The 57,128-nt window shown below is 71.0% G+C and carries 54 protein-coding genes (2 of these 54 running past the window's edge); 35 read left to right on the top strand and 19 right to left on the bottom strand.

What is annotated here, in order from left to right; translation table 11 throughout:
* From Q0818_RS01605 to Q0818_RS01595, 3 genes are all read right to left on the bottom strand, one after another.
* Window positions 1–1,408 carry the 5' portion of an MFS transporter gene (locus Q0818_RS01605; protein ID WP_298870564.1) on the bottom strand. The gene continues 170 nt to the left of window position 1, outside the view, so only the first 1,408 of its 1,578 coding nucleotides appear in the window; the start codon lies at window positions 1,406–1,408; its stop codon lies beyond the left edge, outside the window.
* On the bottom strand, window positions 1,405–2,028 hold the full coding sequence (locus Q0818_RS01600) for a PadR family transcriptional regulator (RefSeq protein ID WP_298870562.1): 624 nt from the start codon (window positions 2,026–2,028) through the stop codon (window positions 1,405–1,407). The genes Q0818_RS01605 and Q0818_RS01600 overlap by 4 nt, the downstream gene beginning before the upstream one ends.
* Window positions 2,029–2,282: 254 nt before the next feature.
* Window positions 2,283–4,049, bottom strand: a complete 1,767-nt coding sequence (locus Q0818_RS01595) for a BCCT family transporter (RefSeq protein ID WP_298870559.1) — start codon at window positions 4,047–4,049, stop codon at window positions 2,283–2,285.
* Window positions 4,050–4,161: 112 nt separating this feature from the next.
* Between Q0818_RS01595 and Q0818_RS01590 the strand changes: the two genes are divergently transcribed.
* The 5 genes from Q0818_RS01590 (at window position 4,162) to Q0818_RS01570 (ending at window position 9,644) form a co-directional block, all read left to right on the top strand.
* Window positions 4,162–5,094 carry a phosphoribosylaminoimidazolesuccinocarboxamide synthase gene (locus Q0818_RS01590; RefSeq protein WP_298870558.1) on the top strand — a complete coding sequence of 311 codons (933 nt, stop codon included), beginning with the start codon at window positions 4,162–4,164 and terminating at the stop codon, window positions 5,092–5,094.
* A 158-nt stretch (window positions 5,095–5,252) separates the two neighbouring features.
* A complete protein-coding gene (locus tag Q0818_RS01585) occupies window positions 5,253–6,590 on the top strand; it encodes a solute carrier family 23 protein (RefSeq protein ID WP_298870556.1) in 1,338 nt (445 codons plus the stop codon).
* Between the two features lie 250 nt (window positions 6,591–6,840).
* Window positions 6,841–8,172 (top strand): Na+/H+ antiporter NhaA, encoded by a 1,332-nt coding sequence (gene nhaA / locus Q0818_RS01580; protein ID WP_298870554.1) that lies wholly within the window; start codon window positions 6,841–6,843, stop codon window positions 8,170–8,172.
* A 175-nt stretch (window positions 8,173–8,347) separates the two neighbouring features.
* Window positions 8,348–8,860 (top strand): VOC family protein, encoded by a 513-nt coding sequence (locus Q0818_RS01575; RefSeq protein ID WP_298870553.1) that lies wholly within the window; start codon window positions 8,348–8,350, stop codon window positions 8,858–8,860.
* Window positions 8,853–9,644 (top strand): MerR family transcriptional regulator, encoded by a 792-nt coding sequence (locus Q0818_RS01570; protein WP_298870551.1) that lies wholly within the window; start codon window positions 8,853–8,855, stop codon window positions 9,642–9,644. The genes Q0818_RS01575 and Q0818_RS01570 overlap by 8 nt, the downstream gene beginning before the upstream one ends.
* On the opposite strand, the gene Q0818_RS01565 is transcribed toward Q0818_RS01570, so the two are convergent.
* The 5 genes from Q0818_RS01565 to Q0818_RS01545 all read right to left on the bottom strand — a co-directional run bounded on the left by Q0818_RS01565 (window position 9,645) and on the right by Q0818_RS01545 (window position 15,580).
* On the bottom strand, window positions 9,645–10,658 hold the full coding sequence (locus Q0818_RS01565; protein ID WP_298870549.1) for a LacI family DNA-binding transcriptional regulator: 1,014 nt from the start codon (window positions 10,656–10,658) through the stop codon (window positions 9,645–9,647). It abuts the gene before it with no gap.
* Window positions 10,659–10,691: 33 nt separating this feature from the next.
* Window positions 10,692–12,146, bottom strand: a complete 1,455-nt coding sequence (locus Q0818_RS01560) for a family 1 glycosylhydrolase (RefSeq protein ID WP_298870547.1) — start codon at window positions 12,144–12,146, stop codon at window positions 10,692–10,694.
* Between the two features lie 29 nt (window positions 12,147–12,175).
* Window positions 12,176–13,081, bottom strand: a complete 906-nt coding sequence (locus Q0818_RS01555; protein WP_298870546.1) for a carbohydrate ABC transporter permease — start codon at window positions 13,079–13,081, stop codon at window positions 12,176–12,178.
* Window positions 13,078–14,160, bottom strand: a complete 1,083-nt coding sequence (locus Q0818_RS01550) for a carbohydrate ABC transporter permease (protein WP_298870545.1) — start codon at window positions 14,158–14,160, stop codon at window positions 13,078–13,080. Before Q0818_RS01550 ends, Q0818_RS01555 begins: the two co-directional genes overlap by 4 nt.
* Window positions 14,161–14,305: 145 nt before the next feature.
* Window positions 14,306–15,580 (bottom strand): ABC transporter substrate-binding protein, encoded by a 1,275-nt coding sequence (locus Q0818_RS01545; protein ID WP_298870544.1) that lies wholly within the window; start codon window positions 15,578–15,580, stop codon window positions 14,306–14,308.
* A 496-nt stretch (window positions 15,581–16,076) separates the two neighbouring features.
* Between Q0818_RS01545 and purS the strand changes: the two genes are divergently transcribed.
* The 6 genes from purS (at window position 16,077) to Q0818_RS01515 (ending at window position 20,881) form a co-directional block, all read left to right on the top strand.
* Window positions 16,077–16,328 (top strand): phosphoribosylformylglycinamidine synthase subunit PurS, encoded by a 252-nt coding sequence (gene purS, locus Q0818_RS01540; protein WP_298870543.1) that lies wholly within the window; start codon window positions 16,077–16,079, stop codon window positions 16,326–16,328.
* The gene (purQ, locus tag Q0818_RS01535; RefSeq protein ID WP_298870541.1) at window positions 16,325–17,032 is read left to right on the top strand and encodes a phosphoribosylformylglycinamidine synthase subunit PurQ; all 708 of its coding nucleotides are present in this window, start codon (window positions 16,325–16,327) and stop codon (window positions 17,030–17,032) included. The genes purS and purQ overlap by 4 nt, the downstream gene beginning before the upstream one ends.
* 12 nt (window positions 17,033–17,044) lie before the next feature.
* Window positions 17,045–17,758: a GntR family transcriptional regulator gene (locus tag Q0818_RS01530; protein ID WP_298870539.1), complete on the top strand. Its 714-nt coding sequence runs from the start codon at window positions 17,045–17,047 to the stop codon at window positions 17,756–17,758.
* A 102-nt stretch (window positions 17,759–17,860) separates the two neighbouring features.
* A complete protein-coding gene (locus Q0818_RS01525) occupies window positions 17,861–18,355 on the top strand; it encodes an ureidoglycolate lyase (protein WP_298870538.1) in 495 nt (164 codons plus the stop codon).
* 2 nt (window positions 18,356–18,357) lie between these two features.
* On the top strand, window positions 18,358–19,806 hold the full coding sequence (locus Q0818_RS01520) for an FAD-dependent oxidoreductase (protein ID WP_298870536.1): 1,449 nt from the start codon (window positions 18,358–18,360) through the stop codon (window positions 19,804–19,806).
* A gap of 145 nt (window positions 19,807–19,951) precedes the next feature.
* Window positions 19,952–20,881 carry a 2-hydroxyacid dehydrogenase gene (locus tag Q0818_RS01515; protein ID WP_298870534.1) on the top strand — a complete coding sequence of 310 codons (930 nt, stop codon included), beginning with the start codon at window positions 19,952–19,954 and terminating at the stop codon, window positions 20,879–20,881.
* A gap of 92 nt (window positions 20,882–20,973) precedes the next feature.
* Here the strand turns inward: Q0818_RS01515 and Q0818_RS01510 are convergent, their stop codons facing one another.
* The 6 genes from Q0818_RS01510 to Q0818_RS01485 form a co-directional block, all read right to left on the bottom strand.
* Complete coding sequence (locus tag Q0818_RS01510; protein ID WP_298870532.1) at window positions 20,974–21,831, bottom strand: lytic murein transglycosylase; 858 nt, start codon at window positions 21,829–21,831, stop codon at window positions 20,974–20,976.
* Window positions 21,832–21,961: 130 nt separating this feature from the next.
* Window positions 21,962–23,173, bottom strand: coding sequence for an ROK family protein (locus Q0818_RS01505; protein ID WP_298870530.1), 1,212 nt, complete (start codon window positions 23,171–23,173; stop codon window positions 21,962–21,964).
* Between the two features lie 99 nt (window positions 23,174–23,272).
* A complete protein-coding gene (mmsB, locus tag Q0818_RS01500; protein ID WP_298870528.1) occupies window positions 23,273–24,493 on the bottom strand; it encodes a multiple monosaccharide ABC transporter permease in 1,221 nt (406 codons plus the stop codon).
* Window positions 24,494–24,498: 5 nt separating this feature from the next.
* Window positions 24,499–26,028 (bottom strand): multiple monosaccharide ABC transporter ATP-binding protein, encoded by a 1,530-nt coding sequence (gene mmsA, locus Q0818_RS01495; RefSeq protein WP_298870526.1) that lies wholly within the window; start codon window positions 26,026–26,028, stop codon window positions 24,499–24,501.
* A gap of 118 nt (window positions 26,029–26,146) precedes the next feature.
* Window positions 26,147–27,265 carry a multiple monosaccharide ABC transporter substrate-binding protein gene (gene chvE, locus Q0818_RS01490; protein WP_298870525.1) on the bottom strand — a complete coding sequence of 373 codons (1,119 nt, stop codon included), beginning with the start codon at window positions 27,263–27,265 and terminating at the stop codon, window positions 26,147–26,149.
* Between the two features lie 234 nt (window positions 27,266–27,499).
* Window positions 27,500–28,069: an NTP transferase domain-containing protein gene (locus tag Q0818_RS01485; protein ID WP_298870523.1), complete on the bottom strand. Its 570-nt coding sequence runs from the start codon at window positions 28,067–28,069 to the stop codon at window positions 27,500–27,502.
* A 51-nt stretch (window positions 28,070–28,120) separates the two neighbouring features.
* Between Q0818_RS01485 and Q0818_RS01480 the strand changes: the two genes are divergently transcribed.
* Genes Q0818_RS01480 through Q0818_RS01465 form a run of 4 tightly spaced genes read left to right on the top strand, consistent with a single transcriptional unit; the run spans window position 28,121 to window position 32,002 of the window.
* Window positions 28,121–29,095: an XdhC family protein gene (locus Q0818_RS01480; RefSeq protein ID WP_298870521.1), complete on the top strand. Its 975-nt coding sequence runs from the start codon at window positions 28,121–28,123 to the stop codon at window positions 29,093–29,095.
* Entirely contained in the window at window positions 29,092–30,390 is a 1,299-nt protein-coding gene (locus Q0818_RS01475; RefSeq protein WP_298870519.1) for an amidohydrolase family protein, read from the top strand. The genes Q0818_RS01480 and Q0818_RS01475 overlap by 4 nt, the downstream gene beginning before the upstream one ends.
* The gene (locus Q0818_RS01470; RefSeq protein WP_298870517.1) at window positions 30,387–31,040 is read left to right on the top strand and encodes an XRE family transcriptional regulator; all 654 of its coding nucleotides are present in this window, start codon (window positions 30,387–30,389) and stop codon (window positions 31,038–31,040) included. The genes Q0818_RS01475 and Q0818_RS01470 overlap by 4 nt, the downstream gene beginning before the upstream one ends.
* Before the next feature lie 14 nt (window positions 31,041–31,054).
* Window positions 31,055–32,002, top strand: a complete 948-nt coding sequence (locus Q0818_RS01465; RefSeq protein ID WP_298870515.1) for a PDR/VanB family oxidoreductase — start codon at window positions 31,055–31,057, stop codon at window positions 32,000–32,002.
* Between the two features lie 59 nt (window positions 32,003–32,061).
* Here Q0818_RS01465 and Q0818_RS01460 read toward each other — a convergent pair whose 3' ends face one another.
* Both Q0818_RS01460 and Q0818_RS01455 read right to left on the bottom strand, forming a co-directional pair.
* On the bottom strand, window positions 32,062–33,078 hold the full coding sequence (locus Q0818_RS01460; RefSeq protein WP_298870513.1) for a glycosyltransferase: 1,017 nt from the start codon (window positions 33,076–33,078) through the stop codon (window positions 32,062–32,064).
* Between the two features lie 4 nt (window positions 33,079–33,082).
* Entirely contained in the window at window positions 33,083–34,306 is a 1,224-nt protein-coding gene (locus Q0818_RS01455) for a glycosyltransferase family 4 protein (RefSeq protein WP_298870511.1), read from the bottom strand.
* Window positions 34,307–34,525: 219 nt separating this feature from the next.
* On the opposite strand from Q0818_RS01455, the gene Q0818_RS01450 reads away from it, so the two are divergent.
* The 8 genes from Q0818_RS01450 to Q0818_RS01415 all read left to right on the top strand — a co-directional run bounded on the left by Q0818_RS01450 (window position 34,526) and on the right by Q0818_RS01415 (window position 44,157).
* Window positions 34,526–35,725, top strand: a complete 1,200-nt coding sequence (locus Q0818_RS01450; protein ID WP_298870510.1) for a glycosyltransferase — start codon at window positions 34,526–34,528, stop codon at window positions 35,723–35,725.
* Window positions 35,726–35,925: 200 nt separating this feature from the next.
* Window positions 35,926–37,191 carry an amidohydrolase family protein gene (locus tag Q0818_RS01445; protein ID WP_298870508.1) on the top strand — a complete coding sequence of 422 codons (1,266 nt, stop codon included), beginning with the start codon at window positions 35,926–35,928 and terminating at the stop codon, window positions 37,189–37,191.
* A gap of 28 nt (window positions 37,192–37,219) precedes the next feature.
* Complete coding sequence (locus Q0818_RS01440; protein ID WP_298870506.1) at window positions 37,220–37,996, top strand: ABC transporter ATP-binding protein; 777 nt, start codon at window positions 37,220–37,222, stop codon at window positions 37,994–37,996.
* Window positions 37,993–38,883 (top strand): ABC transporter permease, encoded by an 891-nt coding sequence (locus tag Q0818_RS01435; RefSeq protein ID WP_298870505.1) that lies wholly within the window; start codon window positions 37,993–37,995, stop codon window positions 38,881–38,883. The genes Q0818_RS01440 and Q0818_RS01435 overlap by 4 nt, the downstream gene beginning before the upstream one ends.
* Before the next feature lie 132 nt (window positions 38,884–39,015).
* On the top strand, window positions 39,016–40,197 hold the full coding sequence (locus tag Q0818_RS01430) for an ABC transporter substrate-binding protein (protein ID WP_298870504.1): 1,182 nt from the start codon (window positions 39,016–39,018) through the stop codon (window positions 40,195–40,197).
* 363 nt (window positions 40,198–40,560) lie between these two features.
* Window positions 40,561–41,892 (top strand): FAD-binding oxidoreductase, encoded by a 1,332-nt coding sequence (locus Q0818_RS01425; RefSeq protein WP_298870503.1) that lies wholly within the window; start codon window positions 40,561–40,563, stop codon window positions 41,890–41,892.
* Window positions 41,889–42,668, top strand: coding sequence for a creatininase family protein (locus Q0818_RS01420; protein ID WP_298870502.1), 780 nt, complete (start codon window positions 41,889–41,891; stop codon window positions 42,666–42,668). Before Q0818_RS01425 ends, Q0818_RS01420 begins: the two co-directional genes overlap by 4 nt.
* Before the next feature lie 274 nt (window positions 42,669–42,942).
* Window positions 42,943–44,157 (top strand): MFS transporter, encoded by a 1,215-nt coding sequence (locus Q0818_RS01415; protein ID WP_298870501.1) that lies wholly within the window; start codon window positions 42,943–42,945, stop codon window positions 44,155–44,157.
* Between the two features lie 385 nt (window positions 44,158–44,542).
* On the opposite strand, the gene Q0818_RS01410 is transcribed toward Q0818_RS01415, so the two are convergent.
* Both Q0818_RS01410 and Q0818_RS01405 read right to left on the bottom strand, forming a co-directional pair.
* Window positions 44,543–45,919 (bottom strand): amidohydrolase family protein, encoded by a 1,377-nt coding sequence (locus tag Q0818_RS01410; RefSeq protein WP_298870500.1) that lies wholly within the window; start codon window positions 45,917–45,919, stop codon window positions 44,543–44,545.
* 420 nt (window positions 45,920–46,339) lie between these two features.
* Complete coding sequence (locus Q0818_RS01405; protein ID WP_298870498.1) at window positions 46,340–47,341, bottom strand: alpha/beta hydrolase; 1,002 nt, start codon at window positions 47,339–47,341, stop codon at window positions 46,340–46,342.
* Between the two features lie 241 nt (window positions 47,342–47,582).
* Here Q0818_RS01405 and Q0818_RS01400 point away from each other — a divergent pair, with 241 nt between their 5' ends.
* From Q0818_RS01400 to Q0818_RS01350, 11 genes are all read left to right on the top strand, one after another.
* Complete coding sequence (locus Q0818_RS01400) at window positions 47,583–48,065, top strand: pyridoxamine 5'-phosphate oxidase family protein (RefSeq protein WP_298870497.1); 483 nt, start codon at window positions 47,583–47,585, stop codon at window positions 48,063–48,065.
* Window positions 48,066–48,162: 97 nt separating this feature from the next.
* Window positions 48,163–48,870, top strand: coding sequence for an SDR family NAD(P)-dependent oxidoreductase (locus Q0818_RS01395; RefSeq protein ID WP_298870495.1), 708 nt, complete (start codon window positions 48,163–48,165; stop codon window positions 48,868–48,870).
* 176 nt (window positions 48,871–49,046) lie between these two features.
* The gene (locus Q0818_RS01390) at window positions 49,047–49,622 is read left to right on the top strand and encodes a hypothetical protein (RefSeq protein WP_298870494.1); all 576 of its coding nucleotides are present in this window, start codon (window positions 49,047–49,049) and stop codon (window positions 49,620–49,622) included.
* A 5-nt stretch (window positions 49,623–49,627) separates the two neighbouring features.
* Entirely contained in the window at window positions 49,628–50,110 is a 483-nt protein-coding gene (locus Q0818_RS01385; RefSeq protein WP_298870492.1) for a hypothetical protein, read from the top strand.
* On the top strand, window positions 50,107–50,391 hold the full coding sequence (locus tag Q0818_RS01380) for a WXG100 family type VII secretion target (RefSeq protein WP_298870490.1): 285 nt from the start codon (window positions 50,107–50,109) through the stop codon (window positions 50,389–50,391). Before Q0818_RS01385 ends, Q0818_RS01380 begins: the two co-directional genes overlap by 4 nt.
* A 124-nt stretch (window positions 50,392–50,515) precedes the next feature.
* On the top strand, window positions 50,516–50,866 hold the full coding sequence (locus Q0818_RS01375; RefSeq protein ID WP_264629741.1) for a carboxymuconolactone decarboxylase family protein: 351 nt from the start codon (window positions 50,516–50,518) through the stop codon (window positions 50,864–50,866).
* 3 nt (window positions 50,867–50,869) lie between these two features.
* Entirely contained in the window at window positions 50,870–52,147 is a 1,278-nt protein-coding gene (locus Q0818_RS01370) for a M20/M25/M40 family metallo-hydrolase (protein WP_298870486.1), read from the top strand.
* Between the two features lie 419 nt (window positions 52,148–52,566).
* Window positions 52,567–53,625, top strand: coding sequence for an amino acid ABC transporter permease (locus Q0818_RS01365; protein WP_298870484.1), 1,059 nt, complete (start codon window positions 52,567–52,569; stop codon window positions 53,623–53,625).
* Window positions 53,622–54,404 (top strand): amino acid ABC transporter ATP-binding protein, encoded by a 783-nt coding sequence (locus tag Q0818_RS01360; RefSeq protein WP_298870482.1) that lies wholly within the window; start codon window positions 53,622–53,624, stop codon window positions 54,402–54,404. Before Q0818_RS01365 ends, Q0818_RS01360 begins: the two co-directional genes overlap by 4 nt.
* Before the next feature lie 160 nt (window positions 54,405–54,564).
* Window positions 54,565–55,545 (top strand): ABC transporter substrate-binding protein, encoded by a 981-nt coding sequence (locus tag Q0818_RS01355; protein ID WP_298870480.1) that lies wholly within the window; start codon window positions 54,565–54,567, stop codon window positions 55,543–55,545.
* Window positions 55,546–55,614: 69 nt separating this feature from the next.
* On the top strand, window positions 55,615–56,118 hold the full coding sequence (locus Q0818_RS01350) for a GNAT family N-acetyltransferase (RefSeq protein WP_298870479.1): 504 nt from the start codon (window positions 55,615–55,617) through the stop codon (window positions 56,116–56,118).
* 130 nt (window positions 56,119–56,248) lie between these two features.
* On the opposite strand, the gene Q0818_RS01345 is transcribed toward Q0818_RS01350, so the two are convergent.
* Complete coding sequence (locus Q0818_RS01345) at window positions 56,249–56,758, bottom strand: GNAT family N-acetyltransferase (protein WP_298870478.1); 510 nt, start codon at window positions 56,756–56,758, stop codon at window positions 56,249–56,251.
* 114 nt (window positions 56,759–56,872) lie between these two features.
* Here Q0818_RS01345 and Q0818_RS01340 point away from each other — a divergent pair, with 114 nt between their 5' ends.
* A protein-coding gene (locus Q0818_RS01340; RefSeq protein ID WP_298870477.1) for a GNAT family N-acetyltransferase crosses the window boundary here: on the top strand, window positions 56,873–57,128 show its start. Its footprint extends 482 nt past the window's final position; only the first 256 of its 738 coding nucleotides appear in the window; the start codon lies at window positions 56,873–56,875; the stop codon falls past the right edge of the window.

The raw sequence follows: 57,128 nt of genomic DNA, 5'->3' as shown, positions 1-57,128 counted from the left end.
AGAAGCCCTCGACCACCTGCGGCGGCAGGGTTCCGCCGCCGAAGCTCGCGTCGGCGTCGGCCGCGCCGGGGAGGTTCGCCTCGAGGCGCGCCTGCATGAACGCGGCGATGGATGCCGAACCGATCACCGATCCGACGGTGCGGGTGGTGTTGTAGATGCCCGCACCGGCCCCGGCCTGACGCGGCGGCAGGTTGCGGGTCGCGGTCGTGGCGAGCGGGCCCCACATGCCGGCGTTTCCGACGCCCATGAGCGCCGACGGGATGAGGAACGCCCAGATGGGGGCATCGTTCAGGATGAGCGCGACGTAGATTCCGAGCGATCCGCCCACCAGGAGCAGGCCGGGCACGAGCAGGAAGCGCGGGTCGGTGCGGTCGAGAAGCTTCCCGGCGAAGGGGGCGAGTACGCCCGACAGGATCGCGAGCGGGATGAGCAGCAGAGCCGACTCGGTGGGGGTGAGGCCGCGCGCGAGCTGCAGGTAGAACATCTGCGGCAGGGCCATGCTCGTCACGGTGAAGCCCACCGCGGCGATCGCGAGGTTCGCGACCGAGAAGTTGCGCTCCCGGAAGAGGTCCAGGGGCACGAGGGGCTCGCCCTTGCTGCGCGCCTGCGTCCAGATGAACAGGCCCATGACCGCGACGCCGGCGGCGACCATGACCCAGATCCACGTGGCCCACGAGTAGTGCTCGCCCTCCTGCAGCCCGAAGACGATGAGGAAGAGGCCGACCGCGCTCAGGATCACCCCGAGGATGTCGAATTTGTGCGCGGTCTTCGGCAGCTGCGGCACCAGGATCACGGCGGCGATGAAGCCGATCACGCCGACGGGGATGTTGATGAAGAAGATCCACTCCCAGCCGAGGCCGTCGACGAGCAGACCGCCCGCGAGCGGTCCGACGAGGGTCGCGACACCGGCGGTGGCGCCCCACAGGCCCATCGCCGCACCGCGGTTCTGCGGCGGGAAGGTGCGGGTGATGACGGCCATCGTCTGCGGGGTCATGAGGGCGGCGCCCAGGCCCTGCACGGCGCGAGCGGCGATGAGCACCTCGAGCGAGGGGGCCAGACCGCAGGCGAGCGAGGCGAGGGTGAAGATCGCGAGGCCCGTGAGGTAGACGTTCTTCGGGCCGAAGCGGTCGCCGAGGCGGCCGGTGATCAGCAGCGGCACGGCGTACGTGAGCAGGTAGGCGCTGGTGACCCACACCACGTTGTCGAGGTTGTTGGTGTTCGGATCGAGGGCCGCCTTGATGGCGGGGTTCGCGACCGACACGATCGTGGTGTCGACCAGGATCATGAAGAACCCGATGACGAGCGCCCAGAGGGCGGGCCAGGGGCTGCGTTCGGTGGTGCGGGTCGACCCGGTGCGGGTCGACCCGGTGGGGGCGGATGCCGCGGAGGCGGCGCGGGAGTCGGTCATGGGGTGGTCTCCTTTGAGACGCGGTGCTTCTTCTTGATGTGTTCGGGGATTTCGGCGATGCCCCACGGAAGGGAACGATCGGCGAGGCGCGCACGCAGGGAGTCCTGCCACGCGAGTTCGGCGTCCAGCAGAGCGGACTGCCGCTGCAGCTCGACCAGGAATTGCTCGGGGGTCTCGGCGACGGCCGAGGCGGACAGGCCGGTGCGGTGCTCCTCCACGGAGGCCAGGAGCAGCTCGCGGCGCCGGTCGAGCAGAGCGATGACCTCGTCGCGGTCGAGGTTGTGCGCTTCCGACAGGGCCACCCGGAAGTCGTTCGCCCGTTCGATCTGGGGAAGCTCGGCGCGCACCCACTCCTCCACCGCGTGGCGACCGGCATCCAAGAGTGTGTAGGTCGTGCGCTCGGGCCGGTTGCCTTCGCGGTCGACGCCCACCTCGGCGAGCAGGCCGTCCCGTTCGAGGCGGGCGACCGTGTGGTAGATCGTGCCCTTCTGCAGAGGGACGAGACGGTCGTCGCGCCTCTCCTTGAGCAGGCGCACCATCTCGTACGGGTGCATGTCGCCCTCGCGCAGCGTCGCGAGGATCATCACTCCCACGGGGGTGAGGCGGCTGGTCTCCGGCATCCGTCCCCCTTCATGGTCCGTGTCGACTAGTCCACATGGACTATACGCCCGTTTCGCCGCGACCACGAACCCCTCGGATGAACGTCGGGTGTCCCGGACACGTCGGCGGGGTGCGCGCAGCGCGGCATGTCGGGGACAGTCAACGCCGGACGGATGCCGCGCCCGGTGGGGTTGCGCGCGGCGTCACGCCGCCTCATGACGAAGACGCCGCACCGGCGGACCGGGGCGGCGTCTTCGCGGAACGGGCACTCGGCTCAAGTCGACGAGGGAGAGCCGGACACCGCCTCGGCGGCATCCTTCTCCGCGACGGGCGCGTCCGCGGGGGTCCCGGCCGGAGCGCTGGCCGACCGGTGACGGCGCCACCGCGCGGGCAGGCCGAAGATGCCGCGCTGGTTGGGCTCCTCGACCTCGAGGCCGTAGTGCTGGCCGATCGAGTCGCGCAACTGGGCGCGCTCGGCCTTGTCGTAGGCCTTCATCTCGCGACGGAAGGCCACGACCGTCGCCCAGCAGATCGCGAGCAGCACCACACTGAACGGCAGCGCGATGCTGATCGCCGCGGTCTGCAGGGCGGTGAGGCCTCCCGCGATGAGCAGGGCGAAGGCGATCACCGCGGTGGCGAGCGCGAAGAAGACGCGCACCCAGTTCTTGGGCTCCTCCTCGCCCCCGGTGGCGATCATGCTCATCACGAGCGCCCCGGAGTCGGCGGAGGTCACGAAGAACACCGCGATGAGGATGAGGAAGCCGACGATCAGCACCGCGGAGCCCGGAACGCCCTCGAGCATCTGGAACAGCGCCGTCGAGACGTCGACCGACCCGTCCGCACCCGTGTACGAGGCCGTTCCGGTCAGCTCGCCGTAGATCGCGGTTCCCCCGAGCACGGTGAACCACAGGATGCCGACGAGCGTGGGCACCAGGATCACGCCGACGACGAACTCGCGCACGGTGCGACCGCGCGAGATGCGTGCGATGAAGATGCCGACGAAGGGGGCCCACGAGATCCACCAGCCCCAGTAGAACGCCGTCCACGCGCCCTGCCAGGCGACGCCGTCGTCGCCCGCGTACGCGCTGACGGTGAACGAGAGGCCGACGAAGCTCTGGATGTAATTGCCGATCGACTGCACGACGTCGCGCAGGAGGAACTCGGTGGGACCGACGAAGAGCAGGAAGAGCATCAGCACCCCGGCGAGCACGAGGTTGATGTTCGAGAGCCACTTCATGCCCTTGCCGACGCCCGACAGCACGGAGAAGAGCACCAAGCCGGTGATGATGCCGATGATGACGGCCTGGCTGATGATCGAGGGCGGGACGACCCCGAGGAAGTCCAGGCCGGCGCTGATCTGGATGACGCCGAGTCCGAGCGAGGTCGCCACCCCGAAGAGCGTGCCGACGAGGGCCGCGACATCGACCGCGTTGCCCCAGCCACCCTGCACGAGACGCGCACCGAGGATCGGCTCGAGCGCCCAGCGGATCGTGCGCGGCCGCTTGCGACGGTGGAAGGCGTAGGCGAGGGCGAGACCCAGCACCACGTAGATCGACCATGCGTGCACGCCCCAGTGCAGGAAGGTCTGCGACATCGCCTGCTGCGCGAGCTCGGCGGGAGTGCCGGTGACACCGGGGCGCGGCGAGACGAAGTGGCTGAGCGGCTCGCTCACGCCGTAGAACACCAGACCGATGCCCATGCCGGCGGCGAAGAGCAGCGCGAACCACGACATCGTCGAGAACTCCGGCTCGTCGTCGTCCTGACCGAGCTTGATGTTGCCGAACCGGCTGAAGCCCATCGCCAGGGCGAACACGACGAAGAACGCCGCGATCAGCACGTAGTACCAGTTGAACGTCGACACGATGGTCGTCTGCACGGTGTCGAAGGTGGCCTCGGCCGCGGCGGGGAAGAAGAGCGCGAAGGCGATGAACGCCAGCGCGATCACGGCGGCGGGCCAGAACACCCAGCCGCGGATGGTCTTGTGCCGGCTGCCCGCGTGAGGATCGATGGCTACCGCGGGTCCGGAGGTGTCATCGGTCATTCCTCCGAGGGTAGTGAGAGCCCCCGCGACTCCCGGGGGGGCAGGCGCCGCGAACGTCGTTGTGCGAGAATTCGCGCGAGTGCGCCTCTCGCGTACCCGCAATAATGAGCGGGTGACCTCCGCCTCCCCCCTCGAGCTCGCCGGCTGGCGCCACGTCTACTCCGGCAAGGTGCGCGACCTCTACGTCCCCGCCGACACCGCCGATGACGCCACCCCCGCGCACCTCCTCGTCGTCGCGAGCGACCGCGTCAGCGCGTTCGACCAGGTGCTCTCCCCCGGCATCCCCGACAAGGGAGTCCTGCTGACCACCCTCAGTCTGTGGTGGTTCGACCAGCTCGCCGGCGCCGACGGGGGCCGCTCGGTCCCGAACCACCTCGCCGCCGACCACGCACTCCAGGGCGACGAGGCGGAACCTCTGATCCCGGATGCCGTGCAGGGGCGCGCGATGCTCGTGCGCTCGCTCGACATGCAACCGATCGAGTGCGTCGTGCGCGGCTATCTCACCGGCTCGGGCTGGGCCGAGTACCGCGCGGAGGGCACGGTGTGCGGCATCCCCCTTCCCGAGGGACTGCACGATGGCGACCGCCTTCCGGAACCGCTCTACACGCCGGCGTGGAAAGCGCCCATGGGCGAGCACGACGAGAACATCACCTTCGAGCGCTCGGTCGAGATCGTCGGCGCCGACACCGCCGCCGCCCTGCGCGACCTGTCGCTCGAGATCTACCGCCGCGCGGCGGCCACCGCCGAGGCGCGCGGCCTCATCCTCGCCGACACGAAGTTCGAGTTCGGCTACGACGCCGAGGGCGTGCTCACGCTCGCCGACGAGGTGCTCACCTCCGATTCATCGCGCTACTGGGATGCCGAGGCCTGGCGCACCGGGTCCACCCCGGCCGAGCGCATGGCGAGCTTCGACAAGCAGATCGTGCGCAACTGGCTGTCCGAGAACTGGGACAAGCAGGGCGATCCTCCCGCCCTCCCCACCGAGATCGTCGAGCGCACCCGCGACCGCTACGCGACACTGCTCGGCCTGCTCACGGCATCCTGATCCGCCCGCGGAGGCTTCGACAGGCTCAGCCACCGCGTCGACAGGCTCAGCCACCGCTTCGACAGGCTCAGCCACCGCGTCGGCGTCGACCGACGAGGCCGAGCACCGGCCCCTGAGCCTGTCGAAGGGCCCCCGACCACACCCCCGCAAGGAGAACCATGTTCCGCTGGAAGCTGCACGGCGACGGCCGCACCGTCGCGCCCGGAGCCGTCGTCGCCCCGGGCGAGCGACTGAACTGGGGGGCGACGATCGCGATCGGACTCCAGCACGTCATCGCGATGTTCGGCGCGACGTTCCTCGTCCCCGTGCTCACCGGCTTCCCGGTGTCGACGACGCTGCTGTTCTCGGGTGTGGGCACCCTGCTGTTCCTGCTCGTCACGAAGAACCGCCTCCCCAGCTACCTGGGCTCGTCGTTCGCGTTCATCGCGCCCATCACGGCCGCCACGACCACCGCCGGCACCGGCTCGGCCCTCGCGGGCATCGTGGCCGTCGGCGTCCTGCTCGCCGCGATCGGCTTCGTGGTGCAGTTCGTCGGCCTCGGGTGGGTCGATAAGGTCATGCCGCCCGTCGTGGCGGGGGCCATCGTCGCGCTGATCGGATTCAACCTCGCACCGGTGGCGTGGTCGAACTTCCAGGTGCAGCCGCTGCCCGGCACGATCACCCTCGTCGCGGTGATCCTGTTCAGCGTGCTCTTCCGCGGCTTCCTCGGACGCATCTCGATCTTCCTCGGCGTGATCGTCGGCTACGTGGCCACGGTGATCATCCAGCTGACCACGGGCGAGATCCTCATCGACTTCTCCGTCGTCGAGCAGGCGCCGTGGGTGGGCCTGCCGACCTTCCAGATCGCCGACTTCGCCTCTCCCGCGACGTGGTCGGTCATCGCGATGTTCCTGCCCGTCGTCCTGGTGCTCGTGGCCGAGAACGTCGGTCACGTTCGCGGTGTGGCCGCGATGACGGATGCCACGGCCAACCGCTCCACCGGTCGCGCCCTCATCGCCGACGGTGTGGCCACGACCCTGGCCGGCACGTTCGGCGGCTCGGGCACGACGACCTACGGCGAGAACATCGGCGTCATGGCCGCCACCCGCGTCTACTCGACGGCCGTGTACTGGGTCGCCGGTCTCACCGCGATCGTGCTGAGCCTCTCGCCCAAGGTCGGCGCGGTGTTCAACACCATCCCGCCGGGCGTGCTGGGCGGAGTGACCACCGCGCTCTACGGCCTGATCGGCATCATCGGCATCAAGATCTGGGTCGACAACCGCGTCGACTTCTCGCGCCCGGTCAACCAGTACACCGGGGCCGTCGCTCTCGTGCTCGCGATCGCCGGATTCACGATGCAGTGGGGCGACTTCCAGCTCGGCGCGATCGTGCTCGGCTCCGTCGCCGCCCTGGTGATCTACCACCTCGGCAACGCCATCGCGCGCGCCCGCAAGACCGGCGCCGACGACGGCGGCCCGATCCCCGCCGTGGGCCCGCTGGGCGGCGACCCGTCCTGACGCGCGTCGCCGTGGCATCCGCCCCGGCCCGCGCCGCTCGCGCCCCCGCCGCCCGCGTTCCGCGAGATGACCCGCCGTCATCGAGGGGACCCGCGATTCGGACGAAACGCGGGTCCCCTCGGCACCGGGGGTCGTCTCGGCGATCGTCGACGCACCCCGGCATCGCCCAGCCGGCCCGGGTAGAATGGTCGAGGCGTGTCGGGAAGTCTGGTCGACGATCTGTCGATCGACCCCGGAAGGGATACTCCCCATGACCGAGACCCACACGCGCGCGCCGAGCTGGCCGGGCTACCGCGAAGTCCACCGCGTGACCACGTTGCTGCGCCGCGAGTCCGTCGGCGGGATGCTGCTCGTGGTCGCCGCGATCATCGCGATCATCTGGGCCAACTCCCCCGCCGCCGACGCCTACTTCGCGCTGCGCGACTTCCGCTTCGGGTACGAGCCGTGGCACCTCGAGCTCAGCGTCGGATCCTGGGCGGCCGACGGCCTCCTGGCGATCTTCTTCTTCATGGTGGGCCTCGAGCTCAAGCGCGAGATCGTCTCCGGCAGTCTCCGTCGCTTCGGCACCGCCATCGTCCCCGTGACCGCGGCGTTCGCCGGTGTGGCCGTGCCCGCCCTCATCTACGTCGCCATCGTGCACACGCAGCCGAGCCTCCTGGCGGGGTGGGCGATCCCCACGGCCACCGACATCGCCTTCGCCGTGGCCGTCCTCGCTCTCGTCGGCTCGCACCTGCCCGGGCCGCTGCGCATCTTCCTGCTGACGCTCGCGGTCGTCGACGACCTCATCGCGATCGCGATCATCGCCATCTTCTACACGACCGACATCGCGCTGATCCCTCTCGCCGTCTTCGCCGCGCTCGTCGTGGTCTACGGCGTCATCGCGCACCGCGCGCGCGCGTGGTTCTCGCGCAACGCGTGGGGCGCGTGGGTCGTGCTGCTGCCGATCGGATTCGCCGCCTGGGCGTTCCTCCACGCCTCGGGCGTGCACGCCACGATCGCCGGTGTCGCCCTGGCGTTCACGATTCCCGTGGCGGCCTCGCGCCGCCAGCCCGACCACCACGGCATGGACCTGGCCGAGCAGTTCGAACACCGCTTCCGCCCGCTCTCGAGCGGCATCGCCGTGCCGATCTTCGCGTTCTTCGCCGCCGGTGTCGCCGTGGGCGGCGGCGAGGGCGTCGTGCGCGCGCTGACCGACCCGGTCACCATCGGCGTCGTCGCCGGTCTCGTGCTGGGCAAGCCCCTCGGCATCCTGCTGGGCGTGCGCCTGCTCACCCTCGTGACGAAGGTGCGCCTCGACCCGGCGCTGAAATGGATCGACCTCGCCGGTGTCGGTCTGCTCGCCGGCATCGGGTTCACGGTGTCGCTGCTGATTGCTGAGCTCAGCTTCCCGGCCGGCTCCCCGCACACCGACGACGCGAAGATCGCGATCATGGCGGCCTCCCTGCTGGCATCCGTCCTCGCCTCGGCCGTGCTGCTCGTACGCAACCGCCGCTACAAGCAGCTGGCTCTCGCCGAAGAGGTGGATGCCGACGGCGACGACATCCCCGACGTGTACCAGCAGCCGGAGTCGCCGCGGCGCTGACCTCCTCCGCCCCGAGGCGACGCGCGGGCGGTCCCCGAACGCACCCGCATCGAGAGCGGACCGCTCGCCCGGAGGGGGCTTCCGACGCGGACGCGGCCCATCGTGCTCACCGAGTCGAGTGGTCGGGCCGCGTGACGCTTGACCCTCACGCGACGTGAGGGCCGACCCTGGGGTCATGAACGACATTTTCGATGCCTTCGAGATCAGCCCCGTCCCCGCTCCGGGGCCGGACGCCGTCGCACCGCCGGTGTACCGGGGGATCTACGGCATGCCCATGTTCGTCACCCTGCCGACCGCCGACCTGACGGCATCGGTCGACTTCTGGACCCGCGGTCTCGGATTCATCGAGCTCTTCGGCATCCCGGGCCAGATGGTGCACCTGCGCCGATGGGCGTTCCAGGACGTCCTCCTCGTGGTCGGCGAGCCAGCCCCGGAGACGTCGCCCGTTCGCATGAGCTTCGCGTGCGTCCTCGACCAGATCGAGCCGCTGATGTCGTCGCTGCGCGCCCTCGGCGCCGCCCCCGAGATGCTCGACACCCCGTGGAACACCCGCGACGTCGAGGTCGTCACCCCCGAGAACGCACGCGTGCTGTTCACCGCGGCCAAGGTGTTCGACCCCGCGTCCGCCGAGGGGCGGAATCTCCGCTCGGTCGGCATCGGGGTCGACGAGGATGGGTCGCATGGCTGAGCACGGGATGCCGGTGGGCGAGACGGCCGCACGACTCGGTCTGACCGTGCGCACCCTGCACCACTGGGACGAGATCGGACTCGCGCGACCGGCTGCGCGCTCGAGCGCCGGTTACCGGTTCTACACCGACGACGACCTCGATCGCCTCCGTCGCATCCTGGTCTACCGAGAACTCGGCCTCGACCTCGATGCCATCCGCGCGGTGCTCGACGAGCCGGGCGGAGACGTGGCCGATCAGCTCCGCGTCCAGCGGGCCCAGGTCGCTCAGCGCATCGCGCAGCTGCAGGTCCTCGACGAGGACCTCGAGCGCATGATCGCGGCGCAGGAGCACGGCATCCTGCTGTCCGAGGACGAGCAGCGCGAGACGTTCGGACCGGCCTGGGACACGGGCTGGCCCGCCGAAGCGCGGGACGCCTACGGCGGATCGCGGCAATGGCAGCAGTATGCCGAGCGTTCGGCATCCCGTTCCGCCGACGACTGGGCGGCGGTGACACGCCTGGTCTCCGACCTCGATCACGAGCTGGGGGCCGCTGTCGACGCCGGCGTGCGGCCCGGCGATCCGGTGGCCGAGGCGCTCGTCGAGCGCCACCGCGAGGTGTTCTCGCAGTACTTCCCCCTCACGCGGCAGATGCAGGTGCACCTCGGTCGCATGTACGCCGACGACCCCCGCTTCGCGGCGCACTACGACGGCATCCGCCCCGGACTCGCGGCCTGGCTGCGCGACGCGATCGAGGCGAGCGCCCGCGCGCACGGCATCGACCCCGACACCGCGCGGTGGGAGTGATCAGGCGGAGCCGCGCTCGATGACCTCGGTGGGCAGGATCGTGGCGTGGGCCGCGGGACGCCCGGCGAGGATGTCGAGCAGAACGGATGCCATGTACCGCCCCTGCGTGAGCGAGGGCTGACGCACGGTGGTCAGGGCGGGGCTGAGGGCGGTCGACACCGCGGAGTCGTCGAAGCCCATGACGGCGATGTCGCGACCGGGCTCCAGGCCCTTCTCGCGCAGCACCGTGTAGGCGCCGCGCGCCATGAGGTCGCTCGCCACGAAGACCGCGTCGGGCCGCTCGCCCGACGCCAGCACCCGCGTCATGGCCAGCGCGCCGCCCATCTCGGTGAAGTCGCCGTTCTCGACGGCCACGGGCTCCACTCCCGCCTCGACCATCGCGTCGCGGAACCCCTGCAGACGGTCGATGCCGGCCGGCATGTCGTCCGGTCCCGACACGGTCGCGATGCGGCGGTGCCCACGGGCCAGCAGGTAGGCGGTGGCGACTCGACCGCCCTCGACGTTGTCGACGTCGACGTAGTAGTCGTCGGCGCGCACCCGCGCCGGTCGCCCGCCGTAGACGACGGGCACCACGTCGGCGACGCGATCGAGGAAGGTGTCGCTGGTGTGGTGCGAGGCCACGATCGCCCCGTCAACGCTGCCCCCTCGGAGGTAGCCGAGCGCCTTGGCGCTCGCGTCGTCGCTGGCGATCAGCATGTTCATGATGTAGTCGCTCTCGCCGATCACTTCGCCGATGCCGGCGACGATCGACGCGAAGAACGGATCGCCGAAGAAGCGGTCGGTCTGCTCGGGGATGACCAACGCGATCGCCCGCGTCTGCCGGCTGGCGAGAGAGCGCGCCGCGCGATTGGGAACGTATTGCAGTTCGTCGATCGCGCGGCGCACGGCCTCGAGTGCGGAGGGAGACACGGCCGTGGAACCGTTGACCACGCGTGACACGGTCGAGCGGGAGACACCGGCCCGCGCCGCGACTTCTTCGATCGTGGCGGTACCGCGAACGGGAGCGATCTCCATAGCCCTGCCTCCTGCGAACCCGGCGGGCGAGCTCTAGACCGCGGGGACCGCGGCCAGAGCACGCTCGGCGATGATGCGAGCGTACTGCCGACCCGAGTCCTTGAGCACGCGCTCCTGCGTCGGGTAATCGACGTACACGATGCCGAACCGCTTGGCGTAGCCCCAGGCCCACTCGAAGTTGTCCATGAGCGACCAGTAGAAGTAGCCGCGCACGTCCACACCGTGGTCCACGGCGTCGAGGACGGCTCCGAGGTGGGCCTCGACGAACTCGACGCGGTCGACGTCGTGCACGCGCTTCTCGCCGTCGTCGTCGACCATCTCGTCGTCGTAGGCCGCCCCGTTCTCGGTGACGTACAGCGCCACGCCCGCTTCGGCCGCGTACTCACCGCTCACGCGCTCGAGCAGGCGGGTGAGACCCTCGGGCTGAACCTCCCAGCCCATGTTCGTGCGCGGGAGTCCGCGGTCGTGCCAGTAGAGCTTCTCGTGCGCCGGGAAGGGGACCCCGATCGGTCGAACCGTCGGAGCGTCGCCCGCGGGCGGGTCGACCTCGGGCGGTGTGCCGCCGACGAGCTCACCGTGGTAGTAGTTCACGCCGAGCGAGTCGATCGGGGTCGAGATGACCTCGAGGTCGCCGGGCTGGACGGCCTCCTGCCAGCGCGCCACGGCCTCCGCGTCGGTGTCGCGGAAATCCCTGATGATGTCGGCCGGGTACGACCCGCGGAAGATCGGGTCGAGGAACCAGCGGTTGAACTGCCCGTCGATGCGGCGCGCGGCGTCGAGGTCGGCCGGATCGGCCGGGTCGACGGCATCCGCCACCGTGAGGTTCAGCGTGAGCCCCAGGTTCAGCGAGGCGTCGCGAGAACGCAGCTCCCGCACGGTCTGACCGTGCCCGAGCAGCAGGTGATGCGCGGCGAGCATGCCCTCGGCCTGCGAGTAGTGCCCCGGGGCGTGGATGCCGGCGGTGTAGCTGAGGAACGACGAGCACCACGGCTCGTTCAGGGTCGTCCACACGTCGACGCGGTCGCCGAGGGCGTCGTGCATGTCGAGCGCGTATTCGGTGAACCGGTCGCTCGTCTCGCGCACGGTCCACCCGCCCTTCTCCTGCAGCGCCTGCGGGAGGTCCCAGTGATACAGGGTCAGCCAGGGCAGGATGCCGGCATCCAGCAGCTCGTCGACGAGACGCTTGTAGAAGTCGACGCCCTTCGCGTTGAGCGGGCCGCCGTCGGGGCGCACGCGCGACCACGAGGTCGAGAAGCGGTAGGTCTGCAGGCCGAGCTGCTTCATCAGCTGCACGTCGTCGGCGTAGCGGTGGTAGTGATCGCACGCGACATCGCCGTTGTCGGCGTTGATCACGGCATCCGGGACACGGCTGAAGGCGTCCCAGATCGAGGCGGTGCGGCCGTCTTCGAACGCCGCCCCCTCGATCTGGTAGGCCGCCGTGGCGGCACCGAAGAGGAAGCCCTCGGGGAAGGCTCGGGTGTCGGACATTGTTCGGGTTCCTTCCGTGGGCGCGAGGGTCATCCCTTGACCGCCCCTTGCATGATGCCACTGACCAGCTGCTTGCCCGCGAAGACGAACAGAAGCAGGAGCGGGATCGTCGACAGCAGCACTCCCGCGAGCACGATCGAGTAGTCGACGAAGTAGTTGGACTGCAGCAGCGAGAGAGCCACCGGCAGGGTCGGGTTCTGGCGGTCGAGCACGATGAACGGCCAGAAGAAGTTGTTCCAGGCGCTCACGAAGGTGAACAGTCCCAGCATCGCCGCCGCGGGACGCGCGGCCGGCGCCCCCACCGTGAGGAAGGTGCGGAACGAGCTCGCCCCGTCGACGCGTGCCGCCTCGATCAGCTCGTCGGGGACGGCCTGGCGCAGGTACTGCGTCATCCAGAACACCCCGAAGGCGCTCGTGAGGGCCGGGATGATGATCGCGCCGAGCTGCCCGGTCCAGCCGAGCTCGCTGAACAGGATGTAGAGCGGAACCACCCCCAGCTGCATCGGCACCGCCATGGTCCCCACGACGAACACGAGCAGCCAGGGGCCGCCACGGAAGCGCAGCTTCGCGAACGCCCATCCCGCGAGGGTGGAGAAGAAGACGACGGATGCCGCGATCAGGCCGGAGCTGATGATCGAGTTGAGCAGCGCCGGCCAGAAGTTGACCGCGGGGTCGCCGATCACCGCAGCGGCGTTGGCGAGGAAGTTCCCTCCGGGGATCCACGAGCGGTTCGCGTCGCGGATCGTGGACGAGTCGCCCGAGCCGATGAGCAACGACCAGTAGAACGGGAAGACGCTGGCCAGCAGCACCGCACCGAGGGTGGCGTAGACGATCCAGCCGGGCCGCGAGCCGCGCACCGCGCGGGGGCGCCGGCGCGCGGGCGACGGGGCGTCGCGCTCCACGATCGGGACGGGGGCGGCGTTGACGGCGGTCATCGACGCGTCTCCTCTCCGCGGATGCCGACCGATGCGGCATCCGCCATCATTCGTTGTCTCGCGGCGCGCGCCTGCACCCGGCGCTCGCGGCGGCTGCGGGGGTCGCGGGTGCCGTCGTCGCGCACGAGCAAGCGCGTGACGATCATGTTGATCGCGCCGATGGCGAGGATGATCAGGAACAGGATCCAGGCGAGGGCTGCGGCACGGCCGAAGTTCCACTCCCCCCATCCGACGTTGTAGAGCCACAGGGTCACGGTGAGCCATTGGTTGTCGGCGCCGCCGGTGCCGTACTGGTCGTACATGCGCGGCTCGTCGAAGATCTGCAGGCCGCCGATGGTGGCGGTGATGATGACGAAGATCAGCGTGGGCTTCAGGCTCGGCAGCGTGATGGAGAAGAACTGGCGGACCTTGCCGGCACCGTCGACCGTCGCCGCCTCGTAGTACTCGCGCGGGATCGCCTGCATCGCGGCGAGCAGGATGAGGGTGTTGTACCCGGTCCAGCGGAAGTTGACCATCGTCGCGATGGCGATGTGACTCGCGAACGCGTCGGAGTGCCACGGGACGGCGGGCAAGCCGAGGTTCTGCAGCGTGGTGTTCACCACGCCGTACTGGTCGCCGAACATGTTGCTGAAGATGAGGGCCACGGCCACGGGAGCCATGACGTAGGGGATCAGCACGCTCATGCGCCAGAAGGTCTTGGCGCGGATGTTCTGGTCGAGCATCGCGGCGATGAAGATCGCGATGATCAGCTGGGGGACGCTGGAGAGCAGGAAGATGCTGAAGGTGTTGCGCAGCGCGATCCAGAACTTGGGCTGCGACAGCACCCACGCGTACTGGTCGAAACCGATGAACTCGCCGGAGTTGCGGACCAGGTCCCAGTCCATGAAAGAGATCACGGCGGTGTACGCGATGGGGAACAGACCCGTGATCGCGAACAGGATGAAGAACGGCGAGATGTAGAGGTAGGGCGAGAGCTTGAGGTCCCACGCGCTGCGGCGGCTCCGGCCGAAGCCGAGGCGCCGCGGTTCGCGGGCCCGAGGCGCGGCGACCGGCGTGGGTCGCTCGAGTGTGCTGGTCACGGCTTGTGCTCCGTTTCTGCCGCGTGAGGGGCGGAAATCCGTCGCCGGCGACGATGCCTCGGCGACGATCACCGGCCCCTCACGCGAGAAGGGGGACGGGCGACGGATGCCAGGGGTGCGAACCCCCTGGCATCCGTTCGCGCGGTCAGGACAGGGCGTCGACCTCGGTCGCCCACTGCTTCCAGGACTCGTCGGCGCTCTGCGTGCCGTCCTCGACGCGGGTCAGGGCCTTCTGCATCGCGTCGTTGATCTGGAAGTAGAACTGGCCCTTGTACGGCGAGACCTTCACGGCCTGCGCGCGCTCGGAGAGCATCTCGCCGACGGGGGCGTCGTTGAAGTAGGCGTTGACGCTGCCGGTGAGGGCGTCGGCCTTCAGCGCGTCGGTCTGGCTCGGGAAGGTGCCCGCGTTCTCGAACGCCTTGACCTGGGTCTCGGGGTCGGTGAGCCAGTCGGCGAGCTCCTGCGCCGCCTCGACGTTCTTGCCGTTGCCGGGGACGGTCAGGTACGACCCTCCCCAGTTGCCCGCCCCGCCGGGGAAGACGTTCGCGATGTCCCAGCCCGTCACCTCGGGCGCGTTGCCCTCGATCACGCCGAGCATCCAGCCGGGGCAGAGCATCGTGGCGAACGCGCCGTTCGACAGGCCGGCGAACCAGTCGTCGGACCACTGGCCGAGGTGCGCGGACTGCGTCGCGCTGGCGGCGAGCACCTGGTCGTAGATCTTCTCGACCTCGGGGTTGCTCGTGGCGATGATCGAGCCGTCATCCGGGTTCTCGTAGGCGGCCTCGACCTGGTTGATCGCGCCCTGGTACGTGCCGCCGGCGGAGTCGAAGAACGCCTTGCCGGTCGCCGCGACGTACTTGTCGCCCGCGGCGAAGTAGGTGGACCAGTCGCCCTCGAGCATCTTGGCGACCTCGGCGCGATCGGTGGGCAGGCCCGCCGCGGCGAACAGGTCGGAGCGGTAGCAGACGCCCTCGGGTCCGATGTCGGTGCCGTAGCCGACGAGCTTGCCGTCGGCGCTGGTCGCGGCCTCGACCTTGTAGTCGAGCCAGCGGCTCTTGAGGTCGTCGGGCACAGGGGCGAGCAGGTCGGCGTACTCCATGACCTCGGGCAGCCAGTCGACCTCGATGGCCTCGATGTCGGCGAGGCCGGTCTTGCCGAGCTTCTGGAAGTAGTTCTCACGGGCCTCGTTGCTGGTCGCGGCCTTGTTGTGCACGATCTTCACGTTCGGGTGCGCGTCCATGTACTCCTGCAGGAGCGCATCGGTGTACCCGAAGTCGTTGAAGGTGGCGATGGTGAGGGTCACGTCGCCGTCTCCGCCCGAGGCGGAGCCCCCGGCGCCGGAGCAGCCGGCGAGGACGAGGGCGGAGGTGGACGCGACCGCGGCGACGAGCGCGGTCCGGCGCAGGGCATGGGTGTTCACAGATCACTCCTTTGTGGTGGGTGCTGACCGGTGACGTGCTCCCACGTGCGAGGTGTGGGAGCGCTCTCACCGACCGAGAGCGACAATATGGGATCGCTCCCACGACGTCAAGAGAGCGCTCCCACGTTCCGCCGCCGCACCTCAGGCCGCGATAAACGCCGCGCGTACCGGGAAACGCTCCCGGAGCGCGTTTTTCGGCACAGCGGGCGTTTATCGAGCAGGATGACCCCGCGGCAGAGCGGGGATGCGCGTGGGAGGAGCCCGCGGCGCGGCGGAGACGCGGGCGTGGACCTCGCCGGACACGCAAGGCCGAGCCCGCGGCGCGGCGGAGACGCGGGCGCCGCCCCCGCCGCGCACGCAACGCCGAGCTCCCCCGACGCGTCGAGGTCGCTGCGAGCCCACCGCGTGGCGCCCCGGGCCGTTCAGCCTGCACCACGGCGCACCGGGCGCTCGCGTAAGATGACTCCCACAACGCCACCCGACTTCTGGAGCTGCAGTGCCCACCATCGTCGTCGACGTCATGCCCAAGGCCGAGCTTCTCGACCCGCAGGGGAAGGCCGTCGCCGGCGCCCTGTCGCGGCTCGGCGAGAACCGCTTCTCCGACGTCCGCATCGGCAAGCGCTTCGAGCTCACCGTCGAGGGCGAGGTCGACGAGGCCACTCTCGCCCGGGCCCGCGAGCTCGCCGACGAAATGCTCTCGAACGCCGTCATCGAAGACGTCGTCAACGTCGAGGTCATCGAGCGGTGACCGCACGCATCGGGGTCATCACCTTCCCCGGCTCCCTCGACGATCGCGACGCGCAGCGCGCGATCCGCCTCGCGGGCGGCGAGCCCGTGGCCCTCTGGCACGGTGAGCACGACCTCAAGGGCGTCGACGCCCTGGTCCTGCCCGGCGGCTTCAGCTACGGCGACTACCTGCGGGCCGGCGCGATCGCCGCCTTCGCGCCGATCATGGCCGAGGTCAAAGACGCCGCCGCCAAGGGCATGCCCGTGCTCGGCATCTGCAACGGCTTCCAGATGCTCGTCGAGGCGCACCTGCTCCCCGGCGGCCTCATCCGCAACGCGCACCAGCAGTTCATCCGTCGCGATCAGCGCCTGCGCGTCGAGAACGCCTCCACCGCGTGGACGAGCGACTTCACCGAGGGCGACGAGATCGTCATCCCGCTGAAGAACGCCGACGGCGGATACATCGCGGATGCCGAGACCCTGGCCCGCGTGAACGGCGAGGGCCTCGTCGCCTTCCGCTACCTGGGCGTGAACCCCAACGGCTCCCTCGACGACATCGCCGGCCTCACGAACGAGCGCGGCAACGTCGTGGGCCTCATGCCCCACCCCGAGCACGCGGTCGAGCCCGGTTTCGGCCCGGGCACGCCGGCCGCCATGCGCTCGGGCGTCGACGGTCTCGGCTTCTTCACGTCGGCGATCGCCGCCGCGGTGAACGCCGCCGCCTGATCCGGTCCCGCCGTGACCGACAAGCGCGCCCCCGATCAGGACGCGCTCATCGATCGCATCCTGCATCTCTGGCGAGCGGATGCCGACACCCTGCCCTCCGAGCCGCGCCTGGCCGAGCTGACCGGCGCGAGCCGCAACTCAGTGCGCGAGGCGCTGATCCGCCTCGAGGAGCGGGGGTACGTCCATCGCACGCAGGGGGCGCGCACCTCGCCGAACCGTCGCCTACCGGGCGTCGGGCGGCGCATCGACCAGCAGTTCGATCATCTCCTGTCGATCCGCTCCGCGGGCTATGACGCGACCCTCGACCTGGTGTCGTCGGAGCGGGTCGCCCTGACTCCCGGCATCCACCGCTTCGACGACCTTCCCGACGGCACGAGCGTGCTGCGCACGGTCAAAATGTGGCGGGTCGACGGGCAGCCGTACGCCCTCGCCGAGGATCTCGTGCCGGTCACGCGCGAGGCCGAGGTCGATCCCCACAGCCCGGTCTTCGCCCTCGCGGAAGCGGCGAACGGCGTGCGCGTCGCGTGGGAGACGCTGTGGATCGAGGCGAGCGGCCTGGATGCCGAGCGCGCGGCGCTGCTGTCGACGGCGCCGGCGACGCCGGTCATCGAGATGACCTACTGCGGCTACGGCGCCGACGACGCGATCGGCTACTGGTCGCGGGAGGTCCAGCTCCCGGCACCCCCGGGGTTGCGCAACGCGCTGATCCGGCGCGTGCGAGCCTGAGCGTTTCGGCCGCGTAACAGCACGGTGAACTTGTCCGACAAGGGTCTCGAACTCTTGTTGGACAAGCGTAACGTCGGGGTCACCCGACGAAAGTGAGCCGTCATGACCGACACCCTGACCGTCCACCCGCTGCGATCCGAGATCGTCTCCGCCGAGGCCTTCGAGGCCTTCGGCGTCGTTCTGACGCCCATGGAGGACGGCACCCCGTTCACGGCCGAGGAGGCCGTGCTCGATGTGTCCGGCGGCATCCCGCGCTTCTACCTCATGCACCTTGACGACAAGCCCGCCGAATTCGTGCGGGTCACCCGTCACCTCGAGACCACGCAGACGCTCATGGCGGTCGGTGACGTCGAGTGGACGATCGCCGTGGCGGCCCCCGGGGTCGAGGAGCCGACCCTCGACGACCTGCGCGCCTTCCGCATCCCCCCGCGTACCGCCATCACGATGCGCAAGGGCACCTGGCACGCCGGGCCCTTCTTCGCCGACCCGAGCATGGACTTCGTCAACCTCGAGCTCGACGACACCAACGTCTCCGACCACCACAATCACCGTCTCGACGACGCCTACGGCGTGCGCGTCGTGATCGACGGGGAGTGAGGGTGCTCACCCCTCTGCCCGATGCCGCCGCGCGCCTCGCCGCCCTCGAGCGCGAGGCCGCGCATCAGGCGGAGCTGAGCGCGGGCGATGGGCGCTCGTGGGCCGGTGCCCGCGACGGCGTGCGGCCGGTGGTCGTCGTCGGCGCCGGTCAAGCCGGTCTGGTACTCGCCCGGGGCCTGCGGCGCCGGGGCATCGACGACGTCGTCGTGGTCGATGCGGCACCCACCGAGGCGGCCGGGCCGTGGACCACCTACGCGCGCATGCACACGCTGCGCACGCCGAAGGACATCGCCTGGCCGACATGGGGCACCCCCGCGGTGAGCCCGCGCGCGTGGTTCGAAGCCGTCTACGGCGACGCGGCCTGGGAGGACATCGAGTACTTCCCGACCGTGGCGTGGCAGGGCTTCCTGCACTGGTACCGCGACGCCTCCGCCGTGACCACCGTCGCATCCACGCGCGTGAGAGCCCTCGCCGTCGCGGGCGCCGACGACCCGCTGACCCTGCACCTCGACGGACCCGACGGAGAGTGGATGCTGCCCGCCCGGCACGTCGTTCTCGCCACGGGCATCGAGGGGGCCGGGGGACGCCACCTTCCTGCGCTGCTCGACGGGCTGCCCGCCGAGCGCGTGCACCACACGCACGACGACATCGACTTCTCCGCCCTGGCGGGCCTGCGCATCGGCATCCTGGGGGCCGGCACCGGGGCGTTCGACAACGCCGCCACCGCCCTCGAGCACGGGGCCGCGAGCGTGGATGTGCACATGCGTCGCCCGTCGATGCCGCAGGTGAGCCCGTACCGCTGGATGGAGTTCGCCGGGCTCATCGAGAACTACGGTTCCTTCACCGACGCGCAGAAGTGGGCGTTCAACGTGCACCTCTCCGCCGTCGATCAGCCCGCGACGCAGAACGCCCTGTGGCGCGCACACGCGTTCGACGCGTTCCGCTTCCTCACCTCGTCGCCGTGGGAGGACGTCTCGTGGACCGGCGACGAGATCGCGGTGACCACTCCCCACGGCATCCATCACTACGACGTCGTGCTCGCGGCGACGGGGATCGTGGCCGACCTGGCACGGCGCCCCGAGCTGGCCGGTGTCGCCGCGGACGCGGTGCTGTGGCGCGATCGTCTGTCCCCCGCGGATGTGGCGCAGAACCCGGGACTCGCCGCGTTCCCGTACCTCGACGACGACTTCGGTCTCGTCAGCCGCAGCGCTCCCGGCCGTTCGGCGCTGTCGCGCATCCACATGTTCAACCACGGCGCGCGGATCAGCCAGGGCATGCTGAGCCACCAGATCCCCGGCCTCGTCGGCGGCGCGACGAAGCTCGCCGCCGCTCTCTCGCGTCGTCTGTTCGAGCACGACTCCGACCGCCTGCTCGCGGAGTACCTCGCCTACGACGTGCCGGTGGGAGTGCACATCGGCCGCCGTTCGGCGGCACCGGTCACCGTCGCCTGAGTCGCGCGGCGGCGGGAGACGCGCACGACGCCGGACCGCCGCCGCGTGACACCGCCCTGATCCACCCGGGCCCCGACAGCGCACACGACTCCCGCGTCGTGTCCACCGGGGCCGGAGCACCGTCGGCGCGGGTAGCGTCGATCGGGTGACGACTTCGACCCCGCTCCTCGTGTCCGTTCCCACCGCTCAGCTGCGCGACGATCTGGGCGAGCTGCCCGACGGCGTCGAGGTGATCGTGTGGGACATGCAGGATGCCGCCCCTCGAGAACGCTTCGACATGGTGGTTCCGCCGTACATGTCGATGACCGGTGTGATCGAGCGCCTGCAGGAGATCGAGGTCGGCCTCGTGCAGAGCCAGTCGATCGGCTACGACAACGTCGAGGGGCGTCTGCCCGAGGGGATCGTCTTCGCCAACGCGGCGAGCGTCCACGAAACCGCGACCTCAGAGCTCGCCCTCGCCCTCACCCTGGCCGCGCAACGACGGCTGCCCGACTTCGTCCGCGCCCAGGATCGCGGCGAGTGGACCGGCGGCGAGGCGCCCGGACTGGCCGACGCCCGCGTGACCCTGCTCGGCTTCGGCGGTGTGGGACGCGCGATCGCCGCGCGCCTGAAGCCCTTCGAGGTGCACCTGCGCGCGATCGCCTCGCACGGCCGGCTGCAGGACGACGTCGAGGTGTTCCCCCTCGGCAAGCTCGCCGAGGTGCTCGTCGACACCGACATCGTCATCGCCTCGCTCCCCGGGGGCGAGGCGACGCGCCACGTCCTCGACGACGCGGCGCTCTCGGCGCTGCCCGACGGCGCGCTCGTCGTCAACGTCGGTCGCGGACCCCTCATCGACACCGACGCCCTGGTCGACCACGTGCGCCGCGGTCGCCTCCGCGCCGCGCTCGACGTCACCGACCCCGAGCCGCTGCCCGCGGGCCACCCGCTGTGGGATCTTCCGGGAGTGCTCATCGCCCCGCACGTGGGAGGGGCGACGGATGCCATGCGCCCGCGCATCGCGCGTCTCGTGCGCCGACAGATCGATCGCCTCGCCGCCGGCGAGCAGCCGCTGAACGTCGTGCTCGGCGGCTGATCCCCTCGTCTCCTCGAGCGTCCCGGACACGCCGCCGGAGACACGAGCCGAGCGGCGTGTCCTGGACACTCGAGGACAGGCGGGCGGGGCGCTCAGCCCGCGAGGTGCGCGTAGGAGTTCGCGGCGGCGGCGACATCGTCGACGTAGCTGTCCAGGTGGTTGTACGAGAACACCGCCCGTCGCCAGCCTGCGGGGGTCGTCATCTCGCCCGCGGCGCACAGATAACGCGCCGCGGCGAGGGCCGCGTCGTCGATCTGGTTCGGATCGGCCACGCCGTCGCCGTTCGCATCCGCGCCCCAGTGCTCCCACGTCGAGGGGATGAACTGCAGGGGGCCCACCGCGCGGTCCCACACGGCATCCCCGTCGAAACGGCCGCCGTCGGTGTCGGCGATCGCCGCGCTTGCGGCGCCGTCGAGCGCGATCCCGCGGATGGGCGGATCGGGGTACCCGTCCGCCCGCAGCACGCCGCCCCCGTGCGAACCGTGCGCGGACTCGATCGCGCCGAGGCCGGCGAGAGTGTTCCACCCGAGCCCGCATCCCGGCTGCTCGCGCAGCAGCGTCAGCGCGGCCGAGGCGTAGGCGCGCACCGCGCGATCGGGGATGCCGGTGCGCGCCGCCGTCACGGTCGACCAGGCACCGTCGGCGACCGCCACGCCGGCGGGGGCGGGACCGCGCGTCCCCTCGGCGCCGGACACGGACTCGTCGGTCGCGCCGAGCGACGTCGCACCTCCCGCGGTGGCGGACGCGTCGGAGAAGGCCCCGGATGCCGTGACCAGCCCGGCCTGCATCACGGCCGACGTGGAGCGGTGCTCGGCGTCGCGGGCCGCCGTCTGCGCCTGCGTGCACAGCACGCCCACGCCGACGACCGCGGCGACCACCGCGAGCAGCCACGGCCAGAGCGGCCGGCGTACGTCGACGTCGGGATGCACGCTGACCCTCTCGGCATTCATCGAGTTCCGTCCACGCCGCGACGGTAGGCGGGACGAGCATCGGCGACGTGAACGTCCGGGATACGGCATCCGTTGTGCCCCGGTTGCCCCGCGGAGGTGGCGAGGCGTCGGACGGGCGGCGGTGAGCGCCTCAGCCGCGGAAGCCCGCCGGGTTCGACAGCAGGTCGGCGAAGGCGAGTTCCGCGGGGCCGATGAGCATCAGACGCGAGCGCAGGTGGGCGCGCTCGAGGCGGATCGCGCGTCCCTCGGCTCCGAGCGGGTGCACGCGCACGGCGTCGGCCAGACGTTCGCGGCTCACCGACAGCAGAGCGCCGAGATAGCCCGAGAGGACGACGGTCTCGGGGGCGAACGCATTGACGAAGTTGGTGAGCGCCAGCGACAGCATCTCGACCTGACGGGTGACCTCGGTCATCACGCGCGGGTTGCGCGCGACACCGAGTTCGACGTCGAGCTCGTCTTCGTCGAGCTTGCGACGGCCGAGCAGCGGCTCGAGGATGTCGAGGCTGACCTCGGCCTCGAGGCAGCCGCGGCGTCCGCAGACGCAGGCCCGGCCGCGCGGGTCGACGACCGTGTGCCCCAGCTCGCCGGCGTAGCCGGAGGTGCCGCGCAGCAGCGTCCCGTCGATGATGAGGCCGCCGCCGATGCTGTGCATCGCGCCGCCGAGGTACAGCAGGTTGCCGACGCCCACCCCGACCCCGAACCGGGACTCGGCGAGGGCGCCGATGCTGGCGTCGTTGCCCGCGGTCACCGGCATCCCGAGCTCGTCGCTCAAGCGGGCCGAGACGGGGTCGCGCTTCCACCCGAGGGTCGGCGACACCAGCACCGAACCGTTGGCGTTGACCAGGCCCGGCACGGCGAGACCCGCGCCCACGACGCGATAGTGCCGGTCGATGTCGGCCCGCATGGCCTCGACCGACGAGGCGACGATCTGCACGAAACGCCGCGGCGAGGGGGCGCTGGCGGTGTCGTGACGGAGGCGGGCGTGGACGACGCCGCCGAGACCGACCAGGGCCACCGTGACCGCGTGCGGTTCGGCCCGCACGCTCAGGGCGGCGACGTGGTCTTCGGGCTCGAGGTCGAGCGTGGGGCGGCCGACCTTGCCCGTGCGCTCTCCGCCGGGGGCCTCGCGCACGAGGCCGAGCTCGGTGAGCTCCATGATCAGACCGGTGACGGTGGAGCGGTTCAGCCCCGTGGTCGCCCCGAGCTGGGCGCGTGAGAGCGCTCCCCGGGAGTGGAGGAGCGACAGGACGGACGCGAGGTTCTGCTGACGGATCAGGTCGTTCGTCGTACGGCCAGCCGGCGGCGCGAGCGGGGTTGCGGGCTCGAACACGGCAGGAGTCATGAGGGAGACACCTCCCCCATCATCGCATCGCGGGGGTCCGGGCGGAAAAGCGGGCGGAGCAGATGGGGAGCGCGCCGCGAGGCCGCGCTCCCCATCCGCTCAGACACCGCCGTTGCGGCGCTTGTTGAAGATGTCGAACGCGACGGCCAGGAGCAGCACGATGCCCTTGATGGCCATCTGCCACGCGGCGTCGACGCTCAGGATCGACAGGCCCATGTTGAGCACGCCCATCACCAGACCACCGACGACGGCCCCGACGACCGTGCCGATGCCGCCCTGCACGGCGGCACCGCCGATGAACACCGCCGCGATGGCATCCAGTTCGTAGTTCTGACCGGCGGATGCCACGGCGCCACCGGCGCGTGCGGTGCTGACCACCGCGGCGAGGCCCGCGAGCACGCCCATGTTGACGAAGATGAAGAAGTTCACCCACTTCGTCTTTACCCCGCTCATCACGGCGGCGAAGAGGTTGCCGCCCATCGCGTAGATGTGCCGGCCGAAGGTCGTGCGGTTGAGCACGAACGTGTAGGCCAGGACGAGCACGGCGAGGATGATCAGCACGATCGGGGTGCCGTTGTACGCGGCGATCGTGAAGGCGACGGCCATGATCGCGACGACCGCGATGGCGTTCTTCAGCCAGAACGACCACGCCAGTTCGCGGGGCAGCTCGAGGCGGCGGAGCGTCGCCCGCGTGCGCAGCTGCTGGACGATCAGCAGGACGCACGCGATGGCGCCGAGCACGAGAGTGAGGGCGTCCCAGTTGCCGAGGTAGCCCAGGAACGGCGGCAGCCATCCCGCGCCGATCGCGGTGAAGCCGTCGGGCAGGCCGCTGATCGTGCCGCCGGTGAGGAGCACCAGCGTGAGGCCGCGGAAGAGCAGCATGCCCGCGAGGGTGACGATGAACGCGGGGATGCCGACGAAGGCGACCCAGAACCCCTGCCACGCCCCGACCACGGCGCCGACGACGAGCGAGAGCAGGACCGCGACGAACCAGGGCAGGCCCCATTGGTTCATCGCGATCGCGGCGATCGCGCCGACCATGGCGACCACCGAACCGACCGACAGGTCGATGTGGCCGGCGATGATCACCATGACCATGCCGATCGCGAGGATCAGCACGTAGGCGTTCTGCTGGATCAGGTTGTTGACGTTGCCCGGCATGAGCAGGCGCCCGCCCGTGAGCACCTGGAACAGCACGATGATGATGACGAGGGCGGCGAGGATGCCGAACTGACGGAAGTTGATGCGCGCGAGCAGGCCGCGACGTCGCGGTCCGGGTTGCGTCGGCGCGTCGACCGTCTGGGTGGATGCGGTGGCCATGTCTGTCAGTTCCTTCCGGCGGTCATGTGCCGCATGAGGGTCTCCTGCGTGGCGTCGTCACGGCCGACCTCGGCCGTGATGCGTCCCTCGGAGATGGTGTAGATGCGGTCGGAGAGGCCGATGACCTCGGGCAGCTCCGACGAGATGACGATGACGGCCTTGCCCTGGGCCGCGAGCTCGTTGATGATCCCGTAGATCTCGTACTTGGCCCCGACGTCGATGCCGCGGGTGGGCTCGTCGAGGATGAGCACGTCGGGTCCGGTGAACATCCACTTCGACAGGACGACCTTCTGCTGGTTGCCGCCGGAGAGACGTCCGGTGATCGCGGCGACGCTGGGCGCCTTGATGTTCATCTTGTAGCGGTACGAGTCGGCGACCTTGTACTCGCGGTACCGGTCGACCACCCCGAGCCGGGCGAGCCGGGCGAGGGCGGATGCCGAGACGTTGACCTGGATGTCGCCGATCAGGTTGAGGCCGTACTTCTTGCGGTCCTCCGTGGCGTACGCGATGCCGTGCTTGATCGCGGCGTCGACGGTGCGGACGTCGATCTGCTGACCGTTCTTGTAGACCTCGCCCGAGATGCCCGTGCCGTACATGCGGCCGAAGATGCTCATCGCGAGCTCCGTGCGACCGGCGCCCATGAGACCCGCGAAGCCGACGATCTCGCCCGCGCGCACCATGAAGGACGCGTCCTGGATGACGACGCGCTCGGTGTCGACGGGGTGGTGCACGGTCCAGTTCTCGACGCGGAACAACTCCTCGCCGATGTCGGGTTCGCGCGGCGGGAAGAGGCTGTTGAGGTCGCGGCCGACCATGGCGCGGATGATGCGCCCCTCGTCGGTCTCGGGATCGGAGCGGTGCATCGTCTCGATCGTGCGGCCGTCGCGGATGATCGTGATGCGATCCGCGATGCGCAGCACCTCTTTGAGCTTGTGGCTGATGATGATGCAGGTGATCCCCTGCGTGCGCAGCTGGTCGATGAGGTCGAGCAGGTGCGCCGAGTCGTCGTCGTTGAGGGCGGCCGTGGGCTCGTCGAGGATGAGGAGCTTGACCTCCTTGGCCAGCGCCTTGGCGATCTCGACGAGCTGCTGCTTGCCGACGCCGAGCTCGTAGATCTTCGTCGCGGGGTTCTCCCGCAGGCCGACGCGCTTGAGCAGGTCGGCTGCGGCGGTGTTGGTGGCGTTCCAGTCGATCACGCCGCGCTTGGACTTCTCGTTGCCGAGGAAGATGTTCTCGGCGATCGAGAGGTAGGGGCTGAGCGCCAGCTCCTGGTGGATGATGACGATGCCGGCGGCCTCGCTGTCGTTGATCGAGCGGAACTCCATCCGCTCGCCCTCGAGGGTGATCGTGCCCTCGAAGGACCCCGTCGGATAGACGCCGCTGAGAACCTTCATCAGGGTCGACTTGCCCGCGCCGTTCTCTCCGCAGATCGCGTGGACCTCACCGCGGTGCACGTCGACCGACACGTCGGCCAGGGCCGGCACGCCGTTGAACGACTTCGAGATCCCCGCCATGCGCAGGATCGGTTCGGTCATGGTGTGTTTCCTCCGTCAGCTCCCTCGCCGAGGTGGCGAGGATCGAGCGGCGGGACGGGAGAACCCGCCCCGCCGCGAGAGGGCCGGGGCGGGAGGGACCCGCCCCGGCCGGTGGGGCTCAGAGCCCGACGTCGGAGGCCTTCAGGAAGCCCGAGTCGATGAGCTTGGACTGCACGTCGTCCTTGACGACGACCTCGGGGGTCAGCAGGTAGGAGGGCACGACCTTCTTGCCGTTGTCGTAGGTCTTGGTGTCGTTGACCTCGACCTCCTTGCCGTCCTTGATCTCCTGGATCATCGTGAAGACGCGGTCACCGAGGGCACGGGTGTCCTTCCAGACCGTCATCGACTGCAGGCCGTCGAGGATCGCCTTGACGTTGGCCTTGTCGGCATCCTGACCCGTGATGATCGGGTACTCGGCTCCGGCGGTGTAGCCGGCCGACTTCAGCGACGCCTCGATACCGATGGCGAGGCTGTCGTTGGGCGAGAGCACCACGTTGACCTTCTTGCCGTCGCCGTAGAACGACGACAGACGGTTGTCCATCTCGGCCTGGGCCTTGTCGGAGGCCCAGCCCTGGATGCCGATCGACGCCCACGCGTCGTCGTTCGCGGGCGACTTGCCGCTGGGGACGACCAGCTGGCCCTTCTCCACGTAGGGCTGGAGCACGTCCCAGGCGCCGGCGAAGAAGAACTTCGCGTTGTTGTCGTCGGGGCTGCCGGCGAAGGGCTCGAGGTTGAACGGTCCCTTGCCGTCCTTCAGGCCCAGCTGCTCCTCGATGTACTGGCCCTGCAGGGTGCCGACCTTGTAGTTGTCGAACGTGGCGTAGTAGTCGACGTTCTCGCTGCCGTTGATGAGACGGTCGTAGGCGATGACCGTGGCGTTCTGCGACTTGGCCTCTTCGAGGACCGGGCCGAGCGTCGAGCCGTCGATCGCGGCGATGACGAGGATCTTCGCCCCACCCGAGATCTGGTTCTGGATCTGGCTGATCTGCTGGTCGGTCTTGTTGTCGGCGTACTGCAGGTCGACGGTGCACCCGGCGTCCTGCAGCTTCTTCTGCAGCTGCTCACCGTCGTTGATCCAGCGCTCGAGGCTGCGGGTCGGCATCGCGATGCCGACGTTGCAGTCGCCGCTGGCACCGGCGGCGTCGCCGCCCCCGTCGGCAGGGCGCGTGGAGCTGCACGCCCCGAGACCCACGGCGAGCGCCGCGATGGCCGCACCGGTCAGGATTTTCTTCAGCATGTGATCTGCGTTCCTCTCTGAACAGCAGGGACCGTATGGTCCGCACCCGCGCCCTCCCCGGCGTCGGATCGGGTACGTCTTCGTCCCGGCACTCTGGTCCGTCGAATTATGACGGCTCCGAAAAAATATCCATCGCCGAGGGTTTTGTCTATAGCCACGTCAAAATTGTCCGGGCCCGTGATCGGACCGTGACCGAGCCGCCGGAAGTGCCGGAAAACGCGCCCTGATCAGCCGTCAACGCACGTCGCGGTCGGCACCCGACCACAGATCGGCGCACTCGACGAGCGTCGCGCCCTGCGCGATCAGGTAGGGACGCGCGCCGACGTCGCCGCGCGCGGCGCTCGACACCGCTGCCCAGTGGGCCCGTCCGAGCAGCACCGGATGCCCCGGCGCACCGTCGTAGGCGGCCTGGGCGAGGGCGTCGGGGGCGGCTCTGCGGGCGACGCGCGCGACGGCCGCAGGCACCAGCTCGGGGGTGTCGACGGGGACGACGACGGCCGCGAGCGCCGACCCCGACGACAGGGCGGCCAGTCCCGCGCGCAGCGAGGCCGCCATCCCCGATTCCCAGTCCTCGACCCGTACGATCGACGCCTCCGCGGGCACGAGCGCCGCCGCCTCATCGACGCCGGCCCCGAGCGCGACGGTGACGTCGCGGCATCCGCCCTCGATCAGCGCGCGCACCGTGAGAGCCACCCACGGCGTTCCCGCCGGGGTGCGGGCGAGGGCCTTGGGCCCGCCGAAACGACGACCCGCCCCCGCAGCCAGGACCAGTCCCGAGACGGCGACGGGGGGCGCGGCGGGCATGGTCACGACAGCGTAGCGTGCGCGAAACACGCCCCGACTACCGTCGCCCCCATGCTCGATCTGGCCGCCGACCTGGTGCCCCTGATGGATGCCGGGATGCCTCTCGCGGCGGTCACGGTCACCGCCGTCGTGCGCAGCGCGCCGCGCGGCGTGGGCGCCACCCTCGTCGTCACGCGCGACGCGCGCGTGATCGGATCGATCTCGGGCGGCTGCGTCGAGAACGATGCCGTGATGCTCGGACTCGACGTGCTGCGCACCGGGTCGGTGCGCCGCGCGCGCTTCGGCTTCACCGACGACGGCATCGTCACCCCCATCGCCGCGGGCCTCGCGTGCGGTGGCGCGGTCGACGTCGTCGCCTACCCGCTCGACGACGGCATCCGCCCGGCGCTCGACGCGGCTCGCGCAGGACGCAGCGCGCGCGTGCGCCTCGAGCTCGACGGAGAACCGCTCGTGCTCGAGCGGCCCGCCGCCCCGCGCCTGATCATCCTCGGCGCCGGGGAGCACGCCGCGGCCCTGTGCCGCCTGGGAGCGGCGGCCGGATTCGCGGTGACGGTGTGCGACGACTGGGCGCTGCTCGCCACCCGCGAGCGCTTCCCCGACGCCGTCGAGGTCGTCGTCGCCGCGCCTCACGACTTCCTCGCCTCCCTCGACGACGCCGACGAGCGCACCGCGGTGTGCGTGCTGACGCACGACGAGCGACTCGACGTGCCCGCCCTGCGGACGGCGCTGCGCATGCCGGTCGGCTTCGTCGGCGCGATGGGGGCGCGGGCGACCGTCGCGCGGCGGGCGCACCTGCTGCGCGGGGTCGGAGTGACGGATGCCGAGCTCGCACGACTGCATTCGCCCCTGGGTCTCGACCTCGGCGGGGCCACCGCCGAGGAGACGGCGCTGTCGGTGATCGCCGAGATCGTGTCGTCCCGCAACGCCGCCGACGCGCGGCCGCTGAGCGAGGGCCTGACCGGGCGCCTGCACCGCGGCGACGCGTCGCAGGCGGATGCCGGATCGTGCGCCGTGAGGAGCGCATGAGCGTCGTCGTCGTCCGCGGCGCGGTCGCCGTCGTCGAGGACTCCGCGCGCGTGCGCACGGGCGACGTCGTGATCGCCGACGGACGCGTCGTGGATTCGGCCGACCTCACCGGGGCGCGGGTCGTCGACGCGAGCGGGTGCGTCGTGACGCCGGGTCTGGTGAACGCCCACCACCACCTGCTGCAGACCGCGTTCCGCACCCTTCCCGGAACCCGGGGCATCCCGATGCGCGACTGGCTGCCGGCGATGGCGGCGGCGTACGCCGACGCGGTCGTCGACCCCGAACTGACTCTCCTCGCCGCGCGCGCCGGTCTCGCCGAGGCCCTGCTGAGCGGGGTGACCACGGTCGCCGACCACCACCTGACGTGGCCGAGCGGCGCGGACACGGTCGGGATCGCGCGGGGCGCGGCGACCGCGGCATCCGACCTCGGCGCACGCGTGGCGTTCGTCCGCGGCGCGGCCCGCGACGACCCGCAGGAGGCCGCGATCTCGGCCGAGGCGATCGTGTCGGCGCTCGTGCCCGACGGCGTCGGGGGCGTTTCGGCCGACGGGATGCTCCAGGTCGCGGTCGGGCCCGCGGGCGTGCACAGCGATCCCCGTGAGACCTTCGCCCTGCTGGGCGAGGTCGCTCGACGCCACGGACTGCGCCGACGCACGCAGGCGAACGAGGTGGTCGACGTCGAGATCGCGCTCGAGCGTTACGGGCGCCGGCCGCTCGACCTGCTCGAGGAGTGGGGGTGGCTGGGGCCCGACGTGACCCTCGCGCACCTGTGCGACGTCACGCCCGACGAGATCGCCCGCCTCGCGGCATCCGGGGTCACCGCCACCCACGCTCCCGGCTGCGACGTGCCCATGGGGTGGGGGGTGGCGCCCGTGCGGCGCCTCCTCGACGCCGGGATCGCGGTGGGGCTCGGGACGAGCGGCGGCGGCAGCAACGACGCGGGGCACCTGCTCGCGGACGCGCGCCTGGCGATGCAGGTGTCGGCGCTGGTGGGGCCCCAGCTGCCGGCATCCGAGGTGTTGACGATGGCCACGGCGGGCTCCGCCGACGGCCTCGGCCGGAGCGATCTGGGGCGCCTCACGCCGGGATCGGCGGGCGACCTCTGCCTGTGGGACGTGTCGGGAGTGGCCGACGCGGGCGTGGCTGATCCGGTCGCGGGCCTGCTGTGGGCCTCGCCCGGGCGGCGTCCGCGCGCGGTTCTCGTCGCCGGTCGCGTCGTGGTCGACGAGGGCGGGCTGGTCACGGCCGACGAGGGCGAGATCGTCGCCCGACTCTTCGAGAGGGTGGCACGATGACGTCCATGGCACCACCGGCGGTCCCCCTCTCGTCCGCGCACTCGACCCCCACCCCGCAGACCCCCACGAGCGACGAGCGTCTCGGCGCGCACCTGCGCGGCCTGCGCAAGGCGCGAGGGCTCACGCTCACCCAGCTGGCCGAGGCGGCCGAGCTGTCGCACCCCTTCCTCAGCCAGCTCGAGCGCGGGCTCGCCCGCCCCAGCATGGCGAGCCTCGAGCGCCTGGCGCGGGCCCTGGGCACGAGTCGGGTCGAGCTGATCGCGGGCTCGGAGCCGCCGCGCGCCGATGCCGACGCGCAGCCGTCGTTCGTCGCCGCCGGCGAGGGCGTGACGGGTCCGTACGCGGAAGGCACCGCCCGCCTGCTCGCGGAGGGCCCTCGACGCTTCGAGCCGCTCGAGTTCACCGGCAGCAACCCGCAGCCGGGCGATCACTACGTGCACGACGAGGACGAGTTCCTCACGGTGCTCGAGGGCTCGATCGTGATCTCGTTCGGCGCGTTCGGAGAGCGCACGCTCCACGTCGGCGACTCCGTCTACTGCCGCTCGGGCACGCCGCATCGCTGGCATTCGCCCGACGGCTCGCCGTACCGCCTGCTGATCGTCAAGGAGGTCGTCCACGGCGACGGCGCCGACGATCCGACCGACGTCTAGGAAGAGGAGAACGCGTGAGCGCAGGGGTGAGCTTCGACGCCGTGGTGCGGGAGCGACGGGATGCCGCCGACGGGGTCGTCGTGCTCGATCTCGAGCGGGCGACCGGAACCCTGCCGCACTGGTCGCCGGGGGCGCACATCGACGTCATCCTCCCCGACGGACTCGAGCGGCAGTATTCCCTCTGCGGGTCGCCGACCGAGCGCGGCACGTGGCGCATCGGGGTGCTGCGCGAGCGCGAGGGTTCGGTGTGGCTGCACGAGAACGCGCGGGTCGGCGCGACGCTGCGGGTGCGGGGCCCTGCGAACCACTTCCTGTTCGCGCCCACGGCGGGTCGCTCCTACGTGTTCGTGGCCGGCGGCATCGGGATCACCCCGATCGTGCCGATGGTCGAGGCGGCCGAGGCCGCCGGTGCGACCTGGACGCTGCTGTACGTCGGACGGTCCCGCTCCACGATGGCCTTCGTCGACGAGCTCGAGGCCCGCTACGGCGAGCGCGTCGAGGTGTTCGCGGCCGACGAGGGGCGCCGCCTCGAGCTGACCGAGCGCCTGGGCACCCCCGTCGCGCGCGCGGTCGTGTACGCCTGCGGGCCCGCGCGCCTGCTGGAGGCGCTGGATGCCACGATGGCGGGCTGGCCGCGCGGGAGTCTGCACGTCGAGCGGTTCGAGGCGAAGGTGCTCGGCCCGCCGGTGTGGAGCGAGCCGTTCGAGGTCGACCTCATGATGTCGGGGCTGACGGTGACGGTCCCGCCCGAGCGGTCGATCCTCGACGTGGTCGAGGAGAACGGCATCGTCGTGCCCTCGAGCTGTCGCGTCGGCACGTGCGGCACGTGCGAGGTCGCCGTCGTCGACGGCGAGATCGAGCATCGCGACTCGGTGCTGTCGCCCGAGGAGCAGGACGCGAACCGCACGATGATGCCGTGCGTCTCGCGCGCGGCGTGCGAGCGGATCACGCTGGAGCTCTAGAAGCTCACCCCGTCGGTCACCCGCTTCGCCATGCGAGTCCCCCCTGTCGCGGGGTCGTGTCAGAGCTCGACGCGGCGGCCCAGCCGCCCGGCCCGCGCGTCCGCCGCGGCCCGGCGGAGGACGCGGAGCTTCCCGGGCCGCCGCGTGGTCACCGCGCAGGCCAGGCACAGCGCCCAGAACAGGGCGGCGTTCGCCGAACGGGCGAGGCTGCGGCGGCGGCCGGTGCGGAGCTCACGATGGATGCGATTGCGGAGCGAGTAGTAGAGCAGCGCATCGTTGGTGGAACGGAACATCGCGAGCACCTCGAACCCCGGTGGCATCCATCGCTGCCCGCGGGGGTCGACGACGATCGCGGAGCGTGAGAGACGGATGCGTCCCCCCGCCGCGACGATCCGGGACGTGTACTCCAGATCGTCGCCATAGAGCACGAGATCGGCGTCGGGAGTGCCGATGCGCGCGATCACGTCGGAGCCGATGAGCAGTCCCCCGTAGGGGGCGTACGGCAGATCCGCGGCGGCATCGGGCACCCGCGGGCGACGCAGACCGAGGCGCTCGAGCGCACGGCGCGCGAAGAGGGCGCCCTCCACGCCGGCGAAGGATCGGTCCTCGCGCGGTTGCTCGCGCGCGTGCTCGACGCGGATCGCGTGCGCGATGTCTTCGGGGGCGAACCCCGGCGCGCGCGTCGGAGCGACCGCGCACAGCGGGGATCCGGCGGCCCGCAAGGCCCGCTCCTCCCGGAGGAGCGTCACAAGGGCATCCCCCACCGGGAGGTTGTCGTCGTCCAGCACCCACACGTAGTCGGCCCCCCTCTCGACGGCGAGGGCGAGGGCGACGCCGAACGCCGGGGCGGAACCCTCGTTGCGATCGAGGCGGTGCACGTGCACGCGCGGCGCGTGCTCCCGCGCATACGCGTCGAGATCTCGGCGCGCGGCTTGCACCGAGCCGTTGTCGACGACGACGATCTCGCTCACGCCCGCGGCCAGCAGCGCGTCGAGGGTGGCAAGACACGACGCGGACCGCGCCCCGTAGGTGACGGTCGCGCCGATGACGCGCGGGGCGGGGGAGGGGAGGGTCACGGGCTCAGCTCTCGAGAGGGGAGGGACGGTAGACGTCGGCCAGGGTGCGCCGGAAGTGCTCGACGGAGAACTCCCGGGCCGCGGCGGGCTGCACGGCACGAGCCTGACCTCTCGCCGCGGCGGGGTCGTCGAGCGCAGCGCAGATCCCGTCGGCGAGCCCTTCGGCATCGTCGGCGACGGCGAAGACCGACAGGGTGTCATCGACGATGCCCTCGACCCCGATGGAGGTCGACACGACCGGAATGCCGCGCACCATGGCATCCACGGTCTTGAACTTCAGCCCGGCGCCCGAGCGCAACGGAACGAGAACCAGGGCCGCGACGGAGTAGTGCTCGTCGAGGGAGTCGACCCGACCGGTGACCGTGAGCGTGCCGGGCGAGCGACCCGCCTCGCGCCGCATCTCGTCGGTGGGGTTCGCGCCCGCGAAGACGAAACGCGCGTCGGGGTACCGTCGCTGCACCCGCGGCACGATCTCGCGGAGGGTCCACAGCGCGGCGTCGGCGTTGACGGACCGGTCGAAGGCGCCGACGAACAGGATCGTCCCGCCCTCGGGGGCCGCGGCGGTCTCCCCCTCGATCGATCCGGCCAACGGCGGCCGCACGACGCGGACGACGGCCGATCCGTGCGCGGCACGCTGCACGAGGGCGGCGTCCTTCGCGCTGAAGACGAGGACCGTGTCGACGGCGGTGTAAATGCGACGTTCATCGCGGCGCACGGTGATCAGGCGCGCTCGCGAGACGAGGGCGCGGGGGCCCCAGGGTGGACCGCTCGCGGCGAGGAAGCGTTCCGCGTTCTGCAGCACGACGTCGTGAGCGATCACGATACGCCGAGCGGATGCCGGCATCCGGGTGGCGAGCCACCCCGTCTCGGTCCACTGGAATTCCACGACGTCGGCGGCGGAGACCGACTCCCGCACCCGCGCCGAACGGGCGAAGGCCCGCCGAACGCGTCGCAGCGGACGGGCGGGGAAGAATCGGAGCTGCTGCCGATCGAACCAGGCCGCGCCACGGCTCAGCCCACGCGCCGGAGGCGTGAGCGGGACCAGGACGACGGCGGATGCCGCGGACGAGACGGCCCGGGCGGCGCGGTTCTCGGCGGAATCGGGGGCGACGAGCGTGACCTCGTGGCCGTCGGCCCGGAGGGCGCGCAGATGACGGAGGTAATACTGCCCCCCGGCGTGGGGGATGCCGTCGTACGGCACAACCGGAGCGATACTGACGATCCGCACGGGCTTCCTTCCCGGCGTCGAGCGGGCGGCGCCGCGTCTCACTTTCGAGATGCCGCTGCCGTCGACGAGCCACCGCTCCGCGCCCCGGGGCGGGTGAAGACGTAATCGGCCGCAGCCCCCGCCCCGGGTGAGAAGGCCGAGCGCCCCGCCGTATCGCCCGCCCTCGAGGCGCTCTCACTCCCTCCGCCGCGGCGTACGGTCTCCGGGAAGGGAGCCGAGGTGAAGATCACGCACGTCCAGAGCAGCTTCGTCGCTCCGCTCGGCGGGGCCGAGTCATACGTGCTGGCGCTGGCGACGGAGCAGTCACGGCGCGGCGACGAGGTCGAGATCGTCACCGCTTGGGCCGACGCCGACACCGTCGAGCGGGCTCGTCGCGCCGGCGTCGCGATCCGGGTGCACCGTGTGTGGCGGCCCTACAGACCCGATCAGCACGGCGCGGGAGTCGCCGCCAAGATCGCCTTCCACGCGCTCGACGTGCTCGAGGCCCTCGGACCGGACCGGATGCCGGACGTGCAGCGGCCAGACGGCGTCGTGCACGTGCACCGCTTCCAGGGCCTCGGCCCCTCGGTGCTGCGGGCCCGACGCGGCGCCGTGGTGCACACCGCGCACGACTACTGCCTGGTCGACACGACCTCCACCTCCATCCGCGAGGGGCGTGAACCCGGGCGCCTGAGCGCCGTGCAGCGACTTCGGGCCCGTGTCATCTGGCGCGCAGCCCGGCGTGCCAGCATCCTCGTGTTCCCGAGCGAGCGCACCCTGGCCCGTCATCGCGCGCTCGGTCTGCCCGCGGGCGGCGTCGACCAGCGCGTCGTGCCGCACGGGTGGCCGGCGCCCGCCGGCTCCGCAGGCCGCCGCGAGAGCGCACGCACCCGCCCGCGCTTCGTCTTCCTCGGCAAGCTCCAGGCCACCAAGGGCATCGAACTCCTCCTGCGCGCATGGGCGCTCGCCGGAGTCGACGCCGATCTCGTGATCGCCGGAGACGGTCCCGAGCGCCCCGCGGTGGAGCGCGCGGCGGCATCGGGACGGATCGCCTACGTCGGATGGGTCGACGCCGCCCGCAAGGCCGACCTCATCGCCTCGGCGACCGCGCTGGTGTTCCCCTCGCTCTGGCCCGAGACGTTCGGGCTCGTGATCGCCGAGAGCCTGCTCATGCACTGCCCCGTCATCGCGACCCCCCAGGCGGCGGGGACGTTCGTCCGCGACGGCGAGAACGGGCTCGTGACCGAGGGGGCCACCGCGGAAGCGTTGGCGGCGAGCCTGCGCCGGCTCGCCGATGATGCGGCCCTGCGCGCTCGCTTGGCTCGGGGTGCCGCTGCGAGCGCGGCCGCGCTCGACTTCGGTCGGCACGTCGACCGGGTGGCGGACGTCTACGCCGACGCCCGCGAAGAATTCTCGCGCGGGCGCAGCCCCCGACCCTGACCACGGCGTCGGGCTCAGCCTGTCCGACAACTTTGTCGAGAGGGTCACGCGGGAGAAATACGGCGGAAACGCACGCTTCCTAGCATCGGATCATCGCCGGATGTTGCTCACACCAACACTGACGCAGCCGCCCCGAGCGGCTCGCCCCGTCGCCGTGGCCCCGTCTCCACTCCTGTCATCCCGACTTCCCGGAGGTCTCCGTGTCCGCCGTTCCACCCGCCTCGATCGCCGCTCTGCGGGGTGTGCGTCTCGCCTCCGGCGATGTCGTCGACATCGCGCTCGACGGCGACGAGGTGCTCGCGGTGGTCCCGGCCGGCAGCCCCCTCCCCGAGACCGACGGCGTCGTCCTCGACCTCGAGGGATACGTCGTCACCGCCGCGGGCGCCGAACCGCACGCGCACCTCGACAAGTCGCAGTCGTGGGATGCCATCCAGCCGCCGTTCGGAGATCTCGAGCGCGCGATCGAGAGCTGGCACGCCTACGCCCTGACCCTCGACGAAGACGACACGCTGCGCCGGGCGCGATCGACGGCGCTGCGGATGCTGGCATCCGGGATCACCTCCGTGCGCACCCACGTCGACCTCCTGCGCGGGGAGGACGCCCTCACGGGCGTCCGCGCCCTCGTGCGACTGCGGGCAGAGCTCGCGGGGATCATGGACCTCGAGCTCGTCGCCCTGGGCGGCCCGACCGTCGCCGACGAGGTCTTCGAGGCCGCGCTCGACGCCGGCGTCGACCTGGTGGGGGGCGCCCCGCACCTCGCCGAGGATCCGATCGCCGACCTCGAGCGTCTCGTCGCCCTCGCCCGGCGCCGCGACGTCGGCCTCGACCTGCACACCGACGAGAGCCTCGCCGGAGCCGACACCCTCGCCGCCTACGCGCGGGCCGTCACCGGCTGGCACCGCACCCGGACCGCCGGCCACTGCGTGCGCCTGAGCATGATGCCGGCGACCGAGCTCACCGCGCTCGCCGACACCGTGCGCGAGGCCGAGATCGGGATCATCGCGCTGCCCATCACCAACCTGTACCTGCAGGGGTGGGATGCCGAGCGCGCCGTACCGCGCGGGATCGCGCCGATCGGCCGTCTCAAGGCCGCCGGCGTGCGCGTCGCCGCGGGAGCCGATAACGTGCGCGACCCGTTCAATCCCGTGGGCCGCTGCGATCACCTCGAGACCGCCTCGCTGCTCGTCAGCGCCGGGCATCTCGCCCCCGAGGACGCGGTCGAAGCCGTCACGGTCGGGGCGCGCGAGGTCATGGGCCTGCCGTTCGCGGGACCCATCCCCGGAGCGCGGGCCGACCTCGTCGCGGTGAGAGCCGAGTCGCTCGGCGAGGCCGTCGCCTTCGCCAGCGCCGACCGCGTCGTCATCCACCGGGGACGTCTGGTCAGCCGCACCCGCGTGTCGACCGAGACCGCCCCGATTTCCTCGTCCGAACCCACCCGCACCGCCGCACCCGCGACGGCGTCGTAACCCGACCCCACCGAAAGAGAGCGCCCCCGTGACCCTGGCCTCCCCCGCCCCGGTGTCCGTCGCGGATCCCACCGCGCCGATCCTGGACTTCCGCAACGTCGCCATGACGTTCCCCAACGGCACCACCGCCCTCTCGGGCGTCGACCTCACCGTCCAGCGCGGCGAATTCGTCAGCGTCGTCGGCCCCTCCGGCTGCGGCAAGTCGACGCTGCTGCGCATCGCCTCGGGTCTCGAATCCGCGAGCGAAGGAACCGCGACGGTGAACACCGATCGCATCGGCTACGTCTTCCAGGATGCGACGCTCCTGCCCTGGCGCGACGTGCAGTCCAACGTCGAGCTCCTCGCCGAGCTCAACTGGCAGCCCAAGCGCGTTCGCACCCCGAAGGCGAAGTGGGCGATCGACCTGGTCGGCCTCAACGGCTTCGAGAAGCACCTGCCCAAGCAGATGTCGGGCGGGATGAAGATGCGCGCCTCGCTCGCCCGCTCCCTCACGCTCGACCCCGAGCTCTTCCTCTTCGACGAGCCATTCGGCGCGCTCGACGAGATCACCCGCGAACGCCTGAACGACGAGCTCATCAAGATCTTCGTCGAGCAGAAGTTCGGGGGGCTCTTCATCACCCACTCGGTCTCGGAGGCCATCTACCTCTCCACGAAGGTCGTGGTGATGTCGGGACGCCCCGGCCACCTCGTCGACACCTTCGAGGTCCCCTTCGACATGCCGCGCGACCCCGAGATCCGCTACACCGCCGAGTTCGCGAAGCTCGTCGGCGAGGTCTCCCACGCCCTCCGGGAAGGACACTCATGAGCACCACCTCCGCTGAGCCCGTCGTCGACACGACGGCGGCACCCCCGGCATCCACCCCTCCCCTCGAGCCGCCCCGCCCGCGCGCGGCCGCACCCCGACGGGGATTCGCCTCGCGCCTCGGCGTCGTCGGCCCCCCGCTCGCCGTGCTCGTCGTGCTGCTCGGCGGCTGGTACGGCGTGTCGATCGCGCTGGCCGCGTCGGGCAAGGGCTTCCTCATGCCGATGCCCCACGAGATGTTCACGATGGGCTTCTTCGACCCGCAGGTCGGCTCCGACATCTGGATCGCCCTGTTCCGCACCACCGGCGTCGCCCTCACCGGCCTCGCGGTGGCCATGATCCTCGGCATCGGCTGGGCGATCGCGATGTCGCTGGCGCGGTGGGTCGAGCGCTCGACCTACGCCTACGCCGTGATGCTGCAGTGCATCCCGATCCTCGCGCTCGTGCCGCTGGTCGGCTTCTGGTTCGGGTATGAGTTCACCGCCCGCGTCATCGTGTGCGTGCTCATCGCCCTGTTCCCGATGGTGTCGAACACGCTGTTCGGCCTGCAGTCGGTCGACAAGTCGCAGCGCGAGCTGTTCCGCCTCCAGAAGGCGAACAAGTGGACGGTGCTGACCAAGCTCACCCTCCCGGCGGCGCTGCCCTCGATCTTCGTCGGCATGCGCACCTCGGCGGGACTGTCGGTCATCGGCGCGATCGTCGGCGACTACTTCTTCCGCCGCGGCGAGCCGGGCATCGGCTCGCTCATCGCCAACTACCAGTCGCGCCTGCAGAGCGCCGAGCTGTTCGCCGCCATCCTCGCGGCGTGCCTGCTCGGTGTCGCGATCTTCGCCTTCTTCGGCTGGCTGTCGAAGGTGGCCGTCGGCCGCTGGTACGAAAGCGCACTCTAGACCCCCGGATGCCGTAGCGCCGCGCCCTCCCTCCCGCGCGCCCGTGCGGGAGGCGGCATCCGGCGTACCCGAAAACCCGCAGCTCCCCCTCCCGCACCCGAGCACCACCGACGTCACAGAAAGCGAACCAGCATGCAGCGCTCCACCCTCCTCCGCGGCACCGCCGTCACCGGCGCCGTCGCGATCGCCCTCACCCTCACCTCCTGCGCCGGAAGCGCGGCGGAGAGCGCCCCGGCCGCCTCCTCCGACATGGAGATCGGCTCGGTCGACCTCTCGGCCGACTGCCCTTCGACGATCGTCGTCCAGACCGACTGGAACCCCGAGGCCGAGCACGGTCACCTCTACGAGATGATCAAGGACGACTACGAGATCGACGCCAACACCAAGTCGGTCACCGGTCCCCTCATGTCGGACGGCGAGTACACCGGCGTCAACCTCGAGATCCGCGCCGGCGGCCCCGCCATCGGCTTCCAGACGGTCTCGGCGCAGATGTACCAGGATGACGCCATCACCCTCGGCTACATCAGCACCGACGAGGCGATCCAGCTCTCCTCCACCACCCCCACCAAGGCCGTCTTCGCGCCCCTGGACATCAGCCCGACCATGGTCATGTGGGACCCGGAGACCTACCCCGACGTCAAGACGATCGACGACGTCAAGGGCGCCCTGTCCGCGAACGGAGGCGTGTGGCGCTACTTCGACGGCTCCGCGTACATCGAGTACCTCAAGAGCGCCGGCCTCGCCGACTCGGCGATCCTCGACGGCTCGTACGACGGCACGCCCTCGAACTTCGTCGCCGCCGGCGGCAAGGACATGCAGCAGGGCTTCGCCTCGGCCGAGCCGTACGTGTACCAGAACGAGGTCTCGGCGTGGGGCAAGCCCGTCGACTTCGCCCTGATCCACGACGCCGGATGGCAGACCTACCAGTCGTCGGTGTCGGTCAAGGCCGACAAGTTCGACGAGCTGTCGCCCTGCCTCTCGAAGCTCGTCCCCGTGCTGCAGAAGGCCGGCGTCGCGTACTACAAGGACCCGTCGGCAGCCAACGACCTCATCCTGAAGCTCGTCGACGAGTACGCCACCGGCTGGACGTACACGCAGGGCGTGGCCGACTACTCCGTCAAGACGCAGGTCGACCTCGGCCTCGTCGGCAACGGCCCCGACTCCACCTACGGCAACTTCGACGACGACCGCTTCGCGGACTTCTTCGACAAGGCCGGCAAGGTCTACACCGACCTCGGCACCCCGCCGGCGTCGGGCTACACCCCGGCCGACCTGTACACGAACGAGTTCATCGACACGAGCATCTCGTTCTGACCCGACGGCCCGGTCCGCCTCGGCGGGCCGGGCCGCCCGGCGGGGCGGCCCGAACCCCGCTGAACCGAGGTCCCTGAGCTTGTCGAAGGGACCGGAACCCACGACACCCCCGGTGGCTTCGACAAGCTCAGCCACCTCCGCCACACCCAGGTCCCTGAGCCTGTCGAAGGGACCGGAACCCACGACACCCCGCGAGACCCAGGTCCCTGAGCCTGTCGAAGGGACCGGAACCCACGACACCCCCGGTGGCTTCGACAAGCTCAGCCACCTCCGCACTGCGACACCCACAGTGGCCTCGACAGGCTCAGCCACCCCCGCGCCCGCGGCATCCTTCCCCCGCCCGTTCCACCCGGAGAAACACCCATGAGCGACACCGCCACCCGCGTCCTCTCCCTCGAGGACGAACTGCTCGACCTGCTCGGCCCGGCCGCCGTCAGCACCGAACCGCGCGTTCGCGAACGTGCCAGCGTCGACGGTTCGCCGATGTCGCCGATCATTGCCGCCAAACTCCCCCTGGGCCTGGCCGACCTCGTCGTCTTCGCCGCCGACGCCGAGCAGATCGCCACGGCCGTGGCGGCGGCATCCCGTCACGGGGTTCCGATCACCGTGCGCGGCAAGGGCACCGGCAACTACGGGCAGGCGATCCCGATGCACGGCGGTCTCGTGATCGACACCACCCGCGCCAAGGCCATCGTCGAGGTGGGCGACGGCTACATCACCGCCGAGGCGGGCACGCCGATGGTGCTGCTCGAGCAGGCCGCCTGGGCCGCGGGCCAGGCGCTGTGGATGTACCCCTCGACCGCGCAGTCGACGATCGGCGGCTTCCTGTCCGGCGGATCGGGCGGGACCGGGTCGATCGCGTACGGCTCCAACGACCGCGGCTTCGTCGCCGCGCTCGACGTCGTGCACGCCGACGGCAGCGCCGAGATCATCCACGTCGAGGGCGACGACGCCCAGAAGTACGTGCACAACTACGGCACCGCCGGCATCATCGTCCGTGCGACCGTCCGCCTCGAACCGCTGCGCGAGTGGCGTGGCCTGTGGGCGAGCTTCCCCGACTTCGCCGGCACCCTCTCCGTGGTGCAGACCATCGGCACCCTCGACCCCTCACCGCGCCTGGTGTCGGGCGACGGGCCCGAGATCTCGGCATCCCTCCCCTCCGACGAGGCGATCCCCGAGGGTCGGTCGAGTCTGCGCGTGATCCTGGATGCCGCCCAGATCGACACTGTCACGGCGATCATCGAGGGCGCCGGCGGCCGGGTCGAAGCCGTGCGCGAGGGGCCGCAGGCCAGCATCCGCCTGTCGATGCTCAGCTACAACCACCCGATCGAGTGGTACCAGAAGAGCCAGCCGCACGAGGTGTTCCACCTCGAGGTGGCGGGCGCTCCCCTCGCCGACGACATCGAGGCCATCGAGAGCGTCTTCCCCGGATCGAAGCTGCACATCGAGTCGACCAAGGCGTTCCCGATCGGGATGCTCGCCGCCCCCTACGTGAGCGAGGACGACGTGTACCGCGGCATCGCCGAGCTCAACGCGATCGGGGTGGGCGTGCACAATCCGCACCAGTGGAACGTCGACTTCAACGTCGAGCAGACGATCGAGACGGCCCGCGTCACCGACCCGAACGGGCTGCTGAACCCCGGCAAGCTCAACCCCGACTACACCGGCGCGCGCAAGGGAGCGATCATCTCATGACCCGACTTCTCGCAGAGCTGAGCGGACCGGCCGCGGCCGAGGCGCTGACCGAGGACTCGATCCTCGTGCTGCCCACCGGCGCGATCGAGCACCACGGACCGCACCTGCCCCTGGCCACGGATGCCATCGTCGCCGAGGCGTCCGCGACCGCCGCCGTCGCGCGCGCCGCCGCGCAGGGGCTGGACGTCTGGCAGCTGCCGACCCTGTCGATCACGAAGTCGGACGAGCACTCGTGGGCCCCGGGGACGCTGTGGCTGACGCCCGAGACGATGCTGCAGACGGTCGTCGACATCGGCCGGTCGATCCTCACCACCCGCGCGCGCACCCTCGTGTTCCTCAACGGCCACGGCGGAAACGTCGCCCTGCTGAACGTCGCGAACCGGGAGCTCCGGCGCCGCTTCGGTCTGCGCACGTTCTTCATGCCCGCCGCGCGCGTGCCCTCGTTCGACGGCACCGACGGGGGACCTGACGAGCACGGCACCGGCATCCACGCCGGGCACGGCGAGACGAGCATGATCATGCACCTGCGCCCCGAGCTGGTCGACGCGACGCAGTTCGAGGCCACCGTTCCGGCGCACATCGGCGATTTCCGGCACATCGGCTTCAACGGCAAGCCCGTGACCTTCGGGTGGCTCTCGAACGACTTCGGGCCGACCGGCGTGCTCGGCGACCCGACGGGCGCGAACGCCGCGCACGGTGCGGAGCTGTTCGAGCAGAGCGTGTCGTTCGTCGTCGAGGCGCTCGAGGAGATCAACCGATTCGACTACACCGCGTGAGTCGCTCGAGGCGCACACGACTCCTGCAGATCCGACGATTCCGCGCCGGATCCGTCCCCGCGGGCCGCTCCTGCAGGAGTCGTGCGGCGGCCGGGTCGGACGGGATGCCGGACGGTGCGGCTCGAGCGGGGATCGCGAGTCACCGCGGGCGTGCACGACTCCTGCAGATCCGACTTCTTCGCGCCGAGAACGGTTCGGAGGGCTCGTCCTGCAGGAGTTGTGCAGCGCGCGGCCACGACCGGATGCCGGATGCCGTGGTCTCGGCGGTGCGCGCGTGAGCGTGGCCACCGAGACCGGCCAGGGCGTCCGCGCATACGGTCAGGTGCTGCGCCTGCCCGGGGCCCGCAGCTTCGTCGCCGCCGGCATCCTCGCCCGCTTCCCCCGGGCGACGCTGTCGCTGGGCATCATCCTGCTCGTGTCGGCGACGACCGGCAGCTTCGCCTCGGCCGGGCTCGTGGTCGCTCCTCTCGTGGGCGGGATGGCGATCGCTGCCCCGCTGTGGTCGTCGCGCATGGACCGGTTCGGCCAGGCCCGTGTGATCCTCGTATCGCTGGGATGCCTCGTGCTCGCGGCATCCGCATTCCTCGCCCTCGTGCTGACCGGCGCGCCGTTCTGGACCTGGCTCGTCGCGGCGTTCGTGACGGGGGCGGCGACCCCGGATCTGACCTCGGCCGTGCGCGCGCGGTGGACGGTGCTCGCCCCGCCCTCGCAGCGCACCGCCGCTCTCGCCCTCGAGACGATCGCCGACCAGATGGTCTTCATCGCCGGGCCGCCCGCCATCACCGCGATCGCCGCGGCGATCGATCCCGCCGTGGCGATGCTCGGCTCGCTCGGGCTCGGGGTCATCGGCGGCGTCTGGCTCGCCGCGCAGCGGGGCACGCAGCCCCCGCCGACCCCGCGGGGCCCCCAGCGCCGCGGTCTGGTCCTCCCGCCCGCGGGCGTCATCCCCATCGCGGTGGCGTGCATCGCCCTGGGCGGGGTGTTCGGGGCGTTCGACGTGAGCCTGGTCGGCTGGGCCGAGCTGAGCGAACGGCCGTGGCTCGCGGGGCCGGCGTTCAGCGCCCTCGCCGTGGCGATCGCGATCGGTTCGGTCATCACGGGGGCGCGGTCGTGGCGGCTCACGCCCGCCGCCCGCTACATCGGCTTCGCGGCGCTGGCCGCGGTGGTCGCCGTGGGGCTCCCCTTCGCCCAGGGGTCGGTTCCGGTGCTGTTCGGGGTGATCCTGCTGCTGGGGCTCGCGGTGTCGCCGGTGATGGTGTCGGGGATCCTGGTCGCATCCGCTCGCGCCCCGCAGGGTCGCGTGACCGAGACCCTCGCCTACCCCACCGCCGCGATGTCGCTCGGCGTGCCGATCGGCGGTGTGATCGCGGGAGCGGCTCTGGATGCCACGGGCCCGGCCGCGGCGCTGGTGACGATCGCGGTGTCGCTGGCGCTGGCTGCGGGGATCGCCGCGGCGGGCGAGTGGGTGCTGCGGATCGCGCGGGGCTGACGGCGGAGCCTCGGAATCGGAGACCCGCCGGCGGGATCGGCCCCCGCGCACACGGGCGGCCAGTGTCGGGGGAACGACGGCCAGGTGTCGGGCGTATACAACGGCGGGCGTCGGCGACGACACACCGCCGCCAGACGGTCGAGCGCGGCGTGTCGGGCAGTGCGCCTGCGGTTGTGCTCGCGTCGGAGCACGCGCCGCGACCCTCGCCGGGCACGACGGCCGTCGCCGCGCCCGCCATCACGTCATGCCGCGCGGCGTACACAACGGCGGACATTGGCGACGACACACCGCCGCCAGACGGTCGAGTGCGGCGTGTCGGCCGCGGTGTCCGCCGTTGTGCTCGCGGGACGGATATCGACGGGGGCGGCCGCGACGAGACGGAGTCCTACAGGATGACGCCGAACTCCTCCGCGAGCGCCGGCAGCTCCTCGTGCAGCACGCGGGAGGCCTCGACAGCGAGCGGGTTGGTCGAGACGCCATTCTCGTTGACGAGCTTGCCGCCGACGTAGACCTGCTGCAGGTTGCGCAGGCCGCACGCGAGCACGTAGCTGCGCACCGGGTTCCACAGCGGACCGATGTCGGGCGTGCGCGGGTCGACCACGACGAAGTCGGCGAGCTTGCCCACCTCGAGGCTGCCGACGCGGTCGTCGACGCCCATGATCTCCGCGCCCCCGAGGGTATGCAGGCGCAGGACCCGCTCGGGCATCATCGACAGCGGGTCGTGGGTACGGGCGCGCTGCATGAACATCCCCATGCGCATGTTCTGCCACGGGTCGGCGACGTCGGTGCAGGCCTGGTCGTCGAGCCCCATGCCGACCTTCATCCCCTGCTCGAGCATCTCGGGAACGTGGGCGATGCCCGACGCGAGACGCCCGTTCGACGCAGGCTGCCACGACATGCTGGCGCCGCCGGCGGCGGCATCCGCGATGATCTCGGGCGTCGTCTGGATGAAGTGGCCGAACATCATGCCGGGGCGCAGGGCTCCGGCGTTCTTGTACAGCTGGAACTTGGTCTGCTGGTGCTCGATCGCCTCGTACGTCTCGAGGAAGTGCGCCTGGTTGGTGACGCCGAAGCGGTCCATGACCGCGACCTCGATCTCCGCGGCATCGGGGCGCGTCGACCACTGCACCTGCCCCATGATCGAGGCGCCGAGGGCGATGTCGGGGTCCATCGCGAGGACGTGGTCGAGGGAGGCCTCGAACCGGGCGAAGATCTCGTCGTCGGTGCCCACGGTGGCATCGAGTGCGATGGAGTCGACGAAGCGGAGCCCCGCATCGTGGCATCCGTCGGCCTGGCGGGTGTGCCACGCGTGGTCGCGCAGGATGCCGCCGCCGTCGGCGCGCTTGCCCTCGACCATGGGCTCCCACGGCAGGAGGGGGTCGGTGAAGTTGTACGCCGTGGTCACGCCGTTGGCGAGGAAGTCGAGCGATCCGTGCAGCGTCGCCCAGTAGATCTGATCGGGCGAGGCGTTGTTGAGGACGCTGAACATCGAGGTGCACCAGCCGTAGAGCGTCTGGTCGACACCGAGGCCGCGCGAGCCGCTCGTGAACAGGTGGCTGTGGCTCGACACGAAGCCGGGGGCGACGAACTTGCCGTCGACGTCGAGGATCTCGTCGGCGGTGATGCCCGGGTCGGGGTCGCCGGCGCCGATCGCGGCGATGCGTCCGCCCCGCACGAGCATGTACCCGCGCTCGATGTAGCCGGGGTCGTCGGTGCCCGCGGGGACCGTGATGAGACGTGCGTTCGTGACCAGGAGCGACATGTTGATGACGGTAACAATGGCGTGTTTCCGCGGTGTTCCGGGCGTGCGGCGAGCGGTTTGCGGGAGGCCGCGTCCCCCTTCTGGCGGTGCATGTCGGCGCCACCGCAGCCCCTCGTCCCACCTCTAGCGGTGCATGTCCCACAAAACGCCGGTCACACACCGCCGCACCCACCACAAATGGGACAAGGGCCCGCAGCCCAACGCCACCCCCGCACCCCGTCCCACCTCTCGCGGTGCATGTCCCACAAAACGCCGGTCACACACCGCCGCACCCCCCACAACTGGGACAAGGGGGTCAAGCGAACGCCGCACGCACCGCGGGCGCGACCGCGGCCAGCACCCCGTCCCACCTCTAGCGGTGCATGTCCCACAAAACGCCGGTCACACACCGCCGCACCCACCACAAGTGGGACGAGGGGGTCAGGCGAACGCCGCGCGCACCGCGGGCGCGACCGCGGCCAGCACCTCGTCGCGCGCGGGCGTCGACGGGAACACCAGGAACAGGTGCGGCACCCCCTCGCGTCGCACGAACTCGACGGGGGTGCCGGATGCCGCCAGCCGGGCGGCATACTCCTCCGCTTCGTCCGACAGAGGGTCGACGGCCGCCGCGACGATCACGGCCGGAGCCGAACCGGCGAGCTCCGACGCACGGAGCGGCGCCGCCTCGACGGGCACGGCATCCGCGGCATCCGTTCGCGATGGAGCGTCGGCGCCCGCCGGCGCGGCCGCCCCCGCGGCGCCGCCGAGATACAGCCCCCAGTACCACTGCATCCCCTTCGCGGTCAGCGGGAGGTTCTCGGTGTGCGCGCGGTAGCTCGGACGGTCGGGGTCGGGCGCGTCGAGCACGGGGCACAGCAGCACCTGGACCCGGATGCCGGGAGCCCGACCCTCCCGCGCACGCAGGGCGAGAGCGGCGGCGAGGTTGCCCCCGGCGCTGTGGCCCGCGACGCCGAGCAGCGATGGGTCGACGAGTCCGCCGGCTCCGGCGGCGGCGAAGCGCAGCGCGCGATCGAGGTCGTCGAGTCCGGCCGGGAACGGATGCTCGGGCGCCAAGCGGTAGTCGACGCTCAGCACCTGGGCCCCGGTCGCCGCGGCGAGCGCGCGGCACAGCGCGTCGTTGTTGTCGAGGTCGCCGGCGACCCATCCCCCGCCGTGGGCGAAGACGAGCGTCCCGCGGCGACCGCCGCGCGGGCGGTACAGGCGCAGGGCGAGACCGTCGGCATCCAGGTCGATCGATTCGAGGGCCTCGTCGTCGGGCAGCCGCACCCATGACGGGTTCGCGCGCAGCTCGGCGATGCGCGCGGCGTCGTCGCCGTCGGCATCCGTGGCCCCCGAGGGGATCGTGCCGGCCTGCGCGGCGAGGCGCGCGAGATGCGCACGCACGTCGGGGTCGGTGATGGCGGGGTGGACGCTGTCGCTCACGGTGCTCCTGGTTCGTTCTCGATGAGGTTCGAGTGTCCACGACACGCCGTTGGCGGCCGGTTCCGCGCGGCGTGTCTTGGACACTCGACAGGCTGGCCGGATGCGGCGTGTCGTGGACATTCGACGAGCGGCGGCGCCTCGGATGCGAGCGTAGGCGCGCGCGCGACGTGACACGGCGCGAGCCGCGCAAGCGTTACGGCGTGGAAACACCCGCGTCGCGCGCGCCCCCGACGATGGCCGCATGGACTCCCCCGTGCAGCGCGCCGCGGCGATCCTCGCCGCCCAGCGGTTCGTCGTGATCGGCACCGCCGACGCCGACGGCCCGTGGACGGCGGCCGCGCAGTACCGGCTCCTCCCCCGCGGCCTGTACGTCGAGTCCGACGTCTCGTCGCGGCACGCGCGGGCGATCGCGGCGTCAGGCGTGGCATCCGGGGTCGTGTTGGACCCGGCAGCGACCCTCGCCGACGCCGACGGCGTGCAGCTGGCTTTCGCGGCACGGGAAGTGGATGCCGAGGCCTCGGCGGTCCGGGACGTGCTGGCCGCGCGGCTCCCCCGCGATGCCGGCGACGACGATCCGTCCCTCGTGCTGGGGGTGCCCACCAAGCGCCTCTACGTGCTCGAGGTCGAGCGGGCGTTCGTGTTCGATCGCGACGCGTGGCGCTCGCGCGGCACCGACGCACGGCTCGAAGTGGATGCCGCGGCGGTGTGGGCACGGCTCGCCTGAGGAGCGTTACGCCCGCGAAACAGCGCCGTCGCCGCCGCGTTCGCCGCCGGGCGTACCGTGACCGCCAGGGCGACCCGACGCCCGCGGGAGGAGCGTCATGTCGCAGCGCGTCATCGTCACGGGAGGCTCCGGCGGCATCGGCGCCGCGATCGTCCAGCGCTTCGTCGACGACGGGGCCCGGGTCGCGGTGCTCGACCGTCGCGCTCCGGCCGACCCCGCGGCATCCGCCTTCATCTCCGTCGACCTGCGCGACCCGCTCGACACGCGACGCGCGGTCGGCGAGGCGGTCGAGGCCCTCGGCGGGATCGACGTGCTCGTGAACTGCGCCGGGATCTTCCAGCACACCGCGCTGCTCGACATCAGCGTCGATGACTGGGACCGCGTGATCGACATCAACGCGCGCGCCACCCTGATCACGATGCAGGCCGTCGCCCCGACGATGCTCGAGGCCCGTCGCGGCTCGATCGTCAACATCGCGAGCATGGCCGCCAAGCACGGCGGCGGAGGCGAGGCCCACTACGCCGCCTCGAAGGCCGCGGTCGTCGCCCTCACGCGCGCCGGAGCCCAGGAATGGGGATGCCACGGCGTCACCGTCAACGCGGTGTGCCCCGGGTACGTGCTCACCGAGATGGGCGCCGACACCCGATCGGAGGCCGACGTGGCCGCGTGGAGCGCGAAGTCGCCGCTGGGTCGACTGGGCATCCCGGAGGACGTCGCCGGGGTGACGCACTTCCTGGCCTCCCCGGCGGGCGGTTATCTCACCGGCCAGGCGATCAACGTCACCGGCGGCATGATCATGCACTGAGGCGGAGCTCGGAACGCCCTCAGGGCACCGGCACGCTCTTCCTGGCGTCGCTCGCTGCGCAAGGGCAGATTCAGTGGGACACCCTCGCCGCCCTCGTCAACGGTGCCGCCTCGGTCGGCAACGCGATTCTCCGAAACCCGGATGCGCTCCTCGCGATCCTCGGGGGCGGAGCGCTGATGCTCGGCGGCGGGGCAACCGCGCTGGGCGGTGGCGGACTCGCGGCCACCGGCGTGGGCAGCGTCCCCGGTGGCGCCGCCGTCTACGGCGGGATCGCCCTAGCAGGCGCGGGCGGCGCCCTGACCGCCGCCGGGGCGTCGAAGCTGGCGGGCGAGGCAGCGGGCAGTGCCGGTGTCATGCTGATGGAGAAGACCCACGGGGTCGACCGGGGCGACGGTCGCGACGACTACGGGCAGTTTGCCAAGGGACAGAGCACCAAGCCGTGGGTCGATAAGGAAAAACAGGGGCTGGACGAGGTCGAGGTAGATGTCGGCGAAGAGATGATCCGAACGAAGGCGCGCAGCTCCGTGGAAGGGGCCCCGCAGCAGCGTTATTTCGACGGTTACTACAAAAACGCCGACGGTAGCTACACAGCAGTGGAAGTCAAAAGCGGTAGCGCCCTGGACAGGTATCTAAGTAATGAGGGTAATCAGAAAGCGTTCGACGACGCCATATCCGCCGAAAATCCAGCCCATGTGACATTGAATGGCGAGAAGGTGTTGATCACCAATGTGCGCGTGCAGAAAGTGGATTGAATGAAATGAGATTTTACTACACGGTCGACGGAAAACGCTCTGGTGAGTTCGTGGCAGACGTCAGGTCTCCCAAGGAGACCCTCGCGCGGTTGCTGAACTTGATGAGAACAAGCGAGCGGTCAACCCTTCTCTTGGCGCCCATACCGGCAGACAAGGACTTTCTTACCTACCTCCACAAAGAAGGCGGCAGCTCCGTCTACCTCCAATGCGCTGGCACCGCCGAAGCGATGACGATCGAATGGCACAAGGTCGACGACGACGGCCAAGACCGGCATTACATCGTCGGCCGCGGCGGCGACCACTCTGGTGAGCCCTCCGTCGACATCCCATTCTTCGACGGCAACCGCACGGCGACCGTGTATCCCGACGAAGTATTCGCCGCCGACGAAGCGACGGACATCTTCTTCCACTACTACGAGACCGGCCGAATCCCACACGGATATGAGCTGCGCTGGTACGACCTGACCTGGCCGAAACCACAGCCGTGACCATCCGTTTCGACAGCGACCGCCACGCTCAGCTCATCGATGCCCTCCGCCAGGCCACGGCCGCCATCGAGCGCCACCTCGGCGACCTCGACGCCGCCGTCGCCGCGGGACGAGCCGAATGGACGGGCGAGGCGAGAGCGGCATACGACATGGCCCACCGTCAGTGGTCCGACGCTCTCACGCGCCTCAATGCGAACCTGGCCGCCGCCACGGCGGGGATGGATGCCGCGCGCTCGGCGTTCGAGACGACGGAAGCGCTGGCCACCCGCCTGTGGGACTGACGCCGGGCCCTGGCCGCGGTCGTCCCGGTGTGTCACCGTGTGACGTGCGCCACCCCGAGACGGCCGTGCCGCATGGCACCGTGGGATCGAGACATCGACACCGTTCACGTCGCCGGGAGGCACCATGTCCGACTACTTCGACCGCACCGCCGACAAGACCTACACGAAGGTCTACAAGAACGAGACGCCCGACATCCTCGCCGCCTTCGCCGCGTTCGATCAGGCCGTCTTCGCCCCCGAGGGCCGGGCGATCCCGCTGAAGTACCGCGAGCTCATCGCCCTCGCCGTCGGCATCACCACGCAGTGCGTCTACTGCATCGACGGGCACTCGCAGAACGCGGTCAAGGCCGGAGCGACCGAGGCCGAGCTCGCCGAGGCGGCGTGGGTCGCCACCGCCATCCGCGCGGGCGGCGGCTACGCGCACGGCCGCCTCGCATTCAAGCTCGGCGAGGACGCCCGCCCCCACGAGCACTGACCCGTGTCGCCCCTGGAGGCCGAGGCGCTGGAGTTCGTCCGCGCCCTCATCCGCATCGAAAGCGTCAACACCGGCGACACCGCGACCATCGGCGACGGCGAGACGCGCGCGGCGCGATTCGTCCAGGCGCAGCTCGAAGACGCGGGCTACGCGACCACCCTGGTCGAACCCGTGCCGGGGCGCGCGAGCGTGATCGCCCGCCTGGCCGGTTCGGATCCGGATGCCGGTGCCCTCGTGGCCCACGCCCACCTCGACGTGGTGCCGGTCGACGCCTCCGACTGGACGCACCCGCCCTTCGGGGCCGAGATCCACGACGGCATGCTCTACGGCCGCGGGGCGGTCGACATGAAGGACTTCGCCGGGATGCTGCTCGCGATCGCGCGCGCGTTCCGCCGCGACGGGACCGTGCCGCGGCGTGATCTGATCTTCGCCTTCTTCGCCGACGAAGAGGCCGGGGGCGTGTGGGGGGCTCGGTGGCTCGTGCAGCACCGCCCCGAGCTGTTCGCCGGGGCGACCGAGGCGCTCAGCGAGGTGGGCGGATTCTCGCTCCCTCTCCCCGGTGACCGCCGCGCGTACCTGGTGGCCACGGCGGAGAAGGGCGTCTCGACCGCGACTCTCACCGCCCGCGGCCGGGCCGCGCACGGTTCGCGTCCCACCGCCGACAACGCCGTGGTCCGGCTCGCGCGGGCCGTCGCCGCGGTGGGCGCGCACACGTTCCCCGTGGTGCGCACGGCGACGCTCGAACGGTTCGTCGACACCTGGGAGCGCGCGGGCGGGCGGATCGACGACCTGGGTTTCGCGGCATCCCTCCTCGATGCCGGCATGCGCAACACCGCCTCCCCGACGGTGCTCGCGGCGGGCGGGAAAGCCAACGTCATCCCCGCTTCGGCGAGCGCGACGCTCGATGTGCGCATCGTGCCCGGGCAGCACGACGTGGTGCGGTCCGAGCTGGCGGCCGTCGTCGGCGACGACATCGAGGTGACCTGGGCACGCGACATCGCCGCGATCGAGGCGCCGGTCGACGCGCCCCTGGTCGACGTTCTGCAGCGCGCGATCACCGCGGAAGACCCCGACGGGGTGGTCGTGCCGTACCTGCTGCCGGCGAGTACCGACAACAAGCACCTGAGCCGGCTTGGCATCCGCGGCTACGGATTCGTGCCGTTGCGCGTGCCCGCCGACTTCGACGTGTTCGGGCAGTTCCACGCGGCCGACGAGAGGGTGCCGGTGGAGGCGCTCGCGTTCGGTACGCGGGTGACGGCGCGGATCCTGCGCGAGGCGTGAGCCGGCGGTCGGCTCCGCGCGGCGCGTGAGCCGGCGGTCGGCTCCGCGCGGCGCGTGAGCCGACGGTCGGCTCCGCGCGGCGCGTGAGCCGACGGTCGGCTCCGCGCGGCGCCTGAGCCGACGCTCGGTGCCCGGCACGCACAACTCCTGCAGAAGCGCGGGGCGAAGGCCCGTAACCACTTCCGCCGCAGGAAATGCAGGAGTTGTGCACGGCTCCGCGCGGCGGTCGCGCGGCGTGAGCCGGACGTACCCGACCCCGCAGTCGCCGTCCAGCGTGTTACCGCGCATGGCGTCGCATTGCGGTGCGTGGCGGGCCGTTGCGACGTGTGAATGGGCACCTCGCGACGCCCTCCGACGCCGTCGTACCGTGACGCAACCCACCGGCGCCCCGCGCCGAAACGGAGTCCGAGGAGCACGTCATGACCACCACCGCGCCGGCCCCCGCCGACCGCACGGCCCCGCCCGCCGGGCCGACCGCCACGGTCGATCTCGGCACGATCGCCGTCGTCCCCGTCCGCCACTGGTGGCGCTGGATCCTCAGCGCCCTGCTGCTGTTCGTCGTCGCCCAGTTCGCCTGGAGCCTCGTGACGAACGACCGGTACATGTGGGCGACGTTCGCCGAGTACTTCTTCTCGGAGCCCGTGCTGATCGGCATCGGATACACGCTCTCGCTCACGGCGATCTCGGCCGTCGTCGGCTTCTCGCTCGGCACGCTCCTGGCCCTCGGGCGTCTGTCGGCCTCGCCGCTGCTGAACGCGGTCGCGTGGGGCTACATCTGGTTCTTCCGCTCGGTGCCGCTCGTGGTGCAGATCATCGTCTGGTACAACCTCGGCTACCTCTACCCGACGCTGGGCCTCGGAACCCCGTTCACGACCGACTTCTGGATCGTGGAGTTCCCCACGGTGCAGCTCGTGAGCGCCTTCGCCGCGGCGATCCTCGGCCTGGGCCTGCACCAGGCCGCGTACTCGGCGGAGATCATCCGTGGCGGGCTCGTGTCGGTCGACCCGGGTCAGCACGAGGCGGCCGCCGCGCTCGGCATCCCGGCATCCCGTCGCCTGTTCCGCATCATCCTTCCGCAGGCGATGCGCTCGATCGTCCCCAACGCTACGAACGAGGTAATCGGTCTCGTGAAGGGTGCGTCGGTGGTCTTCGTCATCGCGATCCCCGAGCTGTTCTACGCGGTGCAGGTCATCTACAACCGCAACAGCCGCGTGATCCCGCTGCTGCTGGTCGCGGTGGTCTGGTACACGCTCATCACCACGATCCTGAGCGTCGCGCAGTACTACATCGAGCGGTACTACGCCCGCGGCTCAGCCCGCGCCCTGCCCCCGACGCCGGCGCAGCGGGCCCGCCGCTGGGTGAGCGCGCAGTGGGCGCGGTTGGGTGACGACACCGCCCCGCCGCAACGACGGAGACGAACGGATGCCGTGACACCGGCATCCACCGATGACGTCGAGACGCGAGGAGCCGGAGCATGACCGCCGCGACCGTGACCCGCGGACTGGTGGAGATCCGCAACGTTCACAAGTCGTTCCACGGTACCGAGGTGCTGCGGGGCGTCGATCTGACGGTCCAGCCCGGTGAGGTCGTCGCTCTGCTCGGCCCGAGCGGTTCGGGCAAGTCGACGCTGCTGCGCACGATCAACCACCTCGAGACCGTGGATGCCGGGTCGGTCACGGTCGACGGGGAGTTCATCGGCTACGAGCTGCGCCACGGCAAGCTGCACGAGCTCCGCGAGCGCGAGATCCTGCAGCGACGGACGCAGGTGGGAATCGTGTTCCAGAACTTCCACCTGTTCCCGCACCTGACCGCGATCGAGAACGTCATCGAGGCGCCGATCGCCCTCAAACGGCTGAGTAAGAGCGACGCCCTCGAGCTCGCCCGAGGCCTGCTCGACCGTGTCGGGCTCGCGCACAAGGCCGACGCGTATCCGCGGCAGCTGTCGGGCGGCCAGCAGCAGCGCGTCGCGATCGCCCGCGCGCTCGCCCTCCAACCGAAGGTGCTGCTGTTCGACGAGCCGACGAGCGCACTGGATCCCGAACTGGTGGGCGAAGTGCTCGACGTCATCCGGGATCTGGCGAAGCTCGGGACGACGCTCGTGATCGTGACGCACGAGATCGGCTTCGCCCGCGAGGTGGCCGATCGCGTGGTGTTCCTCGACGACGGCCGGGTGATCGAGCAGGGGTCGCCCGACGAGGTGCTCTCTCGACCACGGCACCCGCGCACGCGCGAGTTCCTCGCGAAGGTGCTCGGCTGACCGGCCGCTGTCCGCCGGTGGCTTCGACAGGCTCAGCCACCTCCCCTGAACCCCGAGGTCCCTGAGCCCGTCGAAGGGACCGGCACCCGCAGCACCCCGGTGGCTTCGACACGCTCAGCCACCTCCACCGTCCAACCCCAGACTCACAAGGAGACACAGCATGGCCCTCAGCAAGAAACAGGGGATCGCGCTCGGCGTGATCGCCGCAGCCCTCGTCGCGGTCGTCGGCGTCGGCGTCACCATCGGCCTCACCCGCCCCGTCGAGGCGGTCGCGGCGCCCGAGGCCTCGGCATCCGCTGCGAACACCCCCGCGGAATGGGTGCACACCGACGCCGTCCCCGCGGCCGTCGCCGCTCTGAAGGCGAGCGGGTTCACCCCCATCGAACCGGGCAAGCTGACGGTCGCCGTCGGTGCGTTCGTGCCGCCGCTCAGCTACGTGCCCGAGGGAGAGACCCTGCCGTCCGGAACGGAGCCGAACATCGGCTCGTTGATCGCCGAAGGGCTCGGCCTCGAGTACAACCCCGTGGTGGTGGCGTGGGCGGACTGGCCGCTCGGCATCCAGTCGGGCAAATACGACCTCATCACCGCCAACGTCACGGTGACCGAGGAGCGGAAGGAGCTCTACGACTTCGCGAGCTACCGTCAGGACCTGCTCGGCTTCGCGGTGAAGGCCGACAGCACGATCGGCAGGATCGAATCGGCCGACGACATCTCCGGGCTGAAGATCGTCGTCGGTTCGGGCACCAACCAGGAGAAGGTGCTGCTGAACTGGAACGAGCAGCTCGTCGCGGCCGGCAAGGCCCCCGCCGACCTCCAGTACTACGACGACACCGCCGCAGCGACCCTCGCCTTGCTGTCGGGCCGTGTCGACGCGACCTTCGGACCGAACGCGACCGCCGCGTGGGCAGCGCGCGAGACGGGCGAGACGAAGGTCGTCGGGGTGGTTCCGGGCGGATTCCCGCTGCAGGCCGACATCGCCGCCGGCACCCGGAAAGGCAACGGTCTCGTCGAGCCGGTGCAGATCGTGCTGAACGACCTCATCGCGAACGGCAAATACGCCGAGGTGCTGCAGGCCTGGAACCTGACGTCCGAGGGCATCTCGACGTCGCAGATCAACCCGCCGGGGCTTCCGAAGTCCTGACTCCCCGCGCACGGCCCGGTCTCGCGCGACCGGGCCGTGCCGCGCGTGCGCCCGAGAAGAATGGATGCCATGACCACGACCCTCACCGTCCGACTCGTCGACCCGCACGAATACGCCCAGGCCGGCCGGATCACCGCCGAGGCCTATCGCGCCAGCTACGAGGGGCTCTCGGAGGCGTACCTCGCCTCGCTCGCCGACGTCGCCGGACGGGTGGAGCAGGGCGAGGTGTGGGTCGCCCTCACCGACGGCGTGATCGTCGGCACGGTGTGGACACCGCGACCCGGCGAGCGCCTCTCACCCCTCGCGGAGGAGGGCGAACTCGACTTCCGTCAGCTCGCGGTCGCCCCCTCGGCGCGCGGCCGGGGCGTGGGGGAACGGCTCACGCGCCACGTGCTCGATCTCGCGCGCGAGCGCGGCGCGTCTCGCGTGGTGATGAACAGCGGCCCCGAGATGCTCGGGGCCCACGCGCTGTACCGGAAGATGGGCTTCCGCCGTCTGACGGAGCGCGAGCACCCCGTCGAGGTCGAGCCCGGCCGCTGGCTCGATCTGCGAGCCTTCGGGTTCGACCTCTGACGCACGCGCGGTTCGCCGCGACGGTCGCCGATCCGCAACGGATTCGGACGACGGCACCGGATGCCGCGCAGACGCCCCTGAATCCGATGCGGCCCTCCGCTCTGCTGAGCACAGCAGCCCACGCCGCGGCCTAGGGCGATCCGCGAAGATCCTTCGCGAAGCAGCGCGAGCCCGCGAAGCGCACGTACGGCTCGAAGACCTCGATCGGGGCATAGCCGATCCGCTGGTACAGCGCGATGGCCTCGGGCTGGCGGTCGCCCGTCTGCAGGATGAGTCGAGCGGCACCGCGAGCAGAAGCGAGGCGCTCGAGCTCCGCCATCAGCGCGCGACTGGCCCCCGTACCCCGCGCGCGGGGGGCGACGTAGACGCGCTTGACCTCCAGCTCCTCGCCGAGAGCGCGCAGCGCGGCATGGCCGACCGCCTCTCCGCCGGCGTCGAGAAGGAGCACGGTCTCGACGATCGAGGCGGGGTCGACGGCGAAATCCCGCGCCAGCACCGCGGCCGTCTCGTCGTCGAATGCGGCGAACACCTCCGCGTATCGGGGGGAGACCTCGGCATCCATCGCCTCGCGCAGCCCGACCGCCCGCGCATCGTGCCAATCGACGTTCTCGATCGTCCATGTCGTCTGCACCGCGGTCATGATCCCAGTCTGTCGGGGGCCGCGACGGCCGGGGCCGCGTCGGAAACGCCCGGTAACACGGGTCGGGATCGTCCGCGCGTTGCGCGCGGTGTCGGACGACTTGCACCCCGGGCCATGGCGGCGCAGAGTGTCCCGGTGACCTCCGCTCCCGCCCTCGACATCCCGCACGCCGACGCCACCGTCCTCGACAACGCCGCGTGGCATTCCCTCGCCGGCCCGCACGCCTCGTTCGCCATCGGCGGCGATCTCGTGCGTCGATATCCCGAGGACGTCGCCCCCTTCGTCGCCGTGCGCTCGTGGGACGAGCCCGGAGTGTGGGACGCCCTGCGCGACCTCGTCGGACCCGGCGCCGAAGTGGGCCTGTCGGGCT

The organism is uncultured Microbacterium sp. (genome assembly GCF_947489255.1).
Classification (GTDB): Bacteria; Actinomycetota; Actinomycetes; order Actinomycetales; family Microbacteriaceae; genus Microbacterium; species Microbacterium phycohabitans.
Note: the sequence above shows the minus strand (reverse complement) of the source record. Positions and strands in the feature narration are given on the sequence as shown.

Bases quoted from the DNA above. Each gene is read 5' to 3' on its own strand.
- Q0818_RS01475 (WP_298870519.1), top strand. From the start codon at position 29,092: ATGAGCGTCGTCGTCGTCCGCGGCGCGGTCGCCGTCGTCGAGGACTCC.
- Q0818_RS01525 (WP_298870538.1), top strand. From the start codon at position 17,861: ATGACCGACACCCTGACCGTCCACCCGCTGCGATCCGAGATCGTCTCC.
- Q0818_RS01360 (WP_298870482.1), top strand. From the start codon at position 53,622: ATGACCGCCGCGACCGTGACCCGCGGACTGGTGGAGATCCGCAACGTT.
- Q0818_RS01400 (WP_298870497.1), top strand. From the start codon at position 47,583: ATGGACTCCCCCGTGCAGCGCGCCGCGGCGATCCTCGCCGCCCAGCGG.
- mmsB (WP_298870528.1), bottom strand. From the start codon at position 24,493: ATGGCCACCGCATCCACCCAGACGGTCGACGCGCCGACGCAACCCGGA.
- Q0818_RS01430 (WP_298870504.1), top strand. From the start codon at position 39,016: ATGCAGCGCTCCACCCTCCTCCGCGGCACCGCCGTCACCGGCGCCGTC.
- Q0818_RS01560 (WP_298870547.1), bottom strand. From the start codon at position 12,146: ATGTCCGACACCCGAGCCTTCCCCGAGGGCTTCCTCTTCGGTGCCGCC.
- Q0818_RS01470 (WP_298870517.1), top strand. From the start codon at position 30,387: ATGACGTCCATGGCACCACCGGCGGTCCCCCTCTCGTCCGCGCACTCG.
- Q0818_RS01575 (WP_298870553.1), top strand. From the start codon at position 8,348: ATGAACGACATTTTCGATGCCTTCGAGATCAGCCCCGTCCCCGCTCCG.
- Q0818_RS01345 (WP_298870478.1), bottom strand. From the start codon at position 56,758: ATGACCGCGGTGCAGACGACATGGACGATCGAGAACGTCGATTGGCAC.
- Q0818_RS01435 (WP_298870505.1), top strand. From the start codon at position 37,993: ATGAGCACCACCTCCGCTGAGCCCGTCGTCGACACGACGGCGGCACCC.
- mmsA (WP_298870526.1), bottom strand. From the start codon at position 26,028: ATGACCGAACCGATCCTGCGCATGGCGGGGATCTCGAAGTCGTTCAAC.
- Q0818_RS01410 (WP_298870500.1), bottom strand. From the start codon at position 45,919: ATGTCGCTCCTGGTCACGAACGCACGTCTCATCACGGTCCCCGCGGGC.
- Q0818_RS01510 (WP_298870532.1), bottom strand. From the start codon at position 21,831: ATGAATGCCGAGAGGGTCAGCGTGCATCCCGACGTCGACGTACGCCGG.
- Q0818_RS01350 (WP_298870479.1), top strand. From the start codon at position 55,615: ATGACCACGACCCTCACCGTCCGACTCGTCGACCCGCACGAATACGCC.
- Q0818_RS01355 (WP_298870480.1), top strand. From the start codon at position 54,565: ATGGCCCTCAGCAAGAAACAGGGGATCGCGCTCGGCGTGATCGCCGCA.
- Q0818_RS01600 (WP_298870562.1), bottom strand. From the start codon at position 2,028: ATGCCGGAGACCAGCCGCCTCACCCCCGTGGGAGTGATGATCCTCGCG.
- Q0818_RS01595 (WP_298870559.1), bottom strand. From the start codon at position 4,049: ATGACCGATGACACCTCCGGACCCGCGGTAGCCATCGATCCTCACGCG.
- Q0818_RS01395 (WP_298870495.1), top strand. From the start codon at position 48,163: ATGTCGCAGCGCGTCATCGTCACGGGAGGCTCCGGCGGCATCGGCGCC.
- Q0818_RS01570 (WP_298870551.1), top strand. From the start codon at position 8,853: ATGGCTGAGCACGGGATGCCGGTGGGCGAGACGGCCGCACGACTCGGT.
- Q0818_RS01565 (WP_298870549.1), bottom strand. From the start codon at position 10,658: ATGGAGATCGCTCCCGTTCGCGGTACCGCCACGATCGAAGAAGTCGCG.
- Q0818_RS01375 (WP_264629741.1), top strand. From the start codon at position 50,516: ATGTCCGACTACTTCGACCGCACCGCCGACAAGACCTACACGAAGGTC.
- Q0818_RS01425 (WP_298870503.1), top strand. From the start codon at position 40,561: ATGAGCGACACCGCCACCCGCGTCCTCTCCCTCGAGGACGAACTGCTC.
- Q0818_RS01420 (WP_298870502.1), top strand. From the start codon at position 41,889: ATGACCCGACTTCTCGCAGAGCTGAGCGGACCGGCCGCGGCCGAGGCG.
- Q0818_RS01480 (WP_298870521.1), top strand. From the start codon at position 28,121: ATGCTCGATCTGGCCGCCGACCTGGTGCCCCTGATGGATGCCGGGATG.
- nhaA (WP_298870554.1), top strand. From the start codon at position 6,841: ATGACCGAGACCCACACGCGCGCGCCGAGCTGGCCGGGCTACCGCGAA.
- Q0818_RS01385 (WP_298870492.1), top strand. From the start codon at position 49,628: ATGAGATTTTACTACACGGTCGACGGAAAACGCTCTGGTGAGTTCGTG.
- Q0818_RS01585 (WP_298870556.1), top strand. From the start codon at position 5,253: ATGTTCCGCTGGAAGCTGCACGGCGACGGCCGCACCGTCGCGCCCGGA.
- Q0818_RS01365 (WP_298870484.1), top strand. From the start codon at position 52,567: ATGACCACCACCGCGCCGGCCCCCGCCGACCGCACGGCCCCGCCCGCC.
- chvE (WP_298870525.1), bottom strand. From the start codon at position 27,265: ATGCTGAAGAAAATCCTGACCGGTGCGGCCATCGCGGCGCTCGCCGTG.
- Q0818_RS01505 (WP_298870530.1), bottom strand. From the start codon at position 23,173: ATGACTCCTGCCGTGTTCGAGCCCGCAACCCCGCTCGCGCCGCCGGCT.
- Q0818_RS01485 (WP_298870523.1), bottom strand. From the start codon at position 28,069: ATGCCCGCCGCGCCCCCCGTCGCCGTCTCGGGACTGGTCCTGGCTGCG.
- Q0818_RS01555 (WP_298870546.1), bottom strand. From the start codon at position 13,081: ATGACCGCCGTCAACGCCGCCCCCGTCCCGATCGTGGAGCGCGACGCC.
- Q0818_RS01390 (WP_298870494.1), top strand. From the start codon at position 49,047: ATGCTCGGCGGCGGGGCAACCGCGCTGGGCGGTGGCGGACTCGCGGCC.